Source organism: Streptomyces sp. DG2A-72 (genome assembly GCF_030499575.1).
Classification (GTDB): Bacteria; Actinomycetota; Actinomycetes; order Streptomycetales; family Streptomycetaceae; genus Streptomyces.
Genome location: NZ_JASTLC010000001.1, coordinates 226783 through 282297 on the forward strand (window position 1 = coordinate 226783; position 55515 = coordinate 282297).

The window sequence follows — 55515 nt, forward strand, 5'->3', positions numbered from 1 at the left end:
GCCTTCACATAGGCCATCGCCATCCGGCGCGGCTCGACCCGCTCACCTGCACGAGGTTGGAAAAGGCTCACTGCGTCACCACACGCCGAGCCCGCGGACACCTCCGCACCGCTCAACTTTGAAGACCCCTGATAGTCCGGTGGGAGCGCAGTCTCCTCCACACCCGCGGCGCGGTGCGGGATCACCATCACCGCCTGTCCACCCACATGCCCCGGCACCGCCGCGGTCTCAGCACGCTCCTGGGCAAGCTGCTCGCTCACCCGCTCAAGGACTCGCTCAGCGACGGCGAGTTCATCCCGCTCGGCCCGTGTCTCCGTCAACTGCTTGGCCAGTTGCTCTTCGAGTTCGTCCAATTCCACGCGCCGCGCGGTGATCCGTTCCAGCAGTTCGGGATCCAGCATGCGCAGATCGTAGAAGCCCGTTGATGGGGTTTTCCGGAAAAGGGTGTGATCGAGTGGCTTTGCTCACGAGCCGACAGCACCTGTACACGAGTTTGGGCAGCACTCGAAGCTCTGCAGACATCGAGCAGTTCATGGCTTTGGGCAGCGCGGGCCCCTGCCGAGAGTCGACGATAGCGTCAGAGTCTGGCAAGGGCCCGTGGTGTAGAGAGCCGAGGAGGGCCGGGACCTGTCCCTAGATGGGCAGCATCATGGCCGACACCGCTTACCGTCTGCTGGTGACCTGCGGTCCGGCGTCACTTCAGGTATCGGGTGAAGAACTGGGCCGCGTCGTCCCCCGCGAACTGCGGGACACCGGTGTGCCCGCCCATGTTGGCGTGCAGGGTCTTCTCCTTGGATCCGAAGGCGTCGAACAGGTCCAGGGCGGCCTGCCTGTCGTTCCCTTCGTCGTCCCACTGCAGCAGGACGTGCAGCGGAATGGTGACCTGCCGGGCCTCCTCGAACACGGCGCGAGGCACGAAACTCCCGGCGAACAGACCGGCGGCCGAGATGCGCGGCTCGACCACCGCCAGCCGGATCCCGATGGAGATCACGCCTCCCGAGTACCCGATCGGCCCGCCGATCTCGGGCAGCGAAAGGAGGGCATCCAGGGCGGCCTGCCATTCCGGGACCGCCTTTTCGACCAGCGGGAGGATGAGTGCGTCGATGATTTCGTCGCTGACCGGCTCGCCGGCCTCCATCGCCCGGCGCAGATCGGCGCGGGCCTGCTCGGCGGCGGGCCAACGGGGCCGGTCGCCGCTTCCGGGGAGCTCGATGGTGGCCGTGGCGAAGCCCTCCGCCGCGGAGTGCCGGGCCCGGGCCACCAGTCGGGGGTACATCTTGCGCAGCCCCAGGGGAGGGTGACCGAGCAGGATCAGCGGTGCCGGTGCGGATGCGGGTGTCCACAGGATGCCGGGGATCTCGCCGAGGGTGAATTCGCGCTCGAGGACGCCGTCGTCAAGGCGTTGTTCAGAAGTGAAGTGCATGGTCGTGCCTTTCAGGAATGCCATTGAACGGCGCTCCCGGACGACCTATCGCCCGACCGTGACCCCGGAGGGGAGCACCCATGTCGATACTGTGTTCACGGGTACCACCTCCTCGTTCTCTCGCACGGCTTCCGGAAACGTAGCAGTGGCCGCCGTGGTTCCGCCAACGGGTTTTCGCGGAGGCTCCGTGGCCGGACACCACGGCGTCGGAGTCACGCCTGCCACTGGTCGGGAAGCTCATGTCCGCCACCGCTTCGAGCACCGAAGAACCGACAATCAACCGCTGACGGACGATCTACTGCGCAGACAGCCGCCCATGACCAGCGTGAGCACCCTGAGCACCGATCACACCAGCCCTTCGACCTGGGACTTCAAGTTGGCGACAACTCTTTGTCCCCGCGGCGAGAGTGCAGTCTCCCGTGCAGGTACCGCCTCCACTGACGATGGTGCCGCCGATTGTGCCTATCCGCCGGTCTTGTCGATCACCACCTGGTGCGACCAGTACGGCGCGTCAGCTCCGGTGTAGATCAGGTCCGCCTGAAGGTACATCAGCTGCCTCGTGAGCGGGCCGGTCCTGAGGTCGCGGACGTTGAGCGTCCAGACGGAGGTGGCGCAGGCATCGGTGCGGGTGTACCACCATGTGCCGCCTCCGGTGGCGAGGTCGTAGTAGTAGTCCGGCATCGGCACGGGTGTCCTGTCGGCCAGCACCGACATGCGGCGGGCGGTGACACTGCTCTTTTCACTCACCAGGCGTTATGGAGGCTGCCGCTGTCTTTCCGTTCTCGGCCACGAGCTTGCGAGCCTTGATATCCGCCTTGAGCTTGGCACAGTCGTCACCTGCGGCGGCCGCACGGAACATCGGCTCGGCAGACTGCGGCGTCAGTTCCGGAGTCGCGGTCCCCTCACGCTCGGCACTCGGCGGCTGGCGCTTGCGCTGGCATGAGTGCAAGAACCAGGCCGATCAGGGCTGTTCTTACGCCGATCTCATCGTGTCCCTTCGCAAGTGGTCGACGTGCTGACCGGCTACAAGAGCCGGTGCCACAAACACCCGCAACGCTCGGGACAAGATCGTGGTGCATGACTGGCATGTTCATGCTTTGCCTGAAAAGTGCATGCAGCACACAGCTGATTTCCAGCTTGAACATGACGGCCTGTCAGTAAGCCCGGGCAGCATCGTCCGTCCCACCGGTGCATGGTGCCGCCAACACCGCTTCTGAGACCTCTGCCGCCGAGGCTGCGAAGGCGCTGCTCGCCGCGCCGGCCGCGCACGAGAGTACAGCGATCAGCAGAGGCCGGTCCGCGAAACCCAGGCTGCGGTCAGCCCGGCCGCCGTCACCTGCGCGACCAGCAGGGTAGTCCGCCGCCCCATTCGGTCGGCCAGCATGCCGCCCACCACAGAGGCAACCGCGCCGCCCGCGCCGAAGAGCGCCGCGACCAGTCCGGCGAAGCTCGCCGAGTAGCCGCGTTCCGCCGTCAGATACAGGACCAGGAAAGGGGCGACGAAGCAGCCGAGGCGGCCGATCAGAATGCTCGCCCACAACCACCAGAGAGGGCGCGGAAGCCCGGAAGCGGCCTCTTTCATCTACCGGTGGCCGCAGTGGTGTGCGGGGCATCGACGGCGGAGTGGTCAGCACTCATGGGCGGCAGCTTGCCTGTTGTGACATCGACGAGGTCATGGCGCCATGCGGCTTCGTCGGTCAGAGTTCCGGTCGCCCGGTACTGACGGACCTGTGGCGCATCGGACAGGGCCTCGGCGGCCTCGGCGACCGGCACCGGCCGAAAGCCCAGCCGTTCCCACGCCGGTCCGGCGACCGTGGAGAACAAGTACGCCGTATGCCCGCCCTGTGCGGCCGCTTCCGTGAGAACGCGCTGCACCAGCCGCCGCGCGGCTCCGCACCCCCGAAGATCGGGGCGGACCGCGACGCTGCGCAGCAGCACGCAGTGACCCTGCCGCTCCAGGCCCACGGTCGCGGCGGTCCCGGCCGCATCCCTGGTGAGCCAGTAACGAGTGCCGGGAGCCAGGACGTCCTGGGGCGAGAGCCCCTGGCCCACGAGGAAGGCCGTGATCTCCTCCCGGTCCTCCGGCCCCGCTTCGGGCAGCAGCAGCGGCTTGGCGTAGCAGCGGCTGAGCGTCTTGTGCTGGTAGGGCGGGTAGTTGGGGATGAGGGCGTAGCCGGCACGGGTGTACAGCGCGATGGCCTCGGGCTGGTGGACGGCCGTCTCGAGGCGTATCTCGGTGTGGCCGAAAGCGGTGGCGGTGCGCTCGGCCACGGCCAGGAGACGAGCGGCTATGCCCCTCCCGCGCGCCTCTGGCGTGACGTACATGCGCTTCAGCTCGGCGGCGGTGTCCGGGAACGGGAAGGGCTGCACGGCGCAGCAGCCGACCGGCCGGCCGTCGACTTCGGCGAGCAGGAAGCGGATCCCGGGGCTGATGTGAGCGCCGCCGGTGCAGGGCTCGTCCGGGTAACGCGCCGCGAGGTCGGCGTCGAGGTCGCGTACCAGTTGCTGAAGCCTCGAGTCGTCGGCCGCTACGGCGATGATGATCGGGTCAGGCGAGGTCACAGGCTTTGGTTCCCTTCGAGGATCAGGTCGAGCTGGGTTTCCAGGACGCGTCGCTGGAGGTCGGGCGGATAGGCGTCCGGGTCGGTCACGGCGTTCAGGGCGAGCCCGTCCAGACATACGACGAGGCCGCGCACCCGCATTTGGAGGTCGGCCGGTTCCAGACGGTCCGGGCAGGCGGCCCGCACCAGAGCGGTCAGGCGGCTGATCCAGGAGGCATGGCTCCGGCTGTGCTCGGCGAGCAGTGCGGGATCACGGCGGGTGCTGAGGAGGAACTGGGACCAGACGACGGCCTCCAGATGCCGCTCGGCGTCCAGGGGTAGGGCCTGCTCGGCCACGGCGTACAGCGTGTCGCGGGCGTTCTCACCGACGGGAAGGGTGTCGATCCGCGCCGCCATCCGACGGTGCATCTCGGTGCGGGCATGGGCCAGCAGCGCCTTCTTGTCGGCGAAGTAGTGCGTGACCATCCCCGTGGTGCAGCCCGCCGCGGCGGCGACCTCGCGCAGGGTCAGGCCCTCCAGTCCGCTGTCCGACACGACCTGCCATACAGCTTGGGAGATCGCCTCCCGCCGCTCTTCGTGGTCCACCTGTCTCGGCATCCGCCCGCCTTATACATAACAGTCGTTGCGTAACAGCTGATACGTTACCACGGTCGGGTGTTCCTCGGCGGCTTTGTCTGGCGGGCGGGGACCGTGGTCACGTCTTCGTCAGCTTGTGTCCGGGAGGCGCGACCACCGGTCCGTCCTGTGCATGGACGGGCTCTGCCGCGGCGCCGCTGTGGTGGGCGTCGTGGGGTGGGTCGGCAGCAATGAGGGTGCGGTGGGCGCGCTCGATGGCCTGACCCCAGTAAGTTCCGGCGATCATGAGCGTTGCACCGAGGGCGGCCAGGACGGTGAGCCTTTCGTCGCCGAGACCAACTCCGATCGCGACTGCCCAGACTGGTTCGGTGCCCATCAGGAGGCTGGCCCGGCTGGCTGACGTCCGCTGCACCGCCCATGTCTGCGCCAGGAAGGCGAAGAGGCCGCAGAACAGAGCCAGGTAGACGAGCTGAGCCCAGGTCATGGCATCGCTGTGCGCCAGCGTTCCCAGGTTGGCCGCGGCGGGTGCCAGAAAGAGTGCGGAGCCGACGAGGGTCTGGACGGCCGTCAGGTGCAGCGGGCGCAGGGTGCGGCCCACGGAGAGCCGACCGACGAGCGCGACGTGTCCGGCACGCACCGCTGCGGCGGCGAGCATCAGCAGATCCCCGATCCGCACGGTGTGCAGTCTGGTGTCGGACAGAAGGAACGCCACGGCCAGGACGCACAGACCGGCAGCCGCGAAGAACGTCAGAGGCAGTCGGCCGTGGCCACCGGTGCGGTCCAGCAGCGGTGTCAGCACGATGGTCAGGCTGATGATCAGGCCCGCGTTGGCGGCGCTGGTGTGTGCCACCCCGTAGGTCTCCAGCACCAGGACCGCCGCCTGCGTGACGCCCAGCAGCGCCCCCGCGCGGAGCTCGTGGGGGGTCCAGCGGCGGGACGTCCCACGTGAGGCGACCAGAGCGAGGCAGGCGATTGCCGAGATGGCATACCGGGCGAACAGCACCACGAGGACCGGCAGAGCGGCGGTGGCCGTCTTCGCCGACAGGTAGCTGGAACCCCAGACGATCGCAACAAGGAGAAGTACCAGGTCGGTACGGCGGGCATCACGCATGCGCCACACGCTGCCCGACCAGGTAACTGAAGCCCAGTACCAACCTCTGAAACTATGCTGTAGCAGACCTACACTATTGAGGTGGATGCACGACAACTGCGGATCCTGCGGGAACTGAGAGAACTCGGCAGCGTCACCGCGGTCGCCGAAGCCCTGCTGGTGACGCCCTCGGCGGTCTCGCAGCAACTGCGGCTGCTGCAACGCTCGATCCCCGTGCCGCTCACCGAACGCGCGGGACGCCGGGTGGTGCTCACCGAGGCCGGGCAGGCACTCGCCGACGCCGCGATCGAGGTGGAAACCGCCCTGGCACGAGCACGGAACGCCGTCACCGACTACGTCGAACAGCCCGACGGCGTCGTCTCGGTGGCCGCCTTCCACAGTGCAGCGGCCACGTTCTTCCCTCTTCTGCTGCGCGGCCTCACCGGCCCGGGCCGCCCCCGCCTGGCGCTCGCCGACGAGGACGTAGCCCAGAACCACTTCCCGCGCCTCACCCGCGACTACGACCTCGTGCTCGCCCACCGGCTCGACCACGCTCCGGCATGGCCACGCACCGTGACCGCCACCACGCTCCTGCGGGAACCGCTCGACATCGCGGTACCCATCGACCACCCGTTGGCCGCACGGCGACGGCTGTCCCCGCAGGACGTGGCCGATCAGCCCTGGATCACCGTGCACGACGGGTTCCCGCTACTGGCCACCATCGAGGCCATCGCCACTGCCGCGAACCGCCGGCCCGACATCGTCCACCGCGTCAACGAGTTCTCCGTGGTCGCCGAGGTCGTGGCAGCCGGCGGCGGCCTGGCTCTCATGCCGCGTTGGACCGCGCGTCCCCACCCCGCGGTCGTCCTCAAACCGCTCAGCGGTGTACACACCCACCGCCACATCGACGTACTGCACCGTCCCGAACGCATCGCCCGCAATGCCGTGCGCACGGTTCTCGCCGAGCTGCACCGCGCCGCCGTAGTGGTCCAGACCCGGGACAACAAGGTGCAGTCAGGCGCCGACGACCACGGTGACTGAATGTGGACCCTGATCAGGGTGAAGGACTCTCGGCCGTGCAGTCGGCGCTCAATCGTCATACCCCTGCCGAGGCGCTGACCGAGCTGCTGTCAGACGGGCAGCGCGAATTCATGGAGGCGACTGCCGCAGCCGCGATCTGGTCGAAGCCTCGGCATGCGCCAAGGCGGCCGACAGTGTTGACCTCCTCGACTTGGAGCCTCGTGGGCCATCTGCTGAACGCGCTCGGCTCCTCCGGAGGCAGCTCACCGATCGCCGGGACGTGGTGACGCAGGGCAGTTGGACCACGGGCAGTTCCTGCGTGCTGATGACCGCCCCCCGACCCGGATCACTGGCGTCGGGCCGAAACGGTGACGACCCACCAGATCGTTTGCGCTTCAGTCGGCATCTTCGGCATTCGCGAAGTGTGAAGGTCAGCAGTCGCTCATGGCTGCTGCTGGATCGACTACTGCAGAAAGCCGAGACCTGACGCCCGTCGACACCCCGTCAGCGCAAGGTCGTTGACCCAGTAGCACCACCCGCGCCTCCCCGCGGTATCGTCATGGACGGCAGATGCCCCACGCAGGGCGTCACCTCCCAAACTGCGGCGGGACCGGCCTCTCACTCGGATGACGGGCGTGTGTCCGCGCCGGCCCCAGGCGCAGGCGCGAGGCGGCGTCATGGAGAATCCGGACTCGTCGCTGAGTAGGCCCGGGGCGCAGTGCCGGGATTGCTCCCGGTCCGTTTCCCCGGACCTCTCGCCGAACCCGCCGTGCCTGTTACCAGGCAACGGGCTCTCCACGGTCTCTGCCGTCAGGTGGTTGCAGGTGCCCAGGGGGTGGGGATCTTGTTGCCGCGGTAGCGATACCGGGTGACCAAAATCGCGCTGGTCTTCCGCAACTCGATCCCGTCCGCGCTGATCGGCAGCCACCGCCCGGTGGGGGTGGTGAGCCGTCTTCGGACGTCCGACCAGCTCCAGTGATGCCGCGTCCTCAGCAGCCGGACGAGCCTCCACCAGACGAGGTCGTCCAGCTTGCTGAAAATGCGTTTCGCAACGGCATACCTGAAGTAGTTGGCCCAGCCGAGAGTGATCCGGTTGCGATTGATCAGCACCACGGCAAGGTCCTGCTGCGACGTTCTGTGGGTGAGGTATCGGATCTTCGCCTTCACCGACCTATTGTGATGAGCCGGATTGGCGGGAGTTCCGATACGCCTGAACCAATCCGCGCTGGGAAGGAGGAACCGACCAGTGGGCGCAACGCGTTCAGGCCGCTCGGCGGGGCGCGCACCCCGAAGCGGGTCCACCAGTGCCGGGGAGGCTGGCCCCGGGCATGAAAAAGCCTCCCCGACGGATGGGGATCCGCACCGGGAAAGCTCACGTGATGACCAGCAATTTAGCAGGGCAGGGCAGCAAGGGCGTCCGCCAGCAGGTCATCGGATACGGGGGCTTCGGGCACGGGTGTCCCAGTGGTAGAGGGACCAGGCACGTCGGATGAGGCAGCGGACCGCCCCAGCACCGCACCCGGACAGGCCGCCCGCCCTGCGGTCGTACGGGCCTCGACCCGGACGACCGTGTCGATCACCTCGACCGATTCCACCAACACGCCCTCGACCGAGGAAAGGGGTGTGGTGGCTGAGCCTGTTCGTGTGCGCAGGTTGACCGACCAGGAAGGGCAGAAGCTGCAGCACATCGTGCGCCGGGGCAGCACCAGCTCGGTGCGGTACCGGCGCGCGATGATGCTGCTCGCTTCGGCCGGCGGCAACCGGGTGCCCGTGATCGCAAAGCTGGTGCAAGCCGACGAGGACACCGTCCGGGACGTGATCCATCGGTTCAACGAGATCGGCCCGGCCTGCCTGGACCCTCGGTGGGCGGGAGGCCGTCCCCGCCTGCTCAGCCCTGACGACGAGGACTTCGTCGTGGCGACGGCCACCACCCGCCCGACCAAGCTCGGTCAGCCCTTCACCCGATGGTCCATCCGCAAACTCGCCGCCTACCTGCGGAAAGTGCACGTCCGCGTGATCAGGATCGGACACGAGGCGTTACGGTGCCTGCTCGCCCGCCGCGGGGTCACCTTCCAGCGGACCAAGACGTGGAAGGAGTCGCCCGACCCGGAGCGCGACGCCAAGCTGGACCGGATCGAGGAGGTACTGGAGCGCTTCCCGGACCAGGTGTTCGCGTTCGACGAGTTCGGGCCGCTCGGGATCCGGCCCACCGACGGATCGTGCTGGGCCGAGCAGGGCCGACCCGAGCGGCATCCCGCGACCTACCACCGCACCCACGGGGTGCGCTACTTCCACGGCTGCTCTCGGTCGGCGACGACACCCTATGGGGCGTCAACCGCAGGAAGAAAGGCGCCGCGAACACCCTGGCCGCGCTGAGGTCCATCCGCGCGGCCCGCCCAGACGGCGCCCCGATCTACCTGATCCTGGACAACCTGTCCGCCCACAAGGGCGACACCATCAGGCGCTGGGCGAAGAAGAACCGGGTCGAGCTGTGTTTCACCCCGACCTACGCGTCCTAGGCCAACCCGGTCGAGGCGCACTTCGGGCCGTTGCGGCAGTTCACCGTCGCCAACTCCAGTCACCGCAACCACACCGCGCAGACCCGCGCCCTGCACGCCTACCCGCGCTGGCGCAACGCCAACGCCCGCCACCCCGACGTCCTCGCCGCCCAGCGCCGCCAACGCGCCCGCATCCGCAGCGAGAAAGGCATCCGTTGGGGCGGACGCCTCCTCGCTGCCGCTTCCTGACCGACCCGGCGAACCTACGCGGCCACAGCGCATCACAGGCCCGCTCCGAACGGGGACAATTCAGGGCGAAGGAAAGCTCAGGAGCCGGACGGCTTAATCTCCCCCGCGAAGATGATGACCTGGTCGATGAGGCTCCGCCGCAGATGGACGACGTCCGTTCCCGCTAGGCGGGGGCCTCCATCCGGCGTGGTGAAGACCCACTGGTACCGGGCCCACTCGTCCGGCATGTCCACCGCCGAGCAGCGCACCATCGTGCCGGTTCCCGCCGGGTGGCGCCGGATGTCCAGCACGAACCGCTCAACCGCCTCGATCCCCTCACTGCGGCCCAACGGTCCCCAGAAGATCACGTCCGAGGTAAGGGCCTGGGAGAGCAACCCAGTCACATAGTTGTCGTCCGAGGCGTTGAACGCGGAGATGAACGTGTCGATCGCGGACCGCGCGGTCTCTTCATGCATGCACCAGTAATACCAGTCCATTCGCGGCTCGTTCGTCCTGTGAGCCGTCTTCCGGACACGGTGAACTATTCCGGTCACAGCACTAGGGAACCGGGAGACGCTCTACCGGCGGACCGCCGAGATCAGTCCGCCGGGCCGCTCATCGCGCTGCGGCGGGGTGCTGATAGGGCGGCCGTAGGCGGCAGCGCGCTCGCGCAGGGTGTGGCTGCCGGCCTCCCAGCCATGCCCGGCCAGCCAGCCCACCGGGTCGTCGGGCGTCTCCGAAATCCACATGGACGCCGCCGATCCCGGCGTGGCGTCCGCGCCGAAGCGCTCGATCACGCCGCGCGAGCCCAATGTCAACCCCATCCAACTGCCTGCCGCCGACTGCGTGCTGATCCGGGCCAGCAGTAGTTCCACCGCGTCCTCGGGCAGATAGATCAGCAGTCCTTCGGCGATCCACGCGGTCGGCACCGCCGGGTCGTGCCCTGCGGCGGCCAGCGCGCCTGGCCAGTCCTCACGCAGATCCACCGCGACGGTGATCCGCTCGCAGCGTGCGACGGCCCGCTCCTGGCGCAGCGCCGAAGCCTTGAAGTCCAGTGGTGCAGCAGTGTCGACCTCGAACAGCCGGGTGCCCTCGGGCCAGTCCATCCGGAAGGCCCGACTGTCCATGCCGGCGCCGAGCAGCACGACCTGCCGGACCCCGGACGCGGAGGCCTGCTGCAACAGGTCGTCGAGGAACTTCGTCCTGATGACGATGGAGAACGACACGGCCAGCCAGCGGCGTTGCGCGGCCTCGTCATCGGGCAGCGGCGGCGAGGAGGGCCACAGGCCGCCGGCAGTGGCGAAGGCCTGTGCCAGCGGGTCGCGGAACAGGGCGTTCTCCCGCTCGGTCTCCAGCGCCCGCACCCTGGCCACCCCCACCGCCGTGGCCCACACTCCCGACGGCTGCACCCGCTCCTGCTCACCAGTCACCGCGCCAGCCTAGAAGATCGATTCCAAGCGGGCTGATGAGGGGAGCCAGGTTCATTCGCGGCCAGCCAGTCATGCGCGCACTGACTGCCTACGACCACTAGGGTCCGTCTTCAAAGATCATCGGGTGGTGGATCATGGTGGGATGATACGTCGTCATGAACTCACCGATCAGGAGTGGGAGTTACTCGCTCCGCTGATACCGCGGGCTGTGACGGGCCGGCCGCGGGTGTCGGACCGGCAGGTCATCAACGGGATGGTCTACAAGATCCGGACCGGGATATCCTGGCGTGACCTGCCGGAACGCTACGGTCCATGGCAGACCGTCTACACCCGCTTCCGCCGCTACGCCCTGGACGGCGTGTTCACCCGGGCTCTTCAGCAGATCCAAGCTGGTGCGGACGCGGCCGGCGACATCGACTGGCTCGTCCAGATCGACTCCACCATCGTCCGCGTCCACCAGCACGCGGCCGCCACCGGCCGAAAAGGGGGCACCATCGGCCGGACGAACCGGACGATCACGCCCTCGGTCGATCCCGAGGCGGACTGACCACCAAAATCCATCTCGCCTGCGACGGCAAGGGGCGCCCGCTCGCAGTCCTGGTGACGCCAGGGCAACGTCACGACAGCATCTGCGCGCGCCCTCTTCTGGAGCGCTTCCGTGTCCCTCGCACCGGACCGGGCCGACCCCGTTGCAGGCCTGATCAGGTCATCGCAGACAAGGCCTACAGCTCCCGCGGCTTCCGCGCCTACCTGCGTAAACGCGGCATCGGGCACACTATCCCGGAGAAGACCGACCAGCAGCGACACCGGCACAACCGTGGCGGTCGCGGCGGGCGGCCACCGGTGTTCGACCGGCAGGTCTACCGTCAACGCAACGTCGTCGAACGCTGCTTCAACCGGCTCAAAGGCTTCCGTGGAATCGCCACCCGATACGAGAAGACCGCCGCCTCCTACGAAGCAGCGGTCACACTCGCGTCATTCGTGCTCTGGGCAAGATCCGTTTGAAGACGGACCCTAGAACCACCATTAGGCGAAGATCAACAGTCACCCTGTGTACGCGACCACACGAAGTGGACCAGAGCCGAATCTCATGGACAGGGCCAACCACCAGGGTCCGGATCACCATCGATCGCCTCCCTCGGCACCGGCCGACAGCGGCGGAGCCGTCGTGAACAGTGCGCCCTGAGGTGTGCGGGCGGTGTCGGGCACGGTGAACTCGTGCTGCTGGGCCCGGAGCGCGTTGGTCAGCCCGCGCACCGAGTCCAGTTCGCGCAGCAGCCCGATCAGCTCGGTGCGGTCGCGGACGGTGACCACCGCGCCCAGTTCACGGCCGCGCAGCGCCACCGGCATCCGGTTGACGACCAGGCAGTGGTCGTCGGTCAGCACGCTGACATCGGTACCGGTGAGGGTGCCGTCCGCGGCGCGGCGCAGCCGTGCGTCAGGCAGTATGTCCTCCAGCCTGCTGCCGATGGCCGTGCCGAGAGCGAGCAGGTGGCGGGCCTCGTCGTTGACCACGGTGATCCGTCTGGCCAGTAGGAAGGCGGCCGCTGAGCCGAGTGCGGTGGCGATCGCGGCGTAGAGACCGAAGGTGGGCAGCTCCCGCCACAGCTCCCCGAGCACATCGTGCTCGGGGATGCCCGCCGATACCTCGCCGACCAGCGCACCTGTGGGCCCGTACAGCGGGGCCTGGCCGTTGGCGGACTGCCCGGTCACGCCGTGATCGACACCGACGTGGGTGCGGCCGTCCCGCACCGCGAGCGGGTCGCTGACCGGTTTGCCGATCAGCGACGGGATGGGGTGCGAGTGACGGATGCCCCGCACATCGGTGACGACCACGTACGACGCCCCGGACGCCTTCCGGATCCGTTCGGCGACGGCCTGCACCACGTCGCCGCCACCGCCGTACTCCATGACCTGCTGGATCTGCGGCTCGACGGCCGTGGTCTGCGCGATGGCGAACAGCACGAAGCCGATGACGCCGGTGAGCGCGAGGATGAACAGATGGTTGGCCAGGATCCGCGCGGAGAGCCTCCCGTTCCCGCCACGGCCGATCCGGATACGGATACGGATGGGTTTCACAGGCGCCGTCGCCCCTGTCGTACGTCGTGCCGGGCGTGGCCCCTGCGCCGAGCGGAGACTGCGGTTCCACCAACCCCAGCTCAACGTCCGCCAAGTGCACCCTGACCGCAACCAACTGACACCGGGCACGTAGCTGCAGATACGCGTGGGGCCGCCTCTTCCGGAGGCGGCCCCAGGTATGTCCAACCGACTGGATCTACATCGCAGCCGCCAGAGATCACTCCTCACGCCATCTGAGGGACCCGTCCTCCACCGGTGCGCGCTGAACGTCCCAGCTGCCGCGGTCCATTCCGTCGGCGAACGACTTCAACAGCTCCTCCAAGGCAATTGCTGGATCAGTCTCGTTCGGACCCACCTCGGCATACTCCAGCACACGGAAACCGGAAGATCCGGAAGCATCCAGGGCATACCCGTGGTAGGCACCTTCGAAGTCCCAGATGACCGGGATCAAGGAGGGCTTCCAGTAGCCCTCGGCTTCCTGCGCCGAATCCAGCAACTGGGCGCGCCTCTAGATGGTCTCCTTGCATCCCAGGAGCACCTTGCTATACGGGAAGATCGCCGAGTCCAGGTGTCTATCGGGCACCACACGCCCATTGGGAAGGGTCTTCGTGGTGTCCTTCGCGTTGCTGCCGTTGTTCATCCGCAGCAACGCCTCGAGCACGTCGGGCACCGCGGACCCCAGCGCCTCGCGTAGACCCGCGATGTCCTCATCCGTCGCCGGACCGTGCAGCGCCGCCGCTGTGGATGGCGCGTTCACCGTGAACCAGTGCACTATCCACCCCCACGCCGACTGCACTTCTTCGGTCTCGGACACTCCGGCTGCACCACCTCAGCATTAATTCAGAGCTACCCACCAGCACCGCACGCACCATCGACATACCGCCCAGTGTGCTGCGTCAGACGCTCGTGGCCTCGCGGCGGCGCCCTTTCACGTGGCCCCCTATAACCGCGGATAAGGCGTAGAGGCTCGGAGCCATTGGTGGATGCTGTTGGGTCCGTACGGTCAACGGTGGATCTTCGAGCAGGAAGTAAAATCCAATGACAGACGTGGTCGGTAGAGCCTGGTGGCCGTGCGCCGGGGCGCCCGGTCTGTACCTTCCCGGTCAGAGAAGAAACGCCGCGGCTGTCCACAGCAGATAGAACGCGGCCAGCACCGGACCCAGCGGGACCCCGCGGTAGCGGGGGCGGCTGTTCTCGCCGGGCCGCAGTTCTGGATGCGCGTGCATGGCCGCGATCTCCTCGGCGGCACGAAGGTGCGCAGGACGCACGCCCCGAGAACGGCCCGGCCGCCGTCGGCCCATGTTCGCTCGTCGCCATTGCACACCCCCCGATCCGGAGATCTCCACAGCTCCGTCCCCGGTGTGGGCCACCCGCGTCATCTGCTCCCACCGGATGTGCCGGACCTTCCACACACCGGTCAGCCACACGCCGTCGGCGTCGGCCGTGATCCGCCAACCGCCCAGCACCGGCGCGGACCATGTTGCGACCGCCACCCACAGCAAAGGCGCCCCGGAGCCGATGCCCGCACCCGACCGCATCCGGACGACCTGGAACAAGATCATGGCGGCCGCCGCCAGGACGATGAACGCCGCCCCGGCGCGTGCGGCGGTGCCCGGCCCCCACCGCCGCACGCCACCGCCCGCCGACAGCCGACCACCGGCCTCGTGGACCCGTTCCGGTGCGGGGGAACGCGGAGCGCCCGGCCGGTCCGTCCGGGGCAGCGCGCCGGGGCGCGGCAGAGCGAGCGGCCCGGACCGCAGCACCACCAGGCCCTGGTCGGGGGCCGCGGTGACCAGGAGCATCGGGGCGCCGGCCCGCAGAGCGCCGTACACCAGCGCCTCGCGCGGCCGGCCGTCGGCCACGGCGGTGTCCTCGTCGCCTGCCTCCTGCCCTTGCGGGGAGTCGGCCCGGGACCCGGCCACCGCCCCGTCGCCGGTCCCCTTGCCCAGCGGTTCGACCCAGGAGCGCAGGAAGGTCGGCTGGGTGCTCGCCTCGTCGACGGGCCGGATCCACGCGTCGCCGCGCCCGTCGAAGACGACCATGGCGCGCAACACCGGCACCGGGCGGCGCAGCAGCACCGCATCGCGGCGGCGGGCGCGGATGCCGGAGGCGAGCAGGGTCAGCGCGGGCAGGGCGGTGCCGAGGGTGAGTAGTTGCCAGCCGACCGGCGCATAGGGCTCTGCGGCAAGCTGGGCCCATCTTCCGGCGACCAGCACGTCGACCCGCTGGCCGGGCTTGTAGTCCTGCGGGGACTGAGCGCCCACGGTGCGCGTCGCGCCGGCCGCTCGGACACGGATGCTCGTGTCGCCGCGCGCCACGACCCGGCCTGTGAGGTGATCGGCCCCGCGGGACCGGCGGGCATCGTCGCGGACGCCCCGAAGTGCCATGCCCACCGCCCCGGCCGCGATCCCCAGCAGCGCAAGCGCCACGACGATCCGGATCGTGCCGCGCAGCAAAGCCGCTGCGGCGCCGGGCACGCGGTGACGCGATGCACCGGCCACCTGAGTGGCCGCCAGCCGCTGCCGTCGGCGCGCGACCAAGCGCCAGGCCGCCGCGCCGCACGCGGCGCCCGAGGCCGCCAGCACCGCCCCGGTGAGAATGGTGTAGACGCCGCCCGGCAGCGGGAATGTCTCGGCGGCGACCACCACGGCGAGCGCCGGGAAGGTCAGCAACACCAGTTCGGGAAAGCGCAGCGACCACAGCACCAAGCCCAACAGCAGACCCCACAGACACACCCCGAGCGAGTCCGCACCGCACGGATTGCCCCTGCTGCATGCAGGCCCGGTAGCAGGCAGAAACGCGGCAGCCAGCGCTGTGGCCAGCGTGAGCAGTGCCGGCCACAGCGGGCGTGCCCACCGGGGCGGGTGCAGCGCCGCCCAACGGCCCGCGTCCTTCGTCGTCCAGTCGGACACACCTGCAGGTATGGAGGTGTTGGGCAGCGGAACGACGCTGTCAGTCTCGATCACGGACCGAGTATGCAGGAGCCTTCGCGCCCCGGCTCCGGCCCGTCCCGCACTGTCACCGGCAGCAGTCCCGTCCCGCCTGAACAGAGGCGAGATTGGATCATTCGGCAGGGCGGAGAACAGGTAGTTCCTCACCCACCGCTGTCGCTGACGGCAGCTCAGTTCTCAGTCAGCAGGTGCCGGACGACGTATCCGGCGGAGTCCACGCCGGAGCGGCCGCCCTCGACCAGGGCCGCGACGGCGATGCGGGAGTTGTATGCGGTCAGCCACCCGTTGGTGTGGTCGCCTTCCTCCGCGGTGCCGGTCTTGGCGCCCACGCCCGCAAGACCGCCCAGCCGCGGCGCCGCCGTGCCGCTGGTGGCCACGCCGCGCATCATCGACTGCAGGTAGCCGGCCGTGCGGGCGGAGATGGGCCGAGGCGCGGTGCCCTGGTGCTGGCCGGGCAGGATGACCGGCTGCTCGAAGCCCGCGTTGCGTACGGTCGCCGCCACCGAGGCCATGAACAGCGGTGTGGCCGTGACCTGGCCCTGGCCGATGAACTGGGCCGCCTGGTCGCCGCCCTGCACGTCCGGCGGGATGCTCGGGTCCGTGGTGGCGACGCCGCCTCCGATGGACCAGCTGCCCATGCCGAAGACGTTCACCGCCTCGTCGTGCAGGGCGGAGGCGTCGCCGTCGTGCACCAGGTCGTGGAAGCCGTCCTTGATGAAGGAGGTGTTGCACGACACGGCGAAGGCCTGGGCGACCGTGGAGCCGGGGTTGGCCCTCACTCCCGGGTCGTTGTGGAACAGCTGGCTGTTGGCCATGAGCGAGTCCGTACAGGGCGCGGGACTGTTCGGGGTGAGACCCGCCTGGTCGAACAGGGCCGCCGAAGTGACGATCTTCATGGTGGAGCCCGGCGACTTGATGCCGTTGATGGCGATGTCGCCGTCCGCGCCCGTGTGCGCGATCGCGAGGATGTGGCCGGTTGTCCAGTCGAGCGCGACCGTCCCGGCGGGCTTGTCCTGTAGATGAGCGTCCGTCACCGCGGTTTCGGCCACCGACTGAAGACGGGCGTCGATCGTGGTCTTGACGACGGCAGCCCGGCCCTTGGAGAAGACCTTCAGCGCCTTGACGCCCGCGCCGGTGCCGTCGACCACGGCCACGCCCGTGCCGGGGGTTCCGCCGGTGGGCTTGGCGTTCTTGCGGATCGTCGCCGTGATGTCCCGCAGGGACGCGAAGGCGGACAGGTCTGTCTTTCCGTCGCCGGCGACCACCTTCACCGTGGTGGTGTCGGCCGGCAGCCTGCCCGCGGTCAGCGACTGGTCGTCGCCCAGGCCCGGGTAGAGCACCGAGTTGTTCCAGTGGACCGCCACCACGTCGTCTGTGCTCTTGCGTACCGCCACCGCACTCGGGTAGCTCCAGGTGCCATCCGCGACCCGGGCGGTGACGTCGAACGTGACCTTGGTGGCGCCGGGCGTGACCGTCGAGGGCCCCGCCGAGCGAATGTGTGCGAACGACAGCGTCTTGAGGTGCAGGCCGTCCGCGTATCCCCGCAGTGCCCGTGCGGCCGGTTCCGGCAGGTCGGTGTCGCCGGCCGCGTCGCCGAGGTGCTGCTTGGACCAGCTGTCCAGGAACGCGCGGGTCAGTTTGACGGCTTCGGTGTCCGTCGGCGGCGTCCTCGACACGGCCGACGGGTCGAAAGTGCGCGCCGCCTTGGCCTGGGCGTCACCCGTGGGACCGGAGGTCAGGGCATGCACGATGTTGTAGGCGCCGATTCCGCCGACGACGACCAGGGCGGCGGAGGCACTGGCAAGGCCGATCTTCCCAGCTCTGTTCACCTGCCTGATCGTATGTACGCTCCACACTTCACTGGCTACGAACTGATCTCCAATTACTCAAAACCTGGCCAAAGCAGCTGCCCATTTCGAAGGTTTGCCGTGGCTTGAGGGAATCTTGTGGTGATCAAGGGACGCGGTTTCCCGATCACGGGGTCGGTGCCGACTACTGTGCGATCCGCTCCGGACGCCCGGGATGCCGGAAGAACCGTGCCGCACCATGCGGGGCGGGGCGGGGCGGCGACGGTTGGTGCGTCAGTGCGTCGGTCTTGCCGTGTCGGAGCACACATTGTCTTCGGCCGGTGCGCCTCCGCGTGCCGTATGCCGTGATCTCGAATTGGGGTGGGGATGTCCAGTCATCGGCTGTCCAGGAAGCGCCGGTACTTCGCCTGGGCGACGGCGGGTGCCGCCGTCGTCGCAGGTGCCGGTATCGCGGCGCAGGCCTCGATGGCGGCCACAGCCTGGCCCGCTCAGCGCACCTACACCGGCCACGCGTTCGACACCTGCACGGCGCCCTCGCTGACGGCGATGAAGGCGTGGCACACGGGCTTCTACGGCGCCGCCGCGGTCTACGTCGGCGGCAGGAACCGCGGCTGCTCCCAGCCCAACCTGACCGCGTCCTGGGTGAGATCGGTCAGCGCGGTCGGCTGGAAGCTCATCCCGATCTACGTCGGCGCCCAGCCGCCCTGCCAGACCGGCTCCAACCCGGAGAAGCTGACCGCCTCCACCGCCGCCTCTCTCGGCGCGAGCGACGCGAAGGACTCGGTGGCCAAGGCGTCGGCGCTCGGTATGAAGGCGGGCAGCGCGATCTACTTGGACATGGAGCCGTACGACATCACCAACAAGGCGTGCAACGACGCCGTGCTGACGTATGTGCGCTCCTTCACCAGGACCCTGCGCGCCCAGACGTACCGCGCCGGCTTCTACGGTTTCACCAGCTCCAGCGCCAAGGCCATCGCCACCGCGACCGACAAGACCGACCTGCCGGGCAACCTCTGGTACGCACTGTGGGACAAGCAGTACACCACCACCGCGGACTGGCCGTGGGGCTCCACCCAGTTCACCAACCACAGCCGCGGCCATCAGTACATGGTCAACAGCAAGGAGACCCGCGGCGGTTACACCATCACCGTCGACCGGGACGCCTGGGACGCGCCCGTCGCGATCACCGGCTGAATCGCTTTTCACACGGCTGCGTGAGCGGTGCCTTCTCACCGCTCACGCAGTCGTCGTATCCGAGTCCATTGCCGCCCCGACTTGCTCTCGTCGCCGCCCGGACCGCTTCCGGAGGCTTGGCAGCGCCGGGCCGTCGACCCACGAAGGACAGATCATGCCCCTTTCCCAGCACACCGCCAGAGCGGCACGCGTCATAGGCACGTCGGCCGCCGCGGCCGCACTCGCCCTCGGTGCCGCCCACACCGCGCTCGCGTGCAGCATCAGTGACTTCTCGGCAGCAGCCGTGTGCGACACGGGCGGCCACGGAGTCATCCGCGTCACCGACAAGGACGCCTCCGGCACCCCGGCCACCGTCAGCCTGTACATGCAGCTGAGCATGCCCGGCGGCGAACGGCTCGTCGACACAAAGACGATCGAGCACCCCACCGCGCAGGGCACCACCGTCGACCTCGTCCCCCTGGACTGGCACGCCGGGGAAACCTTCCGGGTCCACGTCAAAGCCGGCGACCAAGTCGACGACGACATCCAGCCCCAGGTCGTCGTACCGGACGAAACCTGCGCCCCCTCCAGCTCCCCCTCGGCGCAGGCCGCCCCTTCCGGCCAGCCCTCGTCGACGTCGACGTACCCCTCCCCGACCTCCTCCACGGCCTCGGCCACAGAACCGAACCCGGCGCAGAGCGGCAGCGCGGCCCCGGTGCCGGGTGCGAGCAGCGCCGCATCGACCGCAGGCAGTGGCACCAGCCTCGCCGAGACCGGCGGGGGCACCGGCACCCCCGTGATCGCCGGCGCCGCCACCGCGTTGGTCGTGGCCGGCGGCGGCATCGTCCTCGCCCTCCGTCGCCGATCGGCACACCGTTCTCGCTGACAAGTTCCTGTCTCACCTGGACGCACCGACGAGGTGGCCCATCGAGCCGTGGTGACAACGCAACAACATGGGGGGGATCCGCGTGAAACATCGATGGGTGAAGGTCCTGGTGATCGCGGTCGTGGTGCTCGCCGCACCCTTCAGGGGGCGGTATGAGGGTTGATGCCTGATTTGCTGCCTCGTTGAGGGTGGACGGGCAGGTCGCGGCGTCGCAGGGTGGCTTACGGCCGCGGATGGGTCTGTTCAGATGCTCGAGCGATAGTGGCGCGATCATGTACTGCGTGATGTGCGCGTGACGGGCTGCTTTGCAAGGGAATTGCCCCCGCACGCCGAGTCTTGGTTCCTGGCCTGTATCGCTGGTCAGTGTCCGCCCAGGCCCGGCAGGCAGGCCCCGTCGGCGGTGCGACCGACCACTTCCGCGTCGGCCTTGCCCGTGCTGTCCACTCTGCCATTGACGGATACGCGGCCCTCGCCTCCGCCTACCAGCACATTGCGGAGGGGGGCGAAGTGTTCCCCTCGTATCTCGATCTGATCCTGCTTCGTCCCGAGGGCACCGGCTGCCGCGGCACGCAGAACGTCTTTCGAGGTCCCGGCGGCCGCGAGCTTCGTCAAGGCTGCGGCCAGCGCCGTCGCTTTCGGGGTGGCCTGCTCCTTGTGCTCGTCGGTGATCGGCATGGCGCTGCGGTACGCGTGGTTCTCCGCCACCCGCTGGTTCCAGTCGAGCGTGATGCAGGGGGACGGCGTCGTCGGCTGCGCCTCGTGAGGCGGACAGAAGCCCTCCCCCGCGGCCGAGGTGGCCGTCGGTCCGGGGTTGCCGGCGCGGGTATCAGCCGCTGTGGTCGGCGCATCCGGCGGTCACCGCGAGCAGGATCAGGGCCTGCGTGCCAACGAGTCGGCGGCGAGCATGTGTCATGTCGAAACCATGTCAGGGGATGCAACACGTTGAGTGCGTGGGTGAGCAGCGTGTGATGCTCGGCATCTACTGGCGTCGCCTCAAAAACGATCGCTTTGTCATGAGTTCAGTGGACGATCCGGTAGCGGTGTTCGGGGCGGCCGGTGGCGCCGTAGCGCAGTTCGAGCCGGACCATGCCCTCCCGTACGAGGTAGGAGAGGTATCGCTGGGCCGTGGGGCGGGAGACGCCGGTGAGTTCGGCGGCCTCGGCCGCCGACAGGGCGTCGTGTGCGGTGCGGAGGGTCTGGTGCAGCAGGGCGAGGGTCGGCGCGGAGTGGCCCTTGGCCGGGACCCGGGGGACGACGGGCGGCCGGGCCGCGCTGAACAGGGCGTCCACATCGGCCTGATCCGTCTCGGCCACGTGGCCGAGGACGTCCATACGGTGCTGGAGTTCCCGATAGGCGGTGAGCCGCTCGGCCAGGTCGGTGGAGCGGAAGGGCTTGACGACGTATCCCACGGCGCCCAGCTTCATGGCGATCCGTACCGAGGTGATGTCCCGGTCGGCGGTGATCATGAGGGCGTCGGGGCGGGCGCCGCCCTCGTCCCCGCTGAGCTGCCGCAGCACGTCGAGACCGCTGCCGTCCGGCAGGAAGATGTCGAGCAGCAGCAGATCCGGATGGAGCGTGCGCACCGCCTCCAGCGCCTCGGCCACCGTGGCCGCCCGGCCGACCACCTCGTAGCCCTCGACGCGGGACACGTAGTCGCAGTGGATGTGGCTCACCCGGAAGTCGTCGTCCACCACCAGGGTCCGGATCACCATCGATCGCCTCCCTCGGCACCGGCCGACAGCGGCGGAGCCGTCGTGAACAGTGCGCCCTGTGGCACGGGAGCCGTGTCGGGCAACGGGAGCGTCACGGTGAAGACCGCGCCCGCCCCCTCGCTGACCGTGATGGTGCCACCGTGCCGCTGCACCAGCCGGTGGACGAGGGCCAGCCCGAGGCCGCGCCGGGCGGTGCCTCGGTCCGGCCGGGTCGACCAGCCGTCCTCGAAGATCGCCTCGTCGGCCCCCGGCGGGATTCCCGGACCGGTGTCCGCCACCCGCACCATCACCTCGTCGATGCCCTCGACCAGGGCAAGCCGCACCTCGCGGCCTCCCGCCGGGGGTGGCCCGACGGCAGTCGCGTCGATGGCGTTGTCCAGCAGGTTGCCGACGATGGTCAGCAGCCGCCGCAGATGCGGCGGGTCCTGGCCGAGTGCGGAATCGTCGCTGAGCACGATCCGCACCCCGCGCTCGGCGGCCACCGTGGTCTTGGCCACGATCAGCCCGACGAACAGCGGGTTGCCGATCCGCCGGCGTACGGACTCGGTCAGCGCCTGCTCGGCGCCGGCCGACTCGACGGCGAACTCGTAGGCGGCGTCGTGGTCGCCGATGTCCAGTAGTCCGGCCACGGTGTGCATGCGGTTGGTGAACTCGTGCTGCTGGGCCCGGAGCGCGTTGGTCAGCCCGCGCACCGAGTCCAGTTCGCGCAGCAGCCCGATCAGCTCGGTGCGGTCGCGGACGGTGACCACCGCGCCCAGTTCACGGCCGCCCAGCGCCACCGGCATCCGGTTGACGACCAGGCAGTGGTCGTCGGTCAGCACGCTGACGTCGGTGCCGGTGAGGGTGCCGTCCAGGGCGCGGCGCAGCCGTCCGTCAGGCAGTACCTCCTCCAGCCTGCTGCCGATCGCCGTGCCGAGAGCGAGCAGGTGCCGGGCCTCGTCGTTGACCACGGTGATCCTGCCGTCGGGGTCGAAGGCGATGACGCCTTCGCGGATGCCGTGGAGCATCGCCTCGCGGTCCTGGAGCAGCCCGGCGATCTCCTCCAGTTCCAGGCCGAAGGTCGACCGCTTCAGCCGTCTGGCCAGTAGGAAGGCGGCCGCTGAGCCGAGTGCGGTGGCGATCGCGGCGTAGAGACCGAAGGTGGGCAGCTCCCGCCACAGCTCCCCGAGCACATCGTGCTCGGGGATGCCCGCCGATACCTCGCCGACCAGCGCACCTGTGGGCCCGTACAACGGGGCCTGGCCATTGGCGGACTGCCCGGTCACGCCGTGATCGACGCCGACGTGGGTGCGGCCGTCCCGCGCCGCGAGCGGGTCGCTGACCGGTTTGCCGATCAGCGACGGGATGGGGTGCGAGTGACGGATGCCCCGCACATCGGTGACGACCACGTACGACGCCCCGGACGCCTTCCGGATCCGTTCGGCGACGGCCTGCACCACGTCGCCGCCACCGCCGTACTCCATGGCCTGCTGGATCTGCGGCTCGGCGGCCGTGGTCTGCGCGATGGCCAGCGCCCGTTCCTCGTAGGCGCGGTCGAGCTCGGCCCGCTGCGCGAGGGCGAACAGCACGAAGCCGATGACGCCGGTGAGCGCGAGGATGAACAGCTGATTGGCCAGGATCCGCGCGGAGAGCCTCCCGTTCCCGCCGCGGCCGATCCGGATACGCATGGGTTTCACAGGCGCCGTCGCCCCTGTCGTACGTCGTGCCGGGCGCGGCCCCTGCGCCGCACCCGTGGTGGCGTGATTGTGCCTGTCGGCGGACATGCTGCCCACCCCCGGCCGACTGAGCAGAACGCACAAAACAAATTTCAACGTGGGAAACCCGCGCAACGTACGGAAGTCTCGCCCCGCCCCGGACCGCGCCCTACCTTCTCGTCACCCGCCGGAAACACCGGCGCAACGCACTTTTCCGACACCTTCCGAAGGCGGTGCGATGCAGTGACCCAATCAGCGACCGGCTCGGCCCCGGCGATCGAGCTGCGCCAGGCGACCAAGCGTTTCCGCACCCCGTCAGGCGGTGTCTACACCGCCCTGCGCGTCCTCGACATGACCGTGGCCCCCGGCGAGTTCTGCGCGGTGGTCGGACCGACCGGGTGCGGCAAGTCCACCACGCTCTCGCTGATCTCCGGCCTGGAGCCGGCGAGCGCGGGCCAGACCCTGATCCACGGCGAAGCAGTCAACGGAATCGACCCCCGGGTGGGCTTCATGTTCCAGACCGACGCGGTCTTCCCCTGGAAGTCGGTGCTGGACAACGTGGCCGCCGGACCGCAGTTCCGCGGCACGTCGAAGAAGGAGGCCGTCGCCAAGGCGCGTGACTGGCTGCGCCGGGTAGGCCTGTCCGGCTTCGAGGACCGGCTGCCGCACCAGCTGTCCGGCGGTATGCGCAAGCGGGTGGCGCTGGCCCAGACGCTGATCAACGAGCCCGAGATCCTGCTGATGGACGAGCCCTTCTCCGCGCTGGACGTCCAGACCCGGCAGATCGTCCAGGACGAGCTGCTGTCCCTGTGGGAGCTGACCCGCCCGGCCGTCGTCTTCGTCACCCACGACCTGGAGGAGGCCATCGCGCTCGCCGACAAGGTGGTCGTCCTCACCGTCGGCCCCGGCACGGTCAAGGACACCTTCCCCATCGACCTGCCCCGCCCCCGCCAGGTCCAGGAGATCCGCTTCGACCCGCACTTCATCGAGATCTACGAACAGATCTGGGAGACCCTCCGCGACGAGGTCACCCTCGCCTACGCCCGCACGGCCGGCGCCACCGCCACCCCCGCCTCGGTCTAGGAGACCCACGATGACCGAACTGATCTCCGGCCCCGCGACGACATCCTCCTCAACCGACCCCGACGTGGCCACGCTCATCCGCAGCGCCAAAGCCCGCACGCGCCGCCGCCGGTTTCTCATCCTCCTCGCCCAGATCGCGCTGGTCGTGGTCGTCCTCGGCGGCTGGCAACTCGGCGCCTCCAGCGGCTCGCTCGACAAGTTCACCTACGGCTCGCCCGACGGGGTCGTGCAGCAGCTGAAGACCTGGTTCACCGACGGCACCTCGCTCGGCTCCATCTGGCACAACATCGGCGTCACGATGCAGGAGACCATCCTCGGCTTCCTCATCGGCGTGGGCAGCGGAGTCGTGCTGGGCATCGCGCTGGGCCGGATCCGGGTACTGGCGGACGTGATGGCCCCGTTCATCAAGGCGGCCAACTCCATCCCGCGCATCGTGCTCGGGTCGATGTTCATCATCTGGTTCGGCCTCGGCCCCTCCGGCAAGGTCGCGCTCGCCGTGGTGCTGGTGTTCTTCTCGGTCTTCTTCAACGCCTTCCAGGGCACCCGCGAGGTGGACCGCAACCTGATCGCCAACGCGCGCATCCTGGGCGCCTCCGAATGGCGGGTGACCTCCCAGGTCGTCCTGCCCTCGGCGATGACCTGGATCGTCGCCTCGCTCCACTCCGCCTTCGGCTTCGCGCTCATCGGCGCCATCGTCGGCGAGATGCTCGGCGCCCAGGCCGGCCTCGGCCAGCTGATCGCCCAGGCCCAGGGCAACTTCAACGCCGACGGCGTCTACGCCGGAACCCTGATCATCGCCGTGCTCGCCCTGATCGCCGAGTACGTGGTGACCCGCTTCGAGAAGCGCGTACTGCGCTGGCGGCCCACCCAACTGTCCGCCGACGGCGGCCTGTAATCCCCTCCCGCGCCCCAAACGCCTCCCCGTCCCGCACCCGTAAAGGAGACCAGCGATGAAGCTGGCCAAGAAGACCCTGCTGCCCATCGCCGCCTGCGCGGCCCTCGCCCTCACCCTCTCCGCCTGCGGCGGCTCAGGCGGCTCCAGCACCCAGTCCGCCGCCAAGAACTCCAGCGCAGCGCCCACCGTCAGAATCATGGTCGGCGGCCTGGACAAGCAGATCTACCTGCCGGTGATGCTCGCCCAGCAGCTCGGCTACTACAAGGCCCAGGGCCTCGACGTGAAGCTCTCCGACGAACCCGCCGGAGTCGAGGCCGAGACCGCCATGATCTCCGGCCAGGTCGACGCGGTCGTCGGCTTCTACGACCACAACATCGACCTGCAGTCCAAGGGCAAGTCCACCGAGTCCGTGGTCCAGTTGCTCCAGGCCCCCGGCGAGGTCGAGATGGTCCGCAGCGACGAAGCCGGCAGCATCAAGGGCCCGGCCGACTTCGCCGGCAAGCACCTCGGCGTGACCGGGCTCGGCTCCTCCACCAACTTCCTCACCGAGTACCTGGAGGCCAAGAACGGCGTCAAGGCGGGCAAGGCCACCTCGGTCGCCGTCGGCGCGGGCTCCACGTTCGTCGCGGCGATGAAGAACAAGCAGATCGACGCCGGCATGACCACCGAACCCACCGTCTCCATGCTGGAGCAGCAGAAGCTGGGCAAGCCGCTGATCGACATGCGCACCGTGGCCGGCGCCAAGGCGGCGCTGGGCGGCACCTACCCCGCGTCCGCCCTCTACATGAACACGGCGTACGTCCAGAAGAACCCGGCCACCGTGCAGAAACTGGTCAACGCCTACGTCGAGACGCTCAAGTGGATCCAGACCCACACCGCCGCCCAGATCGCCGACAAGATGCCGGCCGACTACTACTCGGGCGTCGGCAAGGCCGTCTACACCAAGGCGCTGCAGAACGAAAAGGGCATGTACTCCCCCACCGGCCTGATGCCCGCCGACGGCCCCCGGACCGTCCTGAAGGTCCTCTCCACCTTCGACCCCACGGTCAAGGGCCACACCATCGACCTGGCCAAGACCTACACCAACGACTTCGTCAACAAGGCCAAGTAACAGCCCCACGGACTCCCGTCCGTCCCCCGGGCGCGCCTCCCGCCGCGCCCGGGGTTTTGCCGCGCGACCGCGGCGCCGGGGTTGCTGTCTGTTCGGCCGCCGGCTCCGGTAGCCCAGCAGCATTCCGGCGAAGGGCCGGGGCGGGCGAGGGAGGGTCGCCGAGCCGAACGAGCATCTGAGGCGCCCCCAGCGGTTGCCTGTGAACGCGCGGAACGAAGTGCTCACACTTGTTCGACAACGTGCCCGTATCAGCTGCGAGTCGTGATGCCCGCAAGCACGCAGCCGGTCGGTGCAGACCGGGGCGGCGCCGCTGCACCCAGGAGCAGGCGGACGGTTTCGGGTTCCCAGTCCAGGCGACTGTCCGTGCCGGGTGCCAGAAGCGGGCGATGCGGCTGCTCCCGGTCGACTTGGCCGTCCTCGTTGGCGCGCAGAGTCGCGACCGGGCCTTCACCGCCTTTCCGCGCGAGCGGATCCATGACGCACCGGTTCGTGGTGTAGACGGTGTAGTCCCCGTGCAGCGTCGACCGCTTCCAGCCCCGCCTCCGCCCAGCGACGGGACCCCATCCTGATGTGGGCAATTGGGGAGCACCTGGTAGAACTCACTTGTAAATGACGAGAGTTGAGCCCTGCACGTGGCGCGAGGTGCAAAGCATCCCGACGGGGCCTTTGCGGAGTTCCTCATGATTGATCCACTTCTTCTCTCACGTCTTGGAAAAATCTTGAAGTGGCCGGTGGAACCCACTTTGCCTCGCCATCGTCGGCGAAACGCAAGCAAGATGGCGCAAAGCCCCCAATCGGAACCCCGCGGGTAAGAGCACCGCCAGAACGTGGGGCCGGGTCGGCCGGACGCCGGTGGTGCGGGTGCGCGGTCGGGGCTCCGGCCGGGTGTCGATGGCCGGGATGGTCTGCTACAAACCCGGCCAGCGTTCCAGGGTGATCTACGCCGTGCGCGAGTACCACGGCCGCAAGAACGAGCCGAAGGGCTTCGGCTGGAAGGATCTGCGCAACCTGCTGGTACGCGCCCGCATCCAGCTCGGCGGGCCGATCGTGCTGGTGTGGGACAACGTACGCCTGCACCTGACTGCCGGCATGCGGGAGTTCATCGCCGCGAACGCACATTGGCTCACCGTCTTCCAGCCGCCCGCCTACGCGCCGGACATCAACCCGAAGGAGGGCATCTGGTCACTGGTCAAGCGTGAGATCGGCAACCTCGCCGCCGCTGACCTCGCCCGGATCACCAGGGCAGTCAAGCGCTGGCTCAAGCAGATCCAGTACCGCCCCGATCTGGTAGACGCCTGCCTCGCCGCCACCGGACTGATCGCGGACTGCTGACGCAGTGGGTCACCCGGGCGCTCCCAGGCAGGAGTATTTCGATGGCAGGCCACGGCCCCTAACTGACAGGCTGTGGCCATGAGTCCCGAGTCCAACGGCGTGTCCGGCATTTCTTGGCTGGGCAACCCGATCGACCCGCGTGCGCTGTTCGGTCCGGAGCTCGGGTCGCTGCTCGATACCCTGCGTGGTCTGTCACCCTCCGACTGGAGCAGGACGGCAGCCGGGCGCTGGACGGTGCACGACGTTGCCGCCCATCTCCTCGGTGACTACTACGGCCGCCTCGGCCACGGCTACCGGAACGGCTTCGCCGATGGCGAGACGCTCGAGGCGTTCATCCACCGCACGAATCAGGAATGGGTCGAGCTGCACGCCGATGACAGCCCTGCTTCGCTCATCGACGCCCTGACAGCGGCAGGCACCCAGCTGGCCCAGCGATTCGCCACAGTCAGCCTTGACGCGGCCGCCCTGGGCGTGTCGTGGGCAGGCGTCGACCCCGCGCCGACGTGGCTGGACATCGCCCGGGAGTTCACCGAGCACTGGACTCACCGGCAGCAGATCCGCCACGCCGTCGGCCTCAGCACCGACCCGGAGCCGCGTGCCCTGGCCATGGTCCTCGATACCTTCATGAGGGCCCTGCCCCACACGCTCCGACGCACGTCAGCACCAATCGGGGCGCAGGTCCAGGTGGTCGCCGAGGGCCCCGCCGGGGGCAGTTGGACGGCGACTGCCACTGCGGACCGATGGTCGTTGGCCGAAGCGCCGAGCGGCCGACCAACCGCAGCCGTACTGCTGGATCCAGAGATCCTCTGGCGATTGGCTACGCGGAACATCGATCCTGCGGATGCCCTTTCCCGCGCCCATGTGCACGGAGATCGTCGGCTCGCCGAAGCCGCGTGCCAGATCGTGTCCATCATCTACTGACCCGACTCTGGCCTCACCGGCCTCCACCGTGCCTGACACCAACAGCGCCAGCGATGGGCACCGACATCACGCATTCAACTTCAGAAGCCTACGCAAGCGAGCCCAAGCCGCCCAAGAACTCAGCGCAGGCAGTCGTACCAGCGGATGGGCCGCTTCCCGAGGGCGGATGAGTATCCGGAGACGGTGGTGGACTTCGTGCGGCGGGCGGTGGAGCTGCCGGAGGGCACCGAGCCGCTGTTCGCGCCGCCCGGACCGCGGAGCGGCAGCGCGCGGAGGTGCGTCGGTGCGTGGCGCGGTCTATGACCAGGCGAGGGCGCGGTGGATCGCGGCGGAGGCGGTCCGCGGCGGGGCGGCGGCGAAGAACCGACCGGCGGACTTGATCAACGTCGCGCTGGAGAAGGTGGTGGAGGCGGGGCTGGAGCTGCCGGCGTTCTCCACCTTCGACACCATGGCCGCCAAGATCCGCACCGAAGTGAACACTTCGGTCTGCGCGGGCATCCACGACCGGATGAGCGCGGCCGAGCGGGCGGGGCTGCTGGAGGTGCGGGATACCGATGGCACGACGCTGTTCAACCGGTTGAAGAAGCCGACGCAGGGACCGAGCTGATCGCACTTCAAGAATCTGACGCGGCGCCTGGAGTGGGTGGACCAGCTCGGCGACGCCGGGTGGATGGAGGGTGTGGCGTCGGGGAAGATCACCGACTTCGCCGGGGAGGCTGATGCGGCCGACGCGGCGGTGCTGCGGGATTACACGCTGGTCAAGCGGGTCGCGCTGATCGCGTGTCTGGTGCACAAGGCGCGGATGCGGGTGCGGGATGACCTGGCGACGATGTTCTGCAAGCCGATGGCGCTGAAGATCAAGCGGGCGAAGGCTGAGCTGGAGGAGATCCGGCTGGCTGAGGACACAAGCCGCAGTGTCCCCCCGGCGGCCCGGGCCCGACGTACACACGTCATCCGTACGGCGGACCTGCCCCGACGCCACACGGCCGCTGGACCGGGCATGACCCACCTCGCCTACGAGCACGACTGATCGCCGCAGGTGGACCGCCGGGCGGGCAGGTGTTTCACGAGCGACCACCCATGAAACAAGCTGCCCTCCCAGAGGATGTCCAGCGGTGCTGACTTCGCGGCGAGGCTGGGGCTGTCCTTCCAGAATCGGACAGCCCCAGCAGGATGTGCCGGCCGCAGTTCACTGCGTCGTGACGTCGAGCACGAGCTTGCCGGTGGTCATGCCCGATTCGATGCGGTGGTGGGCCTCGACGGCTTGCTCCAGTGGCAGGGCCTCGACCTCCCGCAGGTCCCCTGCGGCTGCGGCCGCCACCGCCCGGCGCAGGGCCTGACCGGTCTCCTTGGGGAATGCGGCGGAGAAGGCGGCCAGGTTGATTCCGGAGACGGTCTTGTTGGTGAACCACAGTTCGTCGGCCGGAATGCTGACGTCGTCAGCACCGGAGGCGTTGCCCATCACCACCAGCCGTCCCATCGGAGCGAGCCGGTCAAGGCTGGTGCGGCGGGTCGGGCCGCCGACCATGTCGACCACGATGTCGAACTCGCCGGCGTCGGCGATCTGGTCGCGCAGGATCACATCGTCGTAGCCGAAGCGTCGGGCGGTCTCGATCTTGGCTTCGCTGCCGACCGTGCCGACCACGCGACCCGCGCCCAGCAGGCGGGCGGCCTGGCCGAGCTGGCTGCCCACGCCGCCGGCTGCCGCATGGACCAGGACGCTCTCCCCGGGCTCGATGCGCGCCACCTGATCCAGTACGAGGAACGCGGTGGTGCTGTTGGACGGGCAGTGCCGCGGCGACGCGCATCCCGATACCGTGGCCGTCCAGCGGCGCGACCAGGTCCGCGGAGGTGACCACCACCTCGGCGTAGCCGCCGCTGTCGACGATCGTGAGCGCGGCCACCGGCTGCCCGACGGCCAGGTTCTCGACGCCCTCGCCCACCGCGCGGATCCGGCCCGCCACCTCTATGCCGGGCACGAAGGGCAGCGGCACGCCGACCACGCCGCGCCGGTAGAGGACCTCGGCGAAGTTGGCGCCCGCGTAGGCCACGTCGATGGCGACCTGGCCCAACCCAGGTTCGGGAACCGCCACGGTGGCGACGCGGAGCACCTCGGCTTCGCCGAACTCGGGGATGGTCACTGCCTTCATCTGCGTATAGCTGCTGTTCATGGCTCAAATCCTGTGGGACGCGGCGGCATCCTGGGCAGTGTCCGTTTATCCGGGAAGTGGCACCACCAGGCTGGGCTACCGCATCAGGGTCTCCACGCGCTGCTGGGTGTCGGTACCGGGACACGGGTTGTGCAGGACCAGGTGGTGCCCGAGGTGCTCGGCCAGCGGCAGCACATCAGGCAGAAGCCGAGCCTCGTCGCCCCGGTCTTGTTGGCCACGAGCTTCCAGTCGCGCTCCACCAGCGTCCAGCTCGCCAGCAGCTCTTCCGGCGACCACTCCTGTCGCACACCGCACACCCCGCCTCTTGTCGTCGACCTCCCGGGCATTCACCCGGACAGTCCGACGAGGCGTCCCATCGCCGGGAAACGGGCCTCAGAACCTACTGGCGGGTTACTTGTTCCCTGGTGTCTGGGCTAGGACTTCGGGGCCGATCACTCGTGGGAACGGTGTGCCTGCCACCGTTCCATGGCAACCTGCACTGCCTGCTCGTCTTCGACGGCGTGCGCGCCGGAGGCTCCTGCGGCACCGAGGATCACGTCGCCGTCCGTGACGAGGATGCCGCCGGCCCAGGGGACGAAGTCGCCGTGGTAGAGGTGCTGGATGCTCTCGATGATCCCGGACGGCAGATCGATCTGGCCCGATGGTTTCAGCGCGATCAGCGCGCTGCGGGCTTTCGCCACCGCGATCCGGCTGGTCATGGGCATGCCGCCGTCGCTGCGTCGCAGAGTGATCACCTCGCCGGCGACGTCGATCACGGCCACCGCCAGCGGCGGGAAACCCCGCTCAGCTCCGACCGCCAAGGCGGCCTCTACCAACCAGCATCGGCCAACGTGAGCCCGGGAAGGCGGGGAGACTCGATGATGAAGCGAAGTTTAGCGCCGTACCGCGAGACGTTCGCCGGTGTGGCCAGGTGGAGGCATTGGACTGATGGGCCGGTCGCCACCAGGTAACAAGCCGCATGACACAACGATCCACAGGTCTTGACGATTCCTCGACCGGCGCGGGCAGACCGCGCTCTTCTGGTCGAACGTCAACCCGTAGGGCACGTTCCGGCTGGAGATGGACAAGCGGCTCGACCTGGTGCCCATGGCAGTTCCCCGCACCTGGTAGGCAGGCGCAGCCGACACGGCACGCGCGAGGCGATCAGCGCCACGAGTGTCAGACGGCCTTTCCGGGACGGCTGGTGTGAGGGCGTTCCCAGAGGCGGACCAGATGCGCGTGCAGGGCGTCCTCGGCCTCCTCCGCGGTCAAGTGCCCTATGAGCACGTGGCTGGTCAGGCCGTCGGCGAGGGCGAGCAGGGCCCGGGCCTCGCGCTGCGGATCGAGCGTCGCAGGGTTGTCGTCGGCCGGGCCGCTCTCGCCAGCCTCCGTGATGAGGCGTCCGAGGAGGTCCTGGAGAGCCGCGTAACTGCTTCTGAGTTTGGCGGCGAGTGGCTCGCTGACGGCGGCCTGGGCGACGAACGCGAGCCACACCCGTGCCTCGGCGCGGTGCTGTCTGCGGAGCAGGGCGATCTCGGTGGCCGCGTGGCCTAGGGCGGAAGCGGCTGACTGGGCCGGGCTGCTGGACAGGCGGGCCCGTACACGTTCGGTGATGCGCTCGCCGACGTGGTCGACGGCGAACAGAAGCATCTCCTCCTTGTTGCGGAAGCAACGCTGAACGGCACCCAGAGAGACCTCCGCGCGGGTGGCGACGTCGCGCATGGTCACTCCCTCAGGTCCGTGTTCGTCAGAGAGGAGGCAGACGGCCTCAGCGATCCGTCGGCGCCGGCTCTCGTAGTCCACCTGCTTGGGCATGTGCGGGCGCCTCCTTTTTCCGATACAAGCGTATCGATACTGGGTTATGGTTCCGACGCGAGCACTTCGACACATGACGGGGAGGACAACAATCGTGCGGGACGCCCCATGGAAGATGTCGGCCGCAGCCCAGGCAGAGGCAGTCCGGAATGGAGACATATCGGCTGTCGAACTGGTCGACAGCCACCTGGACCGCATCGCCGACATCAACCCGCAGGTCAACGCGGTCACTCAGCTGATGGCCGAACGCGCCCGTGAAGCCGCGGCACAGACGGATTCGCGCCGGGCCGCAGGCGAAGAACTGGGGCCACTGGCAGGGGTGCCGTTCACCGTGAAGGAGACCACCGCCGTCGAAGGTGTGCCGACCACGATGGGAACCGCGCGCTTCCGCGATCTGGTGGCAACGGCCGACGCACCCCCGGTGGCCCGGCTGCGTGCCGCCGGAGCCATACCGATAGGGCACAGCAACATACCCACCCTCGTCCTGGCCGGGATGCACACCCGCAGCGAACTGTTCGGCGACACTGTCAACCCGTGGGACCGGAGCCGGACTCCGGGAGGCTCCAGCGGCGGCGACGGAGTGGCCGTCGCCACCGGCATGGCCGCGCTCGGGCTCGGCAACGACTCCGGCGGATCAGTACGGATCCCGGCCTCGTTCTGCGGCGTGGCGGGACTGAAGCCCACCGCCGGGCGATTCCCCGCCGACCACCGAATTCTCGGCCCGGACGACCCAGGACCGGCCTCACAGATGCTGGTCACCGACGGGCCCCTGGCCCGCAGGATCGCCGACCTGCGGCTGGCATACGAGGCGCTGGCCGGGACCGACCCGCGGGACCCACGGGCCGTACCGGTGCCCGTCCGTGGTGAGCCGCTGCCGGGACCGGTGAAGGTCGCGGTCGTCGCCGATCCCGGCGGCCACGGCGTCCACCCCACGGTCCGCGGTGCTGTCGCGGCCGCGGCCGACGCGCTGCGGGACGCCGGGTACGACGTGCGGGAGATGGCGGACGTTCCGCGGCTGGATGACGCACTTGAGGCGTACCACCGGATCGTCGTGACCGAATTCGCCCCGACCTGGCCGGTGGTGCGGACACTGCTCGGCAAGGGCGGAGATCGCTACATCGAGATGACGATGGAGAAGACCCCGCCCGCGACCGCAGCGGAGTTCATGCAGCTGATGGGGGGCTGGCTGGGCATCCGCCGCTCCTGGGCGGAGTTCCTCGACGAGTACCCACTGCTGCTCGGGCCGGTGTTCACCGAGCCGCCCGTCGAGCCGGGGCTGGAGTCACGCGACCAGGCAGGACGGGAACGAGTCGGCTCGGACATGCGCCTGTGCACGGTGACCAGCTTCGCGGGCGTACCCGGGGTCGCCGTACCGACCGGAGTGACCGACGGCCTGCCGTCCGGCGTGCAGATCGTCGGGCGCGCGTTCCGGGAGGACCTGTGCCTGGATGCTGCCCAGGAGGTCGAGGACCGCCTCGGAGTGCTCACACCGATCGACCCTCGCCCGGAAGTCCCAGCGGCCGCGCGGTAGGCAGTGCCGCGACAGTGGACGAGAGACGGACCCTCCTTCCTGGCCGAGTGTCGTCCAACGTCTGCCGACAGGGCGATCGCGCATGCAGTGAACCCCGACATTCCAGGGCCCCGAGTCGGCGTCGATCCAATCAGATCCGATGGTGATTGATGACAGGGTTTGACGACAGACAGGCTCCGTCCCTCCGCGCGGAAAAGGGGGCCCCGATGGTGAACCTGGTCCACAAGCGTTCTGTGTCAAGTCCGCGCGTGTTGCAGGCGCTGTCCCTTGCCGTTGAGGCGAACCTCAACACCCGACGCCGCCGGTCCGTACGATGCACGGCGCGCGATCCTGGATGCATAGAGGTCGAGGTCCAGCACCGTGCCTTCAGGCAGTCAAGGGGCGCATGCCGCGGACATTGCCGGGCGGTGACTTTGATGGAGAAGCAGGGTCTCGTGTCGATGACCGACGAGGCGCAGTTGCGCTGGATGGCGCTGGGGGACACGACTCGGCAGCCGGCAGTGATCCTGCTCCATGGCGGTCCGGGGCTGCCGGACTATCTGGGCGTTGTCGCCCTCATGATCGCGGACCTCGTGCCTGTGTACCGGTACGACCAGCGTGGTACGGGCCAATCCCCGTGGCGGGGCCCTCATTCCTTCGCCCGGCATGTCGACGATCTTGCCGAGCTGCTCGGCGCATGGGGCGTGCCCAAGGCCGTGCTGATCGGGCACTCCTACGGCACGGATCTGGCGAGCCGGTTCTGCCTGAGGCACCCTGACCGGGTTGCCTCAATTCTGCTGATGTGCGGGCCGTTGGTCGGTGATTGGCGCGCCGGGGACCGAGCGGAGCGCGGCCGCCGCATGTCCGCAGTGCAGCAAGAGCGGCTCCGCGCATTGGAGGAGCTGCCGAACCGCACGGAAGGCAGGAAGTCGAGCTGCTCACGCTGGCCTGGTTCACCGACCACGCCGATCCCGAACGCGGGTGGCACTGGGCATCCAGGGCGCCCGGCGGCGCCGGCCGGTCAACTGGTCCATGGACGGCGAACTTGGCAAGGAAGGACGCGCGGATCCGCTCGATGAGCACCTTGCCGATCTACGTGCGCGCCTGCCCCACGGACGGAGCTCCTCGGTGGGGCCGACGATCCCCGTCCCGTGTCGGCGCTTGAATCACTCGCGCTCCAGCTCGCTCTTCCGCTGACCCGGATCGAGGGCGCAGGGCACGAGCCCTGGTTGGAGCAGCCCGACGTTGTGCGTACGCACCTTCGGCGGTTCGTGCAAGGCGCCGTGGGCACATAGGGCTTCGACGGGTTCGTCGGCCGGCCTCATTCTCGGCTGTTGGCACGGGTCCGGCGGACGTTTCGGAACCTCCGCCAGCACTCCCCTTCGTGAACCGACCGTCTCTACGCCGACATCACTCCGACGTCTTCTGCACGCCATTCCTCTTCGAGGATGCTGAACGTCAGGGAGTCCCGCCAGCCGTCCCGTATCCATGCCGTGTGTCGAAGGTGCCCCTCGTACGTCATGCCGAGCTTGGCCAGCACTCGGGCGGAGCTGAAATTCCGCGGGTCACAGGTGGCGAAGATTCGATGAAGCCCCAACTGGCCGAAGCCGCGTGAGAGAAGCTGGCGCCCGATTCCTGTGCCGATGCCTTGCCCCCATACCCGAGGATGCACAATGTAGGAGATCTCGCCCTGGCGCTGCGTGTGACTGCGGACATGCAGCTCGCCCACACCGACAACGTCGTCCCCGAAACGCGCTACATGGGCGAACCTCTGCTGGGGTGTGCTCGACCAAGCCTCGACTGCGGCCTTCACGAAATCGCGTGTCTGGTCCTCAGTGTTTGGTCCCCAGGGCTGGAAACGACAAGCCTCTGGGAGACAGGCCCACGAGTGAATGGCCTGCCAGTCATCAAACGCGATCTTGTCCAAGGACACCAAGTGCTGACTCATGGGTTGATCTTGTCAACTGGAGTCGGACAGGGCTACGGGTTCAAGAACATCCACTCACCTTGAGTTTCTGGCGGCTTGTCATAAAGCTTGGTCGATGCGCAGATTGGTTTCGCGCCAGGCGTCCGTTTCCTCCGCCACTGTGGAAAGCTGTGCTCGCCGCGACGGATCGAGAGATCACGACGAGTGCGCGGGCACGGGGAGAGGGCTCCATGGGATCGGATGCGCAGTGGTTCGTGCTCGTTGAGGGGAACTTCGGGTACGGGTCGGAGAAACAGTGGGTGCTGATGGAGAAGCATCACGTCGACGGCGACCGGGCGACGGCGCTTTCCCAGGCGGAGGAAATCTGCCGTATCTGGTGCCCTGGTTCCTGGACGGCCGAGGACAGTGGACGGGTCGTCTTCCAGATCTCCGAGTCGAGCTGGCTGGTGGAAGTGACACATGAAGACTGGAGTGAGCGAAACCACCGGGCCTACACCGACGAAAGAACCATCCGTGTCACGGTCGCGCACCTTGCCTACGCCAAGGAGACCCCACCGGCCCATCCGCCTGAGAAGCCCGAGAAGAAAGCTGGCGGACTGCGTCGCGCCTTCGGCGGCTGACCCTGCGCAGGGCAGTGTCTCAAAAGCCAGTTGGAGTTCGGCATCTGTCGGCCGGGCAGGGTACTGACCCTGTTCACTCGACAGGCATGACAACGCAAGAGGTCAAAACTCAAGCTCACTGATCACCTGGGCCGCCATCACCATCATGACCAGGCGCATCACCCGCCGGGCCTCCCACCGGAGCGGCCAGCCCGCCCCCGAGAAGCCGCACGGGACTGATCGTCCTCAAGGACAGCGTCATCTCCTCGGCCAGCACCGGCTCAAACCGCAAGGTCTGCACCGATCCTCCCATTGAAGAACCAGCTGAGACTACGTCCTGGCGATCTCTTGCCGGAGCTGATGGGTGAAGCGGCGTAGCAGATCCTCCGTTTCCCTGTGCTCGGCCCTGCGATCGTCCCTGCCCTCGCTGGGCCGGGAGCTCCAGACCCGACGCGCGAGAGCGTCGGCGAGATCGACGGTGTCGTCGGCGCACAGTAGGTAGAGGGCTGACCGGGCTTCCTGCATCCGGCTCACCAGTTCGTTGGCCCCGCCACCGTCGTCACTCAGCCGTGTTTCCCGGAGGTAGTCGATGAGCTGGACCACGGCGGTGTTGAAGCCGACTCCGGCTTTCAGCTTCTGTTCGCGCAGCCACATGCGGTCCTGCCGGCGCGCAGTGAACCAAGCCCCGAACACGGCCCCTATGAGGCCGAGACCAGCCCCGATAGCCACGGAAAGGACGTTCACCACGCCAGCTCCCCCCGACACACAGCTGGCAGCAGGCTACAGAAGCCATCAAGTACCCAACTTGATGGGTGTCCGTTCGAATCTGAGCCGGGCGAACTCCACCGGGGGACTTCGAGAACAGGTACTTCAGGACATCGATGAGCATCCGCCGTTCGTCACCGGTCGTCGGGCCGGTGAACCGGCGATCACTGCCGGCGCCGCCGAACAGTTCGGCTCTTCTGGTGGGATCGCTCATGTCCGCCCTTCCGTTCGCGCTGTGCGCGCTGTTCGCGCGGCCGTGACTGCCACGGTCGCGTGCCGCATGGTGAAGCCGCCGTCCATCGCCTCTGGCCGGCGCCGGGCACCTGCTGTTCGCCAACCGGGAAGGCACCGTGCCAAGACTGCGGCCGTCCGCAAGGTCGTCACCCCACGGTCATCGCCGGTGTCGCACGCGAGCCATGAATGCACGTCAAGGCTTCACGGCGTGGAGGATCCGCATCCCCCTGGAGTCTGCGGCGTCGTGGTGGATGTCCAGTCCCGCCGCCCGGCACTGTTCGACCAGCCAGGAGGACGCGAGTCGCAGCTTGGGGTAGCTGCTTGCCTGTTGCTGCCAGGAGCCGTTCGTCCGGGTGTGGAGCAGGTCGTGGACGATCACCGTGTCCTCGTCGCGGTATTCGAGGAAGCAGGTGAGCAGCCGGTCGTCGCTGCTGCGTACCGGGATGAAGCGGTCGGTGCCACGTAGCTCCGCTGTGAGGTCGCGGTAGGTGACGACGAGGTGGCCGCCTGAGGCGAGGGCACGGCCGATGTGGCCGAGCAGCACGGGGACGTCTGCCTTGGACGGGAGGTGGGGAAGCGTGTCACCCATGCAGACGACGGCCGCGACCGTGCCCGGCTCGGCCGCCTCGGGCAGCACGGTGCGGATGTCGCCGTGCACGGGCCGCACCGCCCCGGTGCCCTGGGCCTGCGCGACAAGCTCGTCGAGCAGGCGGCGGCTGGTGTCTATGGCGATCACGGGGGAGAAGCCGAGGCGGACCAGGGCCAGCGTCTGCGCACCGGAGCCGCAGCCCAGATCAATGGCCGTCCCGCCGTCTTCGACCCCCGCCAGGCCGAGTTCTGAGAGCAGCGTGGCCTGCCGGGACGCGACTTCGTGGACATCGCCGCCCAGCATCCAGGTGTAGTGCTCGGCGAGCAGCCGGTCGTAGTGGTCGACGGCGGTACCCGTATCGGTGGTCATGACGTGTTCCTCGGGGTTGTCTGTGCGCCTCGTCGTGCGTCGGTCCGCGCGAGCAGCGAGACGTCGGGCCAGGTGAAGCGGAGCTTGGTGGGTGAGCCGGCGAGCCGGGACGGTACGCCGCCGGGGGGTGACACCGACGCCTTTTCGACGCAGATGCCGCCCAGGGTCCGGTAGAACTCCTGGGCCGCTGTGTTCTGTTCGAGCACCCACAGGTACAGGGCGTTGCCCGTCGCGCGTTCGACAACGGCCTGCGCAGCATGGGCGAGCAGCGCGGTGCCGAGGCCCGTTCGCCGGCGGTGCCGGGCGACGTGCAGGTTGTCGACGAGGCTGCCCCAGCGGCTGTCCTCGTCGAAGACGACGTGGACGAACCCCGCAAGTCCGGTGTCGTCCTCGGCCACGACCGTCGCGCCGCCACCACTCGAGGCGGAAAGACGCGAAGACCAGACGGACCGCCGGTCGGCCACCACGTCACCGTCCAGGAACGCGTCGGAGTAGGCGCCGCGGTAGTGCCGACGCCAGCTGTCGGCGTGCAGCAGTGCCATGTTCTCGGCGTCGTCGGGCCCCGCTGCCCGGAACCGCAACGACATCGGGGGTGCGCTGGTGGGGCCGGAGGCGGCGCGCAGGCGGCGCATGGCCAGCTCGCCGGCCGCCTGCGCCGGGGTCTGGCCGTGGCGTTGCGCGGTGTCCAGCAGGTCGTCGACGGTGTCTTCGATGGCGCGAACGCGTGCGTGGGCCTCGTCGGCACTGACGCGGTGAAGTTCGGTGCTGATGGCGTTGATGACTCCTCCTGCGCTTGCGACATAGTCCGGCACCCAGATGATGTCGCGGTGGTGCAGCAGGTCTGCGACATCGGGCGTGGCGAGCTGGTTGTTCGCCGGTCCGACCACGGCACGACAGCGGAGATCCTCCGCGGTCCGCCTGGTCAGGGTGGAGCCGAGAGCTGCGGGGACCACGATGTCCACGTCCGCGGCGAGGATCTCGTCGGGCGACCGCCAGAGTGCGCCGAGCTCGTCACTGATCTTTTGTTTGTCCGGTTCGATGTCGGTCACCGTCAAGGCGGCTCCTTCGGCCGCGAGGAGGCGGGCGAGTTCGGCGCCGACCCGGCCCAGACCGACCACGGCAAGAGCACGGCCGTTCAGGCTCGCGGTGCCGTACAGCCGCCGGTTGACGGCCCGCAGCGCGGCAAGCGTCCCCCGCGCGGTGTGCGGGGACGAGTCGCCGCTGCCGCCCAGATGGGCCGGTCGGCAGAACACATGAGGGGTGGTTTCCCCGATCAGTGCCATGTCGTCGGGGCCGGTCCCGACATCCGGTCCGGTGGCGTACATGCCGCCCAGCGACGCGATGACCTCCGCCACGTCGTGCAGCACGTCGCGGCGCCGGCCTGCATCGAGTTTCCTCCCCTCCGGCAGGACCACGACGGACTTCCCGCCGCCGCTGGGCAGCCCGGCCACGGCGAACTTCGAGGTCATTGCCGCCGACAGGCGAAGAGCGTCGGTCAGGCCGTCCCGCCAGTCGGGGTAGTGCCAGAGCCGGAGGCCGCCGGCCGCCGGGCCGAGCGCCGTCGAGTGAACAGCCACGATCACCGGCAGCCGGGAGCGCCGACCGGAGTGGATCGCGACCTGCTCATGATCGAGCATGAGTCCGCCAGTCCCTTCGTTGTCCGATTCGATGACGTCATACTGGACGACTGACTCGTTGGTGAGGCACTTGGCCGAACGTTTGGCTGAAGACCGGATACGATAGTCGGTCATGGATGAACTTGATTCGGAGATCGTCCGGCTTCTCCAGACAGATGCACGGCAGTCCAACCGCGAACTCGCCCGGCAGCTCGGCATCGCCCCCTCGACCTGCCTGGAGCGGGTTCGGGCGCTCCACCGCCGGGGAGTCATCCGCGGCTACCACGCCGACATCGATCCCGCAGCCCTCAACCGCGGCGTTCAGGCGCTTGTGTCGGTTCAGGTACGCCCTCTCAGCCGCGCCGTCATCGACGCCTTCAAGGGCTTCGCCAGCGGCCTGCCGGAAGTCCTCCACGTCTTCGTGCTCTCAGGGGGCGACGACTTCCTCCTGCACGTTGCCGTTCAGGATCTGGACCACCTGCACGCCTTCCTCACCGACCGGCTCAGCAAGCGCGGCGAAATCACCGGCTTCCGCACCTCGGTCATCTTCCAGCAGGTGAGCAACACCGCCCCCGCACGCCTTCCCATGCGCAACTAGGCACCGCCCGGAGGCGATCCAGGTGGAGCAGAGCTGGCGGCGCAAGGTGTCGTAGGCCCACCGACGGCACAACGCGCCATATGCGTGCCGCAAGCGCAGAAGACTTCCCCGCCCGCCGGACGGAAGGGCATCTGACCAGGTATTTCTCCGTCTCCCCGGCAGGTTCGAACCTGCGACACCCGCTTTAGGAGAATGTCCGGCTCAGCTCCGCGTGCCGGGGAACGCCCGGACAGTCCGGCGATCGATGTCGCCTCGGCGGAACTGTTCGTTCTCCACTTCCGGCACGCAGGGCCCCGTTGTCATGGTGGAGACGATCAGCGATGGCCGGACGGCCGGCTTGCGCCCGGACCAGGGCATAGAACAGATCTCTGAGCCCGGTGTGCTTGTGGGTGAGCTTGTTACGGCGAAGCCCGGCCTCGGCAGCGAGGGATTTGATGGTCAGCTTGCCGTCAGACCGAAGCGGCGCGCCAGCCAGGAGCCTGATCATGGCGTCGGTGATGGCTCTGATCTCGGCCTTTTCCTGGGCGGCAGCGGTGGTGCCGGTCAGCACGGAGCCGATGGCGGCGGCGAGCTGGACAGGGGACCCTGAGAGTTGGCTGGTTGTGGTTGTCATGGGGTGCTCGTCGGATGGACGCGGTTGGCTTCGTGCTGGCTGATGATTGCGAGAAGGGTGGTCTGCCGCTGCTGGAGGCGCTGGCGGATCGGAAACGGGGCGGTGTCGTCGGCGATCTCGGCGGCGAGCAATTCGGTTTCCTGTCGGGCCAGGTCCATGTGCTGGTCGGTCCGGGCGATGTTGGGACAGGTGGTCCGGCAGCGGTCGTGGCTCGGGGTTCGGGCTTCGGCTGCGGGGGCGCGGTCCGGGTGGCACTGGGCCTTGAGCGGGTTGTAGTTGCAGGTGAGGAACGCATCGGGGTGATCGAACATCTGCAGGTGCGGATTCTTCAGCAGGTCCCGGTGCTGGCGGGCGGACAGGACGGCACCCTCGTAGGTGGTCTGGAACTCGGTGACGGCCGCGAGGAACCCGGATGCGGCCGGGCCGCTGACTCCGTGGCCCGCCTGGAGGTGCTCCGCGGCATCCGCGAGAGTCTCAGCGGTGCTCAGGGCGCGTTCGAGATCCAGGAGTTGGAGCATGTCGGTGGTGGAGCGTCCGCCGTAGTTCTCGGCCATGGTGGCGTGCAGGTGTCCGTACTGGATGCCGAGTGCGATGCGGCCAGCGGGCCGACGGTTGATGAACCAGGCGATCGTGCGGCGGAAGCGGGTGAGGACGATACGTCCGTCCGGATCGTCCGGCACCACTTCGTGGAGGCGGTTGTGGTCGGCGGCGAGGCGATTGCCCCATCGGGTGAAGTGCGCGATGCGGTCGCGGGCTCCGCGCTGGGTGAGCGCCTGGGCGGCGCCGCGCTTGGGAGCCTTGGTCAGGTGGCGGGGGAACACGTGCCGTCGGTGAGTTCCCGCCCGACTCGCCGTGATCCATGCCGGCCAGGTCCCAGCGGTCGTCGCCGAAGCGGGGCAGATCCTGGGCGCCCAGCCCGGGACGGGCCCGCTCAAGAGGGAAGACCGGCGTGCAGGGCGACGGGCAGACCAGAAGCACCGAATTCGCCGGTGCGGCGGTCACGTTCATGGTTCAAGCCTCCGATCCAGCATCCGGTTGACCGCCGCCCGGTCGCCATCGGTGAGCTCAGCGTGCGAACGGCTGAACGACGCCGGCGTCGTGTGCGCGCGTACGAAGTCCTCGACCCGTGCATGGTGAGCGGCCCAGTCCGCGGCCCAGACAGCAGCACTGACCGTGGAGCGCAGGGATTCCAGCACCTGGTGCACGTAGACGATCCGGGGCAGGTGCCGTTCGGTGGCCACCGCGTTCGGGCAGGCGAAGCACATCAGGAAGGACACCGCGCAGGGTCCGGAGGCGGAGAACGGGCTGTGCTCGAAATCGGTACAGGCTGCCGTGGCGGTGTCCAGCCGGCCCGCCGCCAGCTGCGACGCATCGTGCGCAGACAGGCCGAGTTCGTCCTGCCGCACTCCGATATCAGTGCCGGTCGCCCTGCGCATACGCGTGCGCCGCTCGGCGTCCTGGACCGCCGCTTCAAGCCCCTCGGCGACCACCCTCGTCGAGGCGGCGCGGACCTGCTCGTCCTTCATGAGGTAGACGCTGTCGTGGACGCCCGGCGTGTTCTGGCGCGGCCCGCCGGACAGGGCCTGAACCGTGCGCCGCAGCGTCCGGCAGCTCACGGACGGCCGCTCCGGGGCACTGCCGTCCAGGTCCTCACGGGCTGCCCACAGCTCGATCAGATGCTGCACATTGCGGCCCGTGTGAACCACTCGCCTGTGTCCTCCGCGGTCTTCGAGCGGCGAGCCAGCAGCAGTCGGCGTGACGGCATGCCCAGCTTTCCGAGTCTCTCCCTCGCCCACTGCGTCGAGGCCACCACCTGCCGCAGCACTCCGCCCGCACTGCCCGGCCCGACATCGACCAGGTTGTTGGTGCTGTGCCGCAGGCGGGTACCGCGGCGCGGTTTGTCGATGTGCACACGGTGAATGGACGGGGCATCGTCACCGCCATCTGCATTCGGCCAGAAGATGGGGAACTCCATGTCCTCCAGCACCGACAGGTTCCAGCCCTCCTGGCAGACCAGCAGCACCGCGGAGGCCGCCATCTCCAACGGCGCCGGGTACAGCAGCGACAGTCCGGAAGCGTGCCCGCCGGTCAGCCGCCTCACGCTGGTCAACAGCCGCCGCCGACCGGTCGTCGCATCCGGTCGGCACGGCACCTCACCGGTCCGGATGATCTGATCCAGCAGGGCACCCCAGCTCCTCGTCCTCGGGCGCAGCCGCCTCCCCTGCCCGCCATCGCGACACCACCGCGGTGCTCTGCTCGATCCGGGTGTACATCTGCCGCACCGTGCGCGTCGCCCTCGCACGGATCGTGCGGAACTCCTCCAGCGAGTACGAGCTCTGCGGCAGCGAGCACCGTGCCCGATGCCGGGTCTGCACCACCTCGCGCGTCGCGGCCGGCACCGACGGGATGAGCAGCACCAGGCGCCGCAGTCCGGCCGCGGCCGGCGAGCGGAGCATCCAGCTCTTCCAGAACGCGCCAGTGATCATCGCTCCCGACTCCACCGGCGGGTGGCCTCGGCCGCGCAGCGCAAGAAATCCCTCACGGTCTTGGCGTAGCTAGCGCAGGTGGCACGGGTCGTCCACGACCCGCTGCCGGACGTCAACTGCGCTAACGCCGCCGCGACCTCCCGCTTGAGCACCTCGGGCCCAGCGCACCCATCGAAGTGGAAAGTGCCGTTGTCCTGCCCCGAGGGACCGACCGCCCGCACCACCAGGCCACTGGGCGCGAGGTTCGAGGACCGCGCGTATCCGGCTGGCGGCATCACCGCGCGCCGCCCTGGGCCGCTCACGACCACTCCATGACCGGCGCGTCCAGCACCAGCTCAGTGCGCCGCGCAAGTCGGCTGAGGACTTCGGTGTTCTCCGGAGTCTCGTCGCTCAGCAGCGTCTCCACCTGCAGTCCCCGCAGCGGCTCCAGATAGATCTCCCGCGTAGTCTCCTCCGAGCGGTGCCCCAGCAGGTCCTTCACAGTCGACCACACGTTCCCGTACAGCTCCTCGTAGTCGCGCCGCTGCGCCGGGCTCAGCCCCAGTCGCCGGTCCAGCGCGAAGTGCAACGAGACCAAGACCCGCAGAGCCATGCTGTGCCGGAGCATGTGCGGTCGCGAACACCCCCAGCTCCAGAGCCTCACACCGGACATTGGCCCGCTCGAACACCGCATTCCACGAGGTGTGCGCCAGCGGCATCCCGGTCTCCGTCAGCCACACCGCCAACGGTTCCAGCCCCTCCGGACCTCGGCGAAACAGCGACCGCCGCGCCCGCGCGTCCAGCTCGCCCAGCCGGGCCCGCCCCCTCCGGCCCCCCGACTCCGTCCAGACCACCTCGCCGCGCCGGCCGACCTGTTCCACCACCCGAAGATCCGGCACCCGCTCGTACCGGCCTTGCTCCTGGGCCCGCCGGACAGCCGCCGCCCTGGCCGTCAGCTGAGTGACCGCGTTGACCTGCGGGTTGACCTGGGGTTTTGAGTTGACAGAGCCTTGTTGGTCGGGTAGCCCGGAGGGATCTCACCTCCGGGCTCCCACAGAACCGGCCCTTACTGGTGGGCTCGCGTATTCAACTGTCGTGTGCTGGTCCGTCGGCAGCCTTGAATAGTGACTTTGGGTGACGAGGTCGGGGAGGGTTGCGTCCGGGCAAGCGGTGATGTGCTGGTGGAAGACGGCAGGCTTCTGCTGCAGGTGCGCAACGGCTCGCTGTGTGGCCGCTCTGTAGGGTGATCGCACGATCCGAAGAGGGGAGTTCGGGGTGGAGCAGTCGTTGAGCATCGCGGTGGCGCAGCCGAGGTGCATTGCTTTCGACGTGACGTCCAACGCGGTGGCCCACGCGGAGGCCGTTCGGGCGGCGGAAGCGCGGGTGGTGGTCTTCCCCGAGATGTCGCTGACGGGATACGAGCTGGACGCGGAGCTGGTCGTTCCGGACGATGAACGGCTGGCTCCGATCGTTGCCGCGTGCGCCGAGACCGGGACGCTTGCCCTGGCCGGCGCGCCTGTGCCGGGTCCGCGCATCGGCATCCTGGCTGTGGACGGAGACGGCGTGCGGGTGGCTTATGGGAAGGTGTGCCTGCATGGCAGCGAGGCTGCTTACTTTGTGCCTGGGGATCCCGCTGTGATCGAAGTGGACGGGTGGCGGCTCGGGCTCGCCGTCTGCCGCGACACTGGTGTCCCAGAGCACGCCGCGAAGACGGCTGCGCTGGGCATCGACGGGTATGTGGCTGGGGTTGTCCACGCCGATTACGAGGCTGAGGTCCTCGGCGAGCGAGCCCGACGGGTCGCAGCCGACCACGGTGTGTGGGTCGCCACGGCGGCCTTCGCCGGTCCGACCGGTGGCGGCTTCGACCGCACGTCCGGCCGTTCGGGCATCTGGTCCGCCGACGGGGAACTGGTCGCGGAGGCGAGCGCCGCCCCCGATGAGATTGCGCGGGCGGTTTTCGTCAAGTGAGTCCGAGCCGGAGCGTGGGGGCCGCGACTGGCAGATGACAGAGGGAGCTTGCGCTCAACTGTCGTGTGCTGTCAGTGCTGTCAGTGCTGTCAGTGCTGTTGATCGTGGCAGTGACTTTCCGCGGGCAGAGAGACCGCGATCCCCAGCAGAAACGCCGACCACACCGCGCCTCGCGCCCGGCGTGCGCGGACCCCGGAGAGCTTCAGCACGCCAACCGTGGCCGGCAGCAAGAGCCCGTCCACGGACAGCGGCCACAACGACGACGCACTGACCTCATCCGCCCCACCCTGCAGGGCGAACTCCCGCTGGTGCACGTACGAGGCATACGCGGCGACCCCGGCCACGACCAGAGCACACAGAGACCGAATCCACGCGTCGAGGTCGAAGCCCCGACACCCGCCCGCCCCCTGCGGCGACTCGGTGACATCACTCATCGAACCCACCGCCCGACACCGTGCCCCAGTACACAACGCGGGCACACTTCCACGGGAACTCCCGGGAACTCCCAGGTAGAAGCGGGAAGCACCCAGACACGACAAAGGGCCCCGACCAGGACATAAGGCCAGGTCAGAGCCCTAATGGCAGACGAGTCGAGCTGTACGCCGGGTTCTGTATGCAGACGGGCGTCTGGTAGTGAACAGCCACCGCGCAGCATGAGGCCGTGCCCTGAAAGCGAGCATCAGACCAGCCCGGCGACTCGGCTCGTCAAGCGCCGCCGGGCGCAGTTGATGGCTCTCGATCCATGTGAGCCCTCCGAGGTCCAGTCGGTGGCGGGCGTGAGTGACGGCGACGTAGGCGAGCCGACCGAGAGCGCCCGCGCACGGTCGGCCGACCGCTGATAGGCCAGGACGAGCCACGCTTCAGCACGTCGACCGGCGCATGACCCGGACACAGGGGCACTTCGCCGACATCGGAGTCGGCCCCCGGAATCCACCCGCCCCACACACGGACGCGGAACATGCGCCGCGTCGGACCTCGGACCAAGATCCGGACCACCCGGACCATTCCCGGGCCATCGACCCGCCAGCCGCATCAAACGCCCAGCCATGCCGACCGACCCCTGTGATGAGTTTTCGCGTCCGCACCCGTCACACCTACGACGGGACACGACGAGGCGGAAGGATGACGTGATGAGTGCGGACACGCGGCTGGAGGAGTTGGGCGTGAGCGGGCTGGGCGAGGTCGACGAGCCGGCGTTCTCGGAGCTGGCGGAGCGGCACCGGCGGGAGCTGCACGTGCACTGCTACCGGATGCTCGGGTCGTTCGATGATGCCGAGGACACCGTGCAGGAGACGTTCCTGCGTGCCTGGCGGCGGAGGGAGACCTTCGAAGGGCGGTCGACGTTCCGGGCCTGGCTGTACCGGATCGCCACCAACGCCTGCCTGGACCTGCTCGCCAAGTGCCGCCCGGAGCCTGCGACCGGCGGCGAGGTGCTGTGGCTGCAGCCCTACCCGGACCGGCTGCTCGACGAGCTGCCCGCGGGCGACGCGGACGAGCCGGAGGCCGTCGCCGTCGCGCGGGAGACGATCGAGCTGGCGTACCTGGTCGCGGTCCAGCACCTCGCACCACGCCCGCGGGCCGTGCTGATCCTGCGGGATGTTCTCGGCTGGCCGGCGAAGGACGTCGCGGAAGCCCTCGGGGACTCCGTCAACTCCGTGAACAGCGCGCTGCAACGGGCCCGCGCCGGCATGCGGGAGCACCTGCCCGCCGACCGGCAGGACTGGACCGGCGGCGAACAGGACGCCGTCACGCGCGAGCTGGTACGCCGCTATACCGACGCCAGCGTGGCCACGGACGTCTCGGCGCTCGCCTCGATGCTGCGGGACGACGTCCGCTGCTCGATGCCGCCCACGCCGGGCCTGCACGTCGGCCGCGACACGGTGGTGAACAACTGGGTCGAGGACGGATTCGAGGGCATGAAGGGCCTGCGCGCCATCCTCACCTCCGTGAACCGGCAGCCCGCCGCCGCCTTCTACCTCTGGCAGAAACAGGAGGGCGCCTATCTGCCACTGACGATCGACGTCCTGCGCGTCACCGGCGGGGCGATCACCGAGATCGTCACGTTCCACGACGACCAGTTCCCGCGGCTCGGGCTGCCCGAGCGCCTGCCGGCGGACGGCACGGAGTAGTCCCGGTGTGGACGCTCGCGCTGCGCGGTGGTGCGCGTGTCGCGGTCGTCGCGGCGGAGAGGTACGACGCGTTCGGCGTCGTCACCCGTGGGCGGGTGCAACTGGAGCCGCGCGACGGCGAGCCCGGCCCCGCGTGGGACAGGGTGTCTCGCCAGGCGGTGCTACGGATTCGTACGGTTCCGTCCTGCAGAAAAACTTGGCCGGTGACCGATGAGCCCGGGGCGCACGTGCGGTCTACCTGCGAGAGGGCAACCAGCCCGGGACAACGACATTGGAAACGACGCTATGAGGGAGACCGACGGTCCTGTGCAGCGAAACGTCATCATCTTCCATGGAACGGGCGCGAACCCTGAGGTCTGCTGGTATCCGTGGCTGGGCCGACGACTGGCCGAGCGCGGGTACGCCGTCCAGATTCCGCACTATCCCGACCTGAACGAAGAGCCCATTGCCACGTTCCTGCCGAAGGTGCTGGCCAACCATGTCTTCGATGAGCGCACGGTGTTGGTAGGTCACTCGGGAGGCGCCGCGCTGCTGCTCGCGGTCCTTGAGCACATCGACGTGACGGTGTCCCAGGGTGTCCTCGTGGCCGGCTATGCCACACAGCCCAACGCCCGAGACGAACCCGTCCTGCAGACGGGCTACGACTGGGCGGCGATCAAGGCCCATGTTCGCGACCTGTACTTCATCAATTCCCGCCATGACCCGTACGGCTGCGACGACAGGCAGGGGCGCTCATTGTTCGAGCGGCTGGGAGGCACACAGATCGTCCGCGATGACGGGCACTTCGGCGACTACGACCAGCCGTATGAGACCTTCGAGTTGCTCGACAGACTCATCGGCTGATCGTAACGGCTTCCGGCAACGGCTGGTTGATCGTCGCGGCAGCTCAGGGCAGGAGAATCACTTTTGGCACAATGCGTTCTCCACCAGGTTGTGAGCGACTTTCTCCTGCCCGACCTCGTTCTCCAGTGAGTCGCTGAGCTGGGTGGACATCGCTATTACCACGCTGCGCCGGCCGTCACCCATGACTCCGTTTCGCGTCTTGTAGCCGATCTGGTCGCCGCCATGGCTCCAGAACCTCCCGCCGCAGGACAGCGGGCGGGAGAGGAGGCCGAGGCCGTAACGGGCGCCCGGCAGGATCTGGTTGGTCTCCTCGTCCACGGGGACGGTCTGCTCCATCTGCTTCTGCTGCTCAGGACGCAGTAGCTTGCCGGCGAGCAGGGCTCGGAAGAAGCGGTCGAGGTCGGCGGTGGTGGAGATGAGGCCGCCGGACGCATCCGCGTCGATCACTTCGGTGACGTCCACCAGCGGACCACCGGACGGGAAGCGTTGGTAGCCGCGCAGATGCGGGTGAGGCAGGGAGGGGGAAGTGCCCGGCCAGATGGTGTGGTCGAGGTGGAGCGGGCGGATGATCCGATCGTTGACTTCCTCGTACCACGGACGGCCGGTCACCTTCTGGACGACCATGCCCAGGACGGCGTAACCCGTGTTGGAGTAGCTCCATCCCCGGCCCGGTTCGAACACCGGCTTGTGCCGCATGGCCAGGGCCACGATCTCCTCGGGCGTGCGGATCTCATAACGTTTCGCGTAGTACTCCTCGACGGAGTCATACCCGGGGTAACTCTCGTCGGAGATGCCGCTGGTGTGCTGGAGGAGCTGCCGGACGGTGATCTTGTCGCCCCGATTGCCGTTGCCCTGCACCACGCCGGGGAGCCAGCGTTCTACGGTGTCGTCCAGCCCGAGTCTGCCCTCCCCCACCAGTTGCAGCACGACCGTGGCCACGAACGTCTTGTTGTTGCTGCCGATCCGGAAAGAGGACCCGGGTGCGACCGGGCGGTTGGTCTCGATGTCGGACACGCCGCTGCTCGCGGTCAGAGTCCTGCCACCCGGGCCCGTCACCCGCGCCTGGACACCCGTGACCCCGAACGCACGGATCTCGTCGGTGTCGCGTTGCAGCGCGGACTTGCCGTAGCGCGGTTGCTGCGGGTCCTGTCCCGGCGGCCCCGCCATGGCCGGAACTGTGGCCAGGCTTGCCGCCGCGGCCAGCACCACTGCTCCTGTCACAAGCTTTGAACTCATATGCATGCTCAAAGCTTTGACGGCACGGAAGGCTACGGCCATCCGGCTGTCCCCCGGCTCTGAGGTGGGGCCAGCCCGAGGCATCCACGCACGGAACATGTTTCCCGTGAGATCCATGAGATGCATTCACCGGAGTGCCATGAGTCTCCAAATGGCAGGATTCACCGACATGGAGTTTTACGAGGTGGTCCGCCGTCGGCGCATGGTCCGGCACTACTCCGAGAAGCCGCTGGCCCCAGAGGTAATCGAGTGGATCCTCGCTTCTGGCCATCCGTGCCCACCCGTGTCGAAAAATCGCCGACCATGCAGCATGCTCCGCTGGTCGTCGTACCGCTGGCCCACAAGGCGGCCTATCTCGAACGCTACGCCGAGGCGGACAAGGGGTGGGAAGATCGCGCAGAAGCTCGCTGGCCCGCGCCGTACTGGTACATCGACACCGGGATGGCCTCCCTGCTCATGCTGCTGACCGCTGTTGACGAGGGCCTCGGCGCGTGCTTCTTCGGCATCATGCCCCAACAACCCAAGGACTTCCGGGCCGAGTTCGCGATACCCGACGAGTACGACCCCATCGGCGCGATCACGGTCGGCTACCGCGCCGACGACCTGCCCACGCAGAGTCCTCGTGTCGAAGAACGCCGACGTGGCTCGGGTGAGGTCGTCCACCGTGGTCACTGGGGCCGACACGTCTGAACCTGTCCCGAGACGGTCGCTTGAAGGTGACGAACGAGGTGAGCCTGCCTGCCGGGAAGTGTTCGTCGAAGAGTCGCGCTTCCGTGATGAGTGATGAGTGATGAGTGATGCGCGGCATCAGCGCCGAATCCGTCGTCGGCACCGTATCGACGTCGTCTTTGCTACTGCGTTCCCGTCGGCCCCCGTGACCTGTCCACGCGCTCAAGCTTCGTCCAGCCGGTCCAGCCGCGCTTTCTCAGCAGCTCGATCAGTCGACGGGCCGGCGGTGCGGTGTTGAAGGCCAGTGTGTCCATCAGCCTCACGAAGGGCGGCTCGATGTCGGTGTCGTCGACGTAGTCCTCGCCGTACTCGTCGGCCATCCGCGTGAGGTGGGCGGCCAGTTGGTCGGCCAGTTCGACCAGCCGTGGGTCGTCGTCCGTCCAGTCGAAGGCCCGGCCCAGGGTGAGATAGAAGTCGATCAGGTGGGCGTCGGCGATCTGCTCCCGCTTGCGTGCCGTCCACTCCGGGACGCGTTCCGGTGAGTGCGCGGCCAGCGGGATCCAGCCGTCGCGTTCGACCTGGACGATCCGCTCGTCGACGCCGAGCGCTCGCAGCCGGTCGAGGAACTCGACCACCCCCGGGGGCAGTACCAGGTTGTCGCCGGCGGCGAGGCGGGCGATCCGATCGCGGTGCTGCTGCCGCTCGCGGATCTCCGCCCGCAGTCGTTCGTCGATCTCCGCGACGGCCGCGGCGAACTCCTCCGCGTCGGCCTGGAGCAGCTCCCGCACGCGTGCCAGCGGAACCCCGGCCTCGGCGAGCGTCCGGATCTTGATCAGCTCGACCAGGGCGCCGGCGTCGTACCTCCGATAGCCGGAGTGGTCGCGCTCCGGCTCGGGCAGCAGGCCCTTGGCGTGATAGTGCCGCACCGCGCGGACCGTCACTCCGGTGTACGACGCCAACTCGCCGATGGTGAGCATGGGACCAGTCTCCTCGGAGCTGTTCAGGACGCCGCCCTGCGGGCCGGTCGGTGTGCTCTCCGGATGATGTCCGCGATGTCCGGGGCGTGGGTGAAGACCAGCCGGTGGCCGGTGTCGAGCCAGGACGTGGAGACGTGCGGCCGCTCGTGAACGAGCCGCTCGACGCCGGCACGCCAGAGCCGGTTGTGCCGCGGCGCACGCCCTTCGGTGCTGTCGCCGGCTATCGCGGTCGACATGATCATGGTGATGGGGCGGTCGATCTTCCGGTACCGGTCGAGGATTCCGGACCGCACCTCGTCGATCTCGAGGTTCAGGGCCAGGATGTCCTGGGCGGTGAGCGAGACCTGATGTGCGGTGCCCTTTGCCCGCTCGGACCTTTGCGCCTGGTCCTGCGCCATCGCACGGAAATCCGCCAGGTCCACGTCGGTGATGAACGGTTCCGGCAACGGGTTCGCCCCGTCGATGAGGACGAGCCCGGCGACGGCGTCAGGGCACTCGGCGGCAAAGTGCACCGCCAGATCCGCGCCCAGCGAGTAACCCACGAGCACGGGCGGCGAGGGCAGGTCACGGCGTTCCAGCTCCGCCAGCACGGCGACGAGGTCGCTGAGAAACGCGTCGAAGGTGTACCGGTCGGCGGCAGAGGCGAGGCCGTGGCCCCTCAGGTCGAAGGTCGTCACGTCGTGGTCGCGTCGAAGGAGTTCGGTCAGTTCGCGCAGGTCGGCCTGTGTCGAGTTCAGTCCAGGGCACAGGACCAGCGGACGTCCTCGGCCGCCGCGGGACATCGGGATCCTGACGCCGTCATGGTGGACCGTGTAGTGCCGCATCGTCCCGTCGCTTCTCTCGTTCCGCTCCGCGTCGTCTCCGGTCGTGGTCATGCCGCCATGCTCTGAGGTTGCCCCTGCGTCAGGGGCAAGCGTCACGGCGAACACTTCCGCACGCCTCCCGCACGGGCGGCGGCCGGCTGTCCTACGACCGCTCCGACGGCCTCGACTTCACCGGGACGGCCGGGATGCCCCTGCGCAGCAGTCGACTGTCCATGGCGCCGGGGACCTCCGGGCGGTGGTCCGGGTTGTTCGGTCGCGGCTCGGATGTGGGGAACCGGGCGGCGGCCAGCCACAGTTGGGCCGCGAGAGCGGGGTTCGCGGCGATCCGGGCGACCACTGCGCGTGCCTCTGTCCAGTGCACGGCCTCGGGGGACTTCGGGCCGTGGGTGCGGATGCCGAGTTCAGGTCGAGCAGTGGCTGCTGGGGAAGCCGGTAGGACCCGGTCGTGGCACGGGGCGCGTTCGCCGTTGGATCCGCGCGCCTGCCCGTACGTCCACGCCGCTCACGGCCGCCGCGCCCACGACGGACACTGTCAGGTCCGCCCATGTAGCCCTCGGCAGCCGGGTGCCCTGCAGGGTCGAGATCAAGGCCTGCCAGACCGGCTGGGTCGCGACCAGAGCGGTCGCCATGGGCACGTTCGTCATGCGCGTGCTGGACACGAACATGGCGAAGCGGACGGCCGACGCCGTAGCGGCGAGACGGCCGAAGAAGACCGCGCGCGCTGCTCCGTGCGGACGAGGAAACGCTCTTTGCGGAAGAACTTCCGCACCTCGCGCCGAGGGATCAGCATGAACGCCGGTCCCAGGGTGAGCAGTCCCAGCGCGTTGCGCGCGAACGGGGGGCCGGCGGCGTACGGCGTCAATGGCCCGATGACGGAGAACGTCACCACCGCCACCAGCACGGCGGCGACGGAGACGGCATCGAGCTTTGCGCGCATGGCGCGGAGCGACTACCTCGGCGTCAGCGCATCCATGACCAGGTCGATCAGCCGTTCCGTCCGTGCCGAGGTGTCGCCGGTGGTGCCGGCCAGGAAGATCCCCAGCAGCATGACGGTGACGTCCTCCGGTTCGACGTCGGGGCGGAGGGAGCCGTCTTCGGCTCCGCGGGCGAGGATCGTGGCGATGGCGGAGGTGATGCGTTCCCGGGTGGCCGGTGTGGCGATCCGGCCGGAGGCCCAGGCGGCGCGGAGGGTGTCGGCCATGCCGCGCTTGGTGGCGATGAAGGCGGCGTAGCGCACCATCCACGCTCGGAGCGCCGCATCCGGCGGTAGTTCCTGGAGCAGGGCAGGTGCGCTCCCGGTGACGTCGTCGAGTTCTGCGGCGTAGACGGCCTCGACCAGTGCCTCGCGGGTCGGGAAGTGGCGGTACAGCGTGCCGATGCCGACGCCGGCCTCGCGGGCGATGCCTTCGAGTACGACGGTGCCGTCGCCGGAGGCGAACGCGGCGCGGGCGACTTGGATGAGCTTGTCGCGGTTGCGGAGCGCGTCCGCGCGGGGGGTGCGGGCGCTGCGCGGCTTCCCGGGGCCGCCTTCTGGGGGCGTCGGGTCGGCGGGCTGCATAGCGGAGGTTCCTCCGGTTAGGGTGCTACTGTCGATGAAGCGGAGGTTCCTCCGCTTCCCTTATCGTCTCACGAGGACGGAATCTCCCATGTCGGGAAACAACACTCGTTCCTCTCAGCTCACGGCCAACGGCGCCCCGCGCGCGGGAGGGGCCGGGACGATCGCCGACCGTATGGTCTCCCGCATCGGATACGGCGCCATGCAGCTGGAGCGCTTGCACGCGGACCGCGACGCCGCGATCGCCCTTCTGCGCCGCGCGCTCGAGCTCGGCGTCGACCACGTCGACACCGCCCAGTTCTACGGCGACGGTTTCGTCAACGGGCTCATACGCGACGCGTTCCGCCCCGAGGACGGCGTGGTGGTCGTCAGCAAGGTCGGCGCCGATCCCCATCCGGGCGGCACCATTCCGTTGCGCCCCGCGCAGCGGCCCGAGCAGCTGCGGGCGAGCGTCGAGGACAACCTCAAGACCCTCGGCCTCGACCGGATCCCGGTGGTGAACCTTCGTCGCATGGACACCCGCCCGGGTCTGCTGGCCGAAGGCGACCAAGTGGTCGACCTGGACGACCAGCTCGCCGTGATGACCGCGCTGCGGGACGAGGGCAAGATCGGTGCGATCGGCCTGAGCAACGTCACCCCGCACCGACTGCGCCAGGCCCTTCCCGCCGGCATCGCCTGCGTGCAGAACGCCTACAGCCTGGTGTCACGCGGCGAGGAGGAGATGCTCCGGCTCTGCCGCGACGAGCGGATCGCCTGGGTGCCGTACTTCCCGCTGGGCGGTGCCTTCCCCGGCTGGCCGAGCGTGACCGACGATCCTGCCGTCATCGCCGCCGCGCGAGCCCGTGGCTGCACCCCCGCGCAGATCGGCCTCGCCTGGCTGCTCCACCACTCGCCGAACTTGCTGCTCATCCCGGGCACCGCGGACGCCGGGCACCTGGAGGCGAACATCGCCACCCAAGCCATCGAGCTCGATGCCGCCACACTGGCCACGCTGGACGCCGCCGGGTCGCCGTCCACGTGATGGCGTAAAGGCACTGGCTCCACGGGTAGTTGATGTCACGTCAGCCACTCAGGGAACCGCACGCCCCGCTCTGCCGACTCGGTCCGGAGTCGACGCATGCGGTTGACAGGTGGGGATGCGAGGTCTGGAAGATTGCCGGTCCACATGTGCGCCGTGACGCCGAGCGTGGGAAGGGTCCGGCTGAACTCCGGTGCACCTGCCCGTACTTGCGCCTGTTGCGAAGGATGAGGTCGATGAAGGTCAGAGCCTGGCACACCTCCTGGGCGCAGTCCCAGCAAGGCCTGGCGGAGGAACCCCTCAGGAATCAGACCGTGCGCACCATCGCCCGGCTCAGTCAGGGCGGGACAGCGGTGCGGATCCGCGTACAGAACCAGTTCGGCCAAGAGCGCCTCGACATCGCGTACGCGTCCGTCGCCGTCTCCCGGGACGGCGGGCCCGCCGTGCGAACGGGCACCACCCGCGAGCTGACCTTCTCAGGGAGCGAGCAGGTCGGCGTGCCCGTGGGCGGCGAGGTGTGGAGTGATCCTGTACGGCTGCCGACCGAGGCACAGTCCGATCTTGCCGTGAGCCTG

General features: G+C 68.7%; 61 protein-coding genes and 2 pseudogenes (1 of these 63 only partly in view). 22 read left to right on the plus strand and 41 right to left on the minus strand.

The window, feature by feature from the left end; genetic code table 11:
* The 7 genes from QQY66_RS01225 to QQY66_RS01255 all read right to left on the minus strand — a co-directional run.
* Positions 1–401: the 5' portion of a hypothetical protein gene (locus tag QQY66_RS01225; RefSeq protein WP_301977143.1), read on the minus strand. 238 nt of this gene lie to the left of the window's left edge; 401 of the gene's 639 nt are visible here — the first part of the coding sequence; it begins with the start codon at positions 399–401; its stop codon lies off the left edge, out of view.
* Between the two features lie 293 nt (positions 402–694).
* Complete coding sequence (locus tag QQY66_RS01230; protein ID WP_301987098.1) at positions 695–1423, minus strand: alpha/beta hydrolase; 729 nt, start codon at positions 1421–1423, stop codon at positions 695–697.
* A gap of 462 nt (positions 1424–1885) precedes the next feature.
* Positions 1886–2170 carry a hypothetical protein gene (locus tag QQY66_RS01235; protein ID WP_301977144.1) on the minus strand — a complete coding sequence of 95 codons (285 nt, stop codon included), beginning with the start codon at positions 2168–2170 and terminating at the stop codon, positions 1886–1888.
* A gap of 535 nt (positions 2171–2705) precedes the next feature.
* Positions 2706–2963, minus strand: coding sequence for an MFS transporter (locus tag QQY66_RS01240; RefSeq protein ID WP_301977145.1), 258 nt, complete (start codon positions 2961–2963; stop codon positions 2706–2708).
* Positions 2964–3001: 38 nt separating this feature from the next.
* Complete coding sequence (locus QQY66_RS01245) at positions 3002–3985, minus strand: GNAT family N-acetyltransferase (protein WP_301977146.1); 984 nt, start codon at positions 3983–3985, stop codon at positions 3002–3004.
* On the minus strand, positions 3982–4581 hold the full coding sequence (locus tag QQY66_RS01250; protein ID WP_301977147.1) for a TetR/AcrR family transcriptional regulator: 600 nt from the start codon (positions 4579–4581) through the stop codon (positions 3982–3984). Before QQY66_RS01250 ends, QQY66_RS01245 begins: the two co-directional genes overlap by 4 nt.
* Before the next feature lie 97 nt (positions 4582–4678).
* The gene (locus tag QQY66_RS01255; protein WP_301977148.1) at positions 4679–5671 is read right to left on the minus strand and encodes a DMT family transporter; all 993 of its coding nucleotides are present in this window, start codon (positions 5669–5671) and stop codon (positions 4679–4681) included.
* A gap of 81 nt (positions 5672–5752) precedes the next feature.
* Here QQY66_RS01255 and QQY66_RS01260 point away from each other — a divergent pair, with 81 nt between their 5' ends.
* Positions 5753–6691 (plus strand): LysR family transcriptional regulator, encoded by a 939-nt coding sequence (locus QQY66_RS01260; RefSeq protein WP_301977149.1) that lies wholly within the window; start codon positions 5753–5755, stop codon positions 6689–6691.
* A gap of 35 nt (positions 6692–6726) precedes the next feature.
* Positions 6727–6957, plus strand: coding sequence for a hypothetical protein (locus QQY66_RS01265; RefSeq protein ID WP_301977150.1), 231 nt, complete (start codon positions 6727–6729; stop codon positions 6955–6957).
* Positions 6958–7480: 523 nt separating this feature from the next.
* On the opposite strand, the gene QQY66_RS01270 is transcribed toward QQY66_RS01265, so the two are convergent.
* A complete protein-coding gene (locus tag QQY66_RS01270) occupies positions 7481–7837 on the minus strand; it encodes a group II intron maturase-specific domain-containing protein (protein WP_301977151.1) in 357 nt (118 codons plus the stop codon).
* Between the two features lie 459 nt (positions 7838–8296).
* On the opposite strand from QQY66_RS01270, the pseudogene QQY66_RS01275 reads away from it, so the two are divergent.
* Positions 8297–9417, plus strand: a pseudogene (locus QQY66_RS01275) (IS630 family transposase).
* A 77-nt stretch (positions 9418–9494) separates the two neighbouring features.
* Here QQY66_RS01275 and QQY66_RS01280 read toward each other — a convergent pair.
* Together QQY66_RS01280 and QQY66_RS01285 are read right to left on the minus strand one after the other, a co-directional pair.
* A complete protein-coding gene (locus QQY66_RS01280; protein WP_301977152.1) occupies positions 9495–9872 on the minus strand; it encodes a nuclear transport factor 2 family protein in 378 nt (125 codons plus the stop codon).
* 102 nt (positions 9873–9974) lie between these two features.
* Positions 9975–10826, minus strand: a complete 852-nt coding sequence (locus QQY66_RS01285) for a class I SAM-dependent methyltransferase (protein ID WP_301977153.1) — start codon at positions 10824–10826, stop codon at positions 9975–9977.
* A 142-nt stretch (positions 10827–10968) separates the two neighbouring features.
* Between QQY66_RS01285 and QQY66_RS01290 the strand changes: the two genes are divergently transcribed.
* Positions 10969–11831 (plus strand): IS5 family transposase gene (locus QQY66_RS01290; protein WP_301987099.1). Its coding sequence is split into 2 segments (ribosomal slippage): positions 10969–11325 and positions 11328–11831, totalling 861 coding nucleotides; the frame shifts between segments, so codons are not numbered across the junction.
* Between the two features lie 114 nt (positions 11832–11945).
* Here the strand turns inward: QQY66_RS01290 and QQY66_RS01295 are convergent.
* The 5 genes from QQY66_RS01295 to QQY66_RS01315 all read right to left on the minus strand — a co-directional run bounded on the left by QQY66_RS01295 (position 11946) and on the right by QQY66_RS01315 (position 17685).
* Positions 11946–12905 (minus strand): hypothetical protein, encoded by a 960-nt coding sequence (locus QQY66_RS01295; protein WP_301977154.1) that lies wholly within the window; start codon positions 12903–12905, stop codon positions 11946–11948.
* 217 nt (positions 12906–13122) lie between these two features.
* Entirely contained in the window at positions 13123–13356 is a 234-nt protein-coding gene (locus tag QQY66_RS01300) for a hypothetical protein (RefSeq protein ID WP_301977155.1), read from the minus strand.
* Between the two features lie 57 nt (positions 13357–13413).
* On the minus strand, positions 13414–13719 hold the full coding sequence (locus tag QQY66_RS01305) for a hypothetical protein (protein WP_301977156.1): 306 nt from the start codon (positions 13717–13719) through the stop codon (positions 13414–13416).
* Positions 13720–14008: 289 nt separating this feature from the next.
* Positions 14009–15871, minus strand: coding sequence for a hypothetical protein (locus QQY66_RS01310; protein ID WP_301977157.1), 1863 nt, complete (start codon positions 15869–15871; stop codon positions 14009–14011).
* 155 nt (positions 15872–16026) lie between these two features.
* Positions 16027–17685, minus strand: coding sequence for a penicillin-binding transpeptidase domain-containing protein (locus QQY66_RS01315; protein ID WP_301977158.1), 1659 nt, complete (start codon positions 17683–17685; stop codon positions 16027–16029).
* Between the two features lie 345 nt (positions 17686–18030).
* Between QQY66_RS01315 and QQY66_RS01320 the strand changes: the two genes are divergently transcribed.
* Together QQY66_RS01320 and QQY66_RS01325 are read left to right on the plus strand one after the other, a co-directional pair.
* Positions 18031–18858, plus strand: coding sequence for a glycoside hydrolase domain-containing protein (locus QQY66_RS01320; protein WP_301977159.1), 828 nt, complete (start codon positions 18031–18033; stop codon positions 18856–18858).
* Positions 18859–19012: 154 nt separating this feature from the next.
* Complete coding sequence (locus QQY66_RS01325) at positions 19013–19723, plus strand: LAETG motif-containing sortase-dependent surface protein (protein WP_301977161.1); 711 nt, start codon at positions 19013–19015, stop codon at positions 19721–19723.
* A 360-nt stretch (positions 19724–20083) separates the two neighbouring features.
* Here QQY66_RS01325 and QQY66_RS01330 read toward each other — a convergent pair whose 3' ends face one another.
* From QQY66_RS01330 to QQY66_RS01340, 3 genes are all read right to left on the minus strand, one after another.
* A complete protein-coding gene (locus QQY66_RS01330) occupies positions 20084–20398 on the minus strand; it encodes a hypothetical protein (protein ID WP_301977162.1) in 315 nt (104 codons plus the stop codon).
* Between the two features lie 344 nt (positions 20399–20742).
* Positions 20743–21435 (minus strand): response regulator, encoded by a 693-nt coding sequence (locus tag QQY66_RS01335; protein WP_301977163.1) that lies wholly within the window; start codon positions 21433–21435, stop codon positions 20743–20745.
* Positions 21429–23102, minus strand: a complete 1674-nt coding sequence (locus QQY66_RS01340) for a sensor histidine kinase (protein ID WP_301977164.1) — start codon at positions 23100–23102, stop codon at positions 21429–21431. Before QQY66_RS01340 ends, QQY66_RS01335 begins: the two co-directional genes overlap by 7 nt.
* A gap of 270 nt (positions 23103–23372) precedes the next feature.
* On the opposite strand from QQY66_RS01340, the gene QQY66_RS01345 reads away from it, so the two are divergent.
* The 7 genes from QQY66_RS01345 to QQY66_RS01375 all read left to right on the plus strand — a co-directional run bounded on the left by QQY66_RS01345 (position 23373) and on the right by QQY66_RS01375 (position 29501).
* Positions 23373–24212, plus strand: coding sequence for an ABC transporter ATP-binding protein (locus QQY66_RS01345; protein WP_301977165.1), 840 nt, complete (start codon positions 23373–23375; stop codon positions 24210–24212).
* A 10-nt stretch (positions 24213–24222) separates the two neighbouring features.
* Positions 24223–25107 carry an ABC transporter permease gene (locus QQY66_RS01350; RefSeq protein ID WP_301977166.1) on the plus strand — a complete coding sequence of 295 codons (885 nt, stop codon included), beginning with the start codon at positions 24223–24225 and terminating at the stop codon, positions 25105–25107.
* Positions 25108–25162: 55 nt separating this feature from the next.
* Positions 25163–26218, plus strand: a complete 1056-nt coding sequence (locus tag QQY66_RS01355) for an ABC transporter substrate-binding protein (protein ID WP_301977167.1) — start codon at positions 25163–25165, stop codon at positions 26216–26218.
* A 753-nt stretch (positions 26219–26971) separates the two neighbouring features.
* Positions 26972–27550, plus strand: a complete 579-nt coding sequence (locus QQY66_RS01360) for a transposase (protein ID WP_301987101.1) — start codon at positions 26972–26974, stop codon at positions 27548–27550.
* Positions 27551–27628: 78 nt separating this feature from the next.
* Positions 27629–28471, plus strand: coding sequence for a maleylpyruvate isomerase family mycothiol-dependent enzyme (locus QQY66_RS01365; RefSeq protein WP_301977168.1), 843 nt, complete (start codon positions 27629–27631; stop codon positions 28469–28471).
* 283 nt (positions 28472–28754) lie between these two features.
* Positions 28755–29078 carry a hypothetical protein gene (locus tag QQY66_RS01370; RefSeq protein ID WP_301977169.1) on the plus strand — a complete coding sequence of 108 codons (324 nt, stop codon included), beginning with the start codon at positions 28755–28757 and terminating at the stop codon, positions 29076–29078.
* A gap of 36 nt (positions 29079–29114) precedes the next feature.
* Positions 29115–29501, plus strand: coding sequence for a hypothetical protein (locus QQY66_RS01375; RefSeq protein ID WP_301977170.1), 387 nt, complete (start codon positions 29115–29117; stop codon positions 29499–29501).
* 159 nt (positions 29502–29660) lie between these two features.
* Here the strand turns inward: QQY66_RS01375 and QQY66_RS01380 are convergent, their stop codons facing one another.
* The 5 genes and pseudogenes from QQY66_RS01380 to QQY66_RS01400 all read right to left on the minus strand — a co-directional run bounded on the left by QQY66_RS01380 (position 29661) and on the right by QQY66_RS01400 (position 32436).
* Complete coding sequence (locus QQY66_RS01380) at positions 29661–30218, minus strand: zinc-binding dehydrogenase (RefSeq protein WP_301977171.1); 558 nt, start codon at positions 30216–30218, stop codon at positions 29661–29663.
* 196 nt (positions 30219–30414) lie between these two features.
* Positions 30415–30642 (minus strand): annotated as a pseudogene (locus tag QQY66_RS01385) (NADPH:quinone reductase); the annotation flags it as partial.
* 83 nt (positions 30643–30725) lie between these two features.
* Entirely contained in the window at positions 30726–30929 is a 204-nt protein-coding gene (locus QQY66_RS01390) for a hypothetical protein (protein ID WP_301977172.1), read from the minus strand.
* A gap of 144 nt (positions 30930–31073) precedes the next feature.
* Positions 31074–31457: a heme-binding protein gene (locus QQY66_RS01395; protein WP_301977173.1), complete on the minus strand. Its 384-nt coding sequence runs from the start codon at positions 31455–31457 to the stop codon at positions 31074–31076.
* 343 nt (positions 31458–31800) lie between these two features.
* Positions 31801–32436: a TetR/AcrR family transcriptional regulator gene (locus tag QQY66_RS01400; protein ID WP_301977174.1), complete on the minus strand. Its 636-nt coding sequence runs from the start codon at positions 32434–32436 to the stop codon at positions 31801–31803.
* Positions 32437–32509: 73 nt separating this feature from the next.
* Between QQY66_RS01400 and QQY66_RS01405 the strand changes: the two genes are divergently transcribed.
* Complete coding sequence (locus QQY66_RS01405) at positions 32510–33967, plus strand: amidase (RefSeq protein ID WP_301977176.1); 1458 nt, start codon at positions 32510–32512, stop codon at positions 33965–33967.
* A 416-nt stretch (positions 33968–34383) separates the two neighbouring features.
* Positions 34384–35025, plus strand: coding sequence for an alpha/beta fold hydrolase (locus QQY66_RS01410; protein WP_301987103.1), 642 nt, complete (start codon positions 34384–34386; stop codon positions 35023–35025).
* A 320-nt stretch (positions 35026–35345) separates the two neighbouring features.
* Here QQY66_RS01410 and QQY66_RS01415 read toward each other — a convergent pair whose 3' ends face one another.
* Positions 35346–35894: a GNAT family N-acetyltransferase gene (locus QQY66_RS01415; protein ID WP_301977177.1), complete on the minus strand. Its 549-nt coding sequence runs from the start codon at positions 35892–35894 to the stop codon at positions 35346–35348.
* A gap of 209 nt (positions 35895–36103) precedes the next feature.
* On the opposite strand from QQY66_RS01415, the gene QQY66_RS01420 reads away from it, so the two are divergent.
* Positions 36104–36493 carry a hypothetical protein gene (locus QQY66_RS01420; RefSeq protein ID WP_301977178.1) on the plus strand — a complete coding sequence of 130 codons (390 nt, stop codon included), beginning with the start codon at positions 36104–36106 and terminating at the stop codon, positions 36491–36493.
* A gap of 309 nt (positions 36494–36802) precedes the next feature.
* Here QQY66_RS01420 and QQY66_RS01425 read toward each other — a convergent pair whose 3' ends face one another.
* The 3 genes from QQY66_RS01425 to QQY66_RS01435 all read right to left on the minus strand — a co-directional run bounded on the left by QQY66_RS01425 (position 36803) and on the right by QQY66_RS01435 (position 40066).
* Positions 36803–37219, minus strand: coding sequence for a hypothetical protein (locus QQY66_RS01425; RefSeq protein ID WP_301977179.1), 417 nt, complete (start codon positions 37217–37219; stop codon positions 36803–36805).
* A gap of 445 nt (positions 37220–37664) precedes the next feature.
* A complete protein-coding gene (locus tag QQY66_RS01430) occupies positions 37665–38429 on the minus strand; it encodes a bifunctional 2-polyprenyl-6-hydroxyphenol methylase/3-demethylubiquinol 3-O-methyltransferase UbiG (protein WP_301977180.1) in 765 nt (254 codons plus the stop codon).
* A complete protein-coding gene (locus QQY66_RS01435) occupies positions 38426–40066 on the minus strand; it encodes a GNAT family N-acetyltransferase (protein WP_301977181.1) in 1641 nt (546 codons plus the stop codon). The genes QQY66_RS01430 and QQY66_RS01435 overlap by 4 nt, the downstream gene beginning before the upstream one ends.
* Before the next feature lie 112 nt (positions 40067–40178).
* On the opposite strand from QQY66_RS01435, the gene QQY66_RS01440 reads away from it, so the two are divergent.
* Positions 40179–40643 (plus strand): Lrp/AsnC family transcriptional regulator, encoded by a 465-nt coding sequence (locus QQY66_RS01440; protein ID WP_301977182.1) that lies wholly within the window; start codon positions 40179–40181, stop codon positions 40641–40643.
* A 184-nt stretch (positions 40644–40827) separates the two neighbouring features.
* Here the strand turns inward: QQY66_RS01440 and QQY66_RS01445 are convergent, their stop codons facing one another.
* From QQY66_RS01445 to QQY66_RS01470, 6 genes are all read right to left on the minus strand, one after another.
* Positions 40828–41256, minus strand: a complete 429-nt coding sequence (locus QQY66_RS01445; protein ID WP_301977183.1) for a hypothetical protein — start codon at positions 41254–41256, stop codon at positions 40828–40830.
* Positions 41253–42077, minus strand: a complete 825-nt coding sequence (locus QQY66_RS01450) for a hypothetical protein (protein WP_301977184.1) — start codon at positions 42075–42077, stop codon at positions 41253–41255. Before QQY66_RS01450 ends, QQY66_RS01445 begins: the two co-directional genes overlap by 4 nt.
* A gap of 183 nt (positions 42078–42260) precedes the next feature.
* Positions 42261–42962: a hypothetical protein gene (locus QQY66_RS01455; protein WP_301977185.1), complete on the minus strand. Its 702-nt coding sequence runs from the start codon at positions 42960–42962 to the stop codon at positions 42261–42263.
* Positions 42929–43366 (minus strand): hypothetical protein, encoded by a 438-nt coding sequence (locus QQY66_RS01460; protein ID WP_301977186.1) that lies wholly within the window; start codon positions 43364–43366, stop codon positions 42929–42931. The genes QQY66_RS01455 and QQY66_RS01460 overlap by 34 nt, the downstream gene beginning before the upstream one ends.
* A 43-nt stretch (positions 43367–43409) precedes the next feature.
* Positions 43410–43742, minus strand: a complete 333-nt coding sequence (locus QQY66_RS01465) for a hypothetical protein (protein WP_301977187.1) — start codon at positions 43740–43742, stop codon at positions 43410–43412.
* A gap of 298 nt (positions 43743–44040) precedes the next feature.
* Complete coding sequence (locus tag QQY66_RS01470) at positions 44041–44334, minus strand: hypothetical protein (RefSeq protein ID WP_301977188.1); 294 nt, start codon at positions 44332–44334, stop codon at positions 44041–44043.
* A gap of 674 nt (positions 44335–45008) precedes the next feature.
* On the opposite strand from QQY66_RS01470, the gene QQY66_RS01475 reads away from it, so the two are divergent.
* On the plus strand, positions 45009–45689 hold the full coding sequence (locus tag QQY66_RS01475) for a carbon-nitrogen hydrolase family protein (RefSeq protein ID WP_301977189.1): 681 nt from the start codon (positions 45009–45011) through the stop codon (positions 45687–45689).
* Positions 45690–45778: 89 nt separating this feature from the next.
* Here QQY66_RS01475 and QQY66_RS01480 read toward each other — a convergent pair whose 3' ends face one another.
* Positions 45779–46123 carry a DUF2637 domain-containing protein gene (locus QQY66_RS01480; protein ID WP_301977190.1) on the minus strand — a complete coding sequence of 115 codons (345 nt, stop codon included), beginning with the start codon at positions 46121–46123 and terminating at the stop codon, positions 45779–45781.
* 696 nt (positions 46124–46819) lie between these two features.
* Here QQY66_RS01480 and QQY66_RS01485 point away from each other — a divergent pair.
* Both QQY66_RS01485 and QQY66_RS01490 read left to right on the plus strand, forming a co-directional pair.
* A complete protein-coding gene (locus QQY66_RS01485) occupies positions 46820–47818 on the plus strand; it encodes an RNA polymerase subunit sigma-70 (RefSeq protein WP_301977191.1) in 999 nt (332 codons plus the stop codon).
* 285 nt (positions 47819–48103) lie between these two features.
* The gene (locus QQY66_RS01490; protein ID WP_301977192.1) at positions 48104–48661 is read left to right on the plus strand and encodes an alpha/beta hydrolase; all 558 of its coding nucleotides are present in this window, start codon (positions 48104–48106) and stop codon (positions 48659–48661) included.
* 57 nt (positions 48662–48718) lie between these two features.
* On the opposite strand, the gene QQY66_RS01495 is transcribed toward QQY66_RS01490, so the two are convergent.
* Positions 48719–49828: a serine hydrolase gene (locus QQY66_RS01495; RefSeq protein WP_301977194.1), complete on the minus strand. Its 1110-nt coding sequence runs from the start codon at positions 49826–49828 to the stop codon at positions 48719–48721.
* 372 nt (positions 49829–50200) lie between these two features.
* Here QQY66_RS01495 and QQY66_RS01500 point away from each other — a divergent pair, with 372 nt between their 5' ends.
* A complete protein-coding gene (locus tag QQY66_RS01500; protein WP_301977195.1) occupies positions 50201–50587 on the plus strand; it encodes a nitroreductase family protein in 387 nt (128 codons plus the stop codon).
* 161 nt (positions 50588–50748) lie between these two features.
* Here QQY66_RS01500 and QQY66_RS01505 read toward each other — a convergent pair whose 3' ends face one another.
* The 6 genes from QQY66_RS01505 to QQY66_RS01530 all read right to left on the minus strand — a co-directional run bounded on the left by QQY66_RS01505 (position 50749) and on the right by QQY66_RS01530 (position 53925).
* Positions 50749–51543, minus strand: a complete 795-nt coding sequence (locus QQY66_RS01505) for a MerR family transcriptional regulator (RefSeq protein ID WP_301977196.1) — start codon at positions 51541–51543, stop codon at positions 50749–50751.
* A 23-nt stretch (positions 51544–51566) separates the two neighbouring features.
* Positions 51567–52418 (minus strand): alpha/beta fold hydrolase, encoded by an 852-nt coding sequence (locus QQY66_RS01510; RefSeq protein WP_301977197.1) that lies wholly within the window; start codon positions 52416–52418, stop codon positions 51567–51569.
* A gap of 91 nt (positions 52419–52509) precedes the next feature.
* Entirely contained in the window at positions 52510–52728 is a 219-nt protein-coding gene (locus tag QQY66_RS01515; RefSeq protein WP_301977198.1) for a hypothetical protein, read from the minus strand.
* Positions 52729–52768: 40 nt separating this feature from the next.
* Positions 52769–53011 carry a hypothetical protein gene (locus QQY66_RS01520; protein WP_301977199.1) on the minus strand — a complete coding sequence of 81 codons (243 nt, stop codon included), beginning with the start codon at positions 53009–53011 and terminating at the stop codon, positions 52769–52771.
* The gene (locus QQY66_RS01525) at positions 53008–53304 is read right to left on the minus strand and encodes a hypothetical protein (RefSeq protein ID WP_301977200.1); all 297 of its coding nucleotides are present in this window, start codon (positions 53302–53304) and stop codon (positions 53008–53010) included. Before QQY66_RS01525 ends, QQY66_RS01520 begins: the two co-directional genes overlap by 4 nt.
* A 12-nt stretch (positions 53305–53316) precedes the next feature.
* On the minus strand, positions 53317–53925 hold the full coding sequence (locus QQY66_RS01530) for a TetR/AcrR family transcriptional regulator (protein ID WP_301977201.1): 609 nt from the start codon (positions 53923–53925) through the stop codon (positions 53317–53319).
* A gap of 88 nt (positions 53926–54013) precedes the next feature.
* Here QQY66_RS01530 and QQY66_RS01535 point away from each other — a divergent pair, with 88 nt between their 5' ends.
* The gene (locus QQY66_RS01535; RefSeq protein WP_301977202.1) at positions 54014–54943 is read left to right on the plus strand and encodes an aldo/keto reductase; all 930 of its coding nucleotides are present in this window, start codon (positions 54014–54016) and stop codon (positions 54941–54943) included.
* Positions 54944–55515: the final 572 nt, after the last annotated feature.

Coding starts and splice junctions, on each gene's coding strand:
- QQY66_RS01435 (WP_301977181.1), bottom strand. CDS start 40,066: ATGCTCGATCATGAGCAGGTCGCGATCCACTCCGGTCGGCGCTCCCGG.
- QQY66_RS01495 (WP_301977194.1), bottom strand. CDS start 49,828: ATGGCGGGGCCGCCGGGACAGGACCCGCAGCAACCGCGCTACGGCAAG.
- QQY66_RS01325 (WP_301977161.1), top strand. CDS start 19,013: ATGCCCCTTTCCCAGCACACCGCCAGAGCGGCACGCGTCATAGGCACG.
- QQY66_RS01350 (WP_301977166.1), top strand. CDS start 24,223: ATGACCGAACTGATCTCCGGCCCCGCGACGACATCCTCCTCAACCGAC.
- QQY66_RS01465 (WP_301977187.1), bottom strand. CDS start 43,742: ATGATCACTGGCGCGTTCTGGAAGAGCTGGATGCTCCGCTCGCCGGCC.
- QQY66_RS01490 (WP_301977192.1), top strand. CDS start 48,104: ATGAGGGAGACCGACGGTCCTGTGCAGCGAAACGTCATCATCTTCCAT.
- QQY66_RS01330 (WP_301977162.1), bottom strand. CDS start 20,398: ATGCCGATCACCGACGAGCACAAGGAGCAGGCCACCCCGAAAGCGACG.
- QQY66_RS01320 (WP_301977159.1), top strand. CDS start 18,031: ATGTCCAGTCATCGGCTGTCCAGGAAGCGCCGGTACTTCGCCTGGGCG.
- QQY66_RS01405 (WP_301977176.1), top strand. CDS start 32,510: ATGACGGGGAGGACAACAATCGTGCGGGACGCCCCATGGAAGATGTCG.
- QQY66_RS01520 (WP_301977199.1), bottom strand. CDS start 53,011: ATGACGAACGTGCCCATGGCGACCGCTCTGGTCGCGACCCAGCCGGTC.
- QQY66_RS01485 (WP_301977191.1), top strand. CDS start 46,820: ATGAGTGCGGACACGCGGCTGGAGGAGTTGGGCGTGAGCGGGCTGGGC.
- QQY66_RS01530 (WP_301977201.1), bottom strand. CDS start 53,925: ATGCAGCCCGCCGACCCGACGCCCCCAGAAGGCGGCCCCGGGAAGCCG.
- QQY66_RS01510 (WP_301977197.1), bottom strand. CDS start 52,418: ATGACCACGACCGGAGACGACGCGGAGCGGAACGAGAGAAGCGACGGG.
- QQY66_RS01505 (WP_301977196.1), bottom strand. CDS start 51,543: ATGCTCACCATCGGCGAGTTGGCGTCGTACACCGGAGTGACGGTCCGC.
- QQY66_RS01415 (WP_301977177.1), bottom strand. CDS start 35,894: ATGAGTCAGCACTTGGTGTCCTTGGACAAGATCGCGTTTGATGACTGG.
- QQY66_RS01430 (WP_301977180.1), bottom strand. CDS start 38,429: ATGACCACCGATACGGGTACCGCCGTCGACCACTACGACCGGCTGCTC.
- QQY66_RS01365 (WP_301977168.1), top strand. CDS start 27,629: ATGAGTCCCGAGTCCAACGGCGTGTCCGGCATTTCTTGGCTGGGCAAC.
- QQY66_RS01340 (WP_301977164.1), bottom strand. CDS start 23,102: ATGCGTATCCGGATCGGCCGCGGCGGGAACGGGAGGCTCTCCGCGCGG.
- QQY66_RS01280 (WP_301977152.1), bottom strand. CDS start 9,872: ATGCATGAAGAGACCGCGCGGTCCGCGATCGACACGTTCATCTCCGCG.
- QQY66_RS01445 (WP_301977183.1), bottom strand. CDS start 41,256: ATGACAACCACAACCAGCCAACTCTCAGGGTCCCCTGTCCAGCTCGCC.
- QQY66_RS01480 (WP_301977190.1), bottom strand. CDS start 46,123: ATGAGTGATGTCACCGAGTCGCCGCAGGGGGCGGGCGGGTGTCGGGGC.
- QQY66_RS01500 (WP_301977195.1), top strand. CDS start 50,201: ATGCAGCATGCTCCGCTGGTCGTCGTACCGCTGGCCCACAAGGCGGCC.
- QQY66_RS01410 (WP_301987103.1), top strand. CDS start 34,384: ATGGAGAAGCAGGGTCTCGTGTCGATGACCGACGAGGCGCAGTTGCGC.
- QQY66_RS01335 (WP_301977163.1), bottom strand. CDS start 21,435: ATGGTGATCCGGACCCTGGTGGTGGACGACGACTTCCGGGTGAGCCAC.
- QQY66_RS01250 (WP_301977147.1), bottom strand. CDS start 4,581: ATGCCGAGACAGGTGGACCACGAAGAGCGGCGGGAGGCGATCTCCCAA.
- QQY66_RS01255 (WP_301977148.1), bottom strand. CDS start 5,671: ATGCGTGATGCCCGCCGTACCGACCTGGTACTTCTCCTTGTTGCGATC.
- QQY66_RS01230 (WP_301987098.1), bottom strand. CDS start 1,423: ATGCACTTCACTTCTGAACAACGCCTTGACGACGGCGTCCTCGAGCGC.
- QQY66_RS01535 (WP_301977202.1), top strand. CDS start 54,014: ATGTCGGGAAACAACACTCGTTCCTCTCAGCTCACGGCCAACGGCGCC.
- QQY66_RS01420 (WP_301977178.1), top strand. CDS start 36,104: ATGGGATCGGATGCGCAGTGGTTCGTGCTCGTTGAGGGGAACTTCGGG.
- QQY66_RS01525 (WP_301977200.1), bottom strand. CDS start 53,304: ATGCGCGCAAAGCTCGATGCCGTCTCCGTCGCCGCCGTGCTGGTGGCG.
- QQY66_RS01400 (WP_301977174.1), bottom strand. CDS start 32,436: ATGCCCAAGCAGGTGGACTACGAGAGCCGGCGCCGACGGATCGCTGAG.
- QQY66_RS01440 (WP_301977182.1), top strand. CDS start 40,179: ATGGATGAACTTGATTCGGAGATCGTCCGGCTTCTCCAGACAGATGCA.
- QQY66_RS01355 (WP_301977167.1), top strand. CDS start 25,163: ATGAAGCTGGCCAAGAAGACCCTGCTGCCCATCGCCGCCTGCGCGGCC.
- QQY66_RS01470 (WP_301977188.1), bottom strand. CDS start 44,334: ATGGCTCTGCGGGTCTTGGTCTCGTTGCACTTCGCGCTGGACCGGCGA.